The organism is Pseudorhodoplanes sp. (assembly GCF_059499825.1).
In genome coordinates, this window is record NZ_JCABZI010000010.1 from 171,064 (window position 1) to 228,734 (window position 57,671).

Genomic DNA, 57,671 nt, shown 5'->3' on the forward strand with positions numbered 1-57,671 from the left:
TTCGACGAAGTCGGCCGCGCGGCCATGCGCCCGCACCAGCCGGCGGAACACATCCGGATTGTCGTCGGCCCAGCGCGCGCGTACCGCCAGCACCTTTTCGGCGGCTCGCTGAAAGATCTCCGACACGAAATGCAGGATGTGCCCGATCCCGAGATCGACCGCGACCGAATTCCACGGCGCGCCGACACAGAAGGCATCGACATGCTTGTTGGCGAGACTCTCCACCATATAGGGCGGCGGCAGCACGATCAGCCGCACATCCTGATCGGGGTCGACGCCGCCGGCCGCCATCCAGAACCGCAGGTGATAATTATGCGTGGAGTAGGGGAAGGTCATGCCGAAGGTCAACGGCTCCTCGCCGCGGGCGCGCCGGTCCATCACGACGCGGGCGAGCGCGCGCGACGACACCATCGGATCGGTGAGGTCGCCGTCGGCGGCGTCCTTCAGCGCGGCATGGAGGGCAGGGGATACCGTGATTGCGTTTCCGTTCAGCCCGAGGCCGAAGGCGGTGATGATCGGCACCTTGACGTGACCCAAGCCGAGGCTCGAGGCGATCGCCACCGGCGCCAGCAGGTGCGCCGCATCGAACAGCCCGATATTGAGCTTGTCGCGGACATTCGACCATGACACCTCGCGCACCAGTTCGACATCCACGCCTTCCTCGGCGGTGAAGCCCTTGTCGACGGCGACGATCAGCGCGGTTGCGTCGGCCAGCGGGATAAAGCCGATGCGGATGCGTTTGCCGCCGGTCATTTGAACATCTCCGCGGCGGTGATCACCGATTGCGCGATATCGGCGATCTTCTTGTTTTCCTTCATCGCGGTACTCCGCAACAACGCATAGGCCTCGTCTTCCGTCAGCTTTTTGGCCGACATCAATATTCCCTTGGCGCGGTCGATGACCTTGCGCTCCTCCAGCGCGCTTTTGGTTCGGTCGAGCTCTTCCTGCAGCCTGGCGAAGGCGTTGAAGCGCGAGATGCAGGTATCGAGGATGTACTTGATGCGCTCTTTCTTCAGCCCGTCGACGATGTAGGAGGCGACACCGGCATCGACCGAGGCCTGGATCGAGGCGGTGTCGCTCTGGTCGACGAACATCGCAATGGGACGCTTCACGATGCGGCTGACCTGGAACATCTGCTCCAGCACGTCGCGGCTCGGATTTTCCAGGTCGATCAGGATGACGTCGGGGTCGATCTTGTAAATGCGGGCGAGCAGATTCTGCATCTCGGCGATGCGGATCACGTCGGTAAACCCGGCCTCGCGCAGGCCCTCTTCGAGGATTGCAGAGCGCACCGGGCTTTCGTCCACGATGACGATCTTCAGCAACAGGTCCACGCCCGGGGAAGCAGTCATTCCGGGTCTGCAGCCGGGCGTTGGGCCGGGTTTCCTAGAAAGATCGCCGGACATCGCAATGCCACGCGAATGGGCAAGACCTGCCATGCGAAGCGGCAGAGCGTCTGGCCTTTTGACCCCCGGCCGATCTAGTATTCTCGTGACAAATCCGGCGCATGTCCGGGGCAATGCAGGAACGGGGCCATCCCGGTTCCAGCCGACCCCGACCGATGCCAATACGGGAGAACGCCAATGTCCGCCGCTTCGTCTGCCGCCTCAATCGCCGTTTCAGGTTCCGTCGCCCCCATCCACGGCCTGCACCATTTCGCCTGGCGCTGTCGGGACGCGGAAGAGACCCGGCATTTCTACGAGGATCTGCTCGGGCTCCCGCTCGCCCATGTCATCAAGGCCGACCACGTTCCCTCGACTGGCGAATATTGTCCCTATGTCCATGTGTTCTTCGAGATGAAGGACGGTTCCTACATCGCCTTCTTCGATCTCGGCGACAACGAGGCTGCGGTGCCGTCACCCAACACGCCGCCCTGGGTCAATCATCTGGCGCTGCGCATGGATTCGATCGAGGAAGTGGTCGACGCCAAGAAGCGGCTGGAAGCAGCCGGCGTCGACGTCATCGGCATCACCGATCACGGCTTCATCCACTCGATCTATTTCTTCGATCCGAACGGCATCCGGCTCGAACTGACGACCGAGAACCTGTCCGACAAGGAAGCGGCGGAGTTCAAGGCCAGCGCGCACCGCGAACTCGACGCCTGGACCAAGGAAAAGGCGGAGCGGGCGAAGGCGCCGGCGGCCTGACGGCGCTCCTCTGGCGCACAAGCGACGGTTCGCCGAGCGGCGGCGGCGCTTGACCGTGCCGCCCGGAGCGACGACAAGCCTCCACGCATGAACCTCCATCAGCCTTTCACGTTACCGCCGCCATCGGCGCGCGCCGACCTCACCATGAAGGATGGCGCGATCATCCGGCTGCGCCGCTACGGGCGGCCCGGCGCCACCCGCATCGTGCTCGGCCATGGCAACGGGCTTGCGATCAACGCCTATGCGCCGTTTTGGCTGCCGCTGGCCGAACGCTACGATCTCGTCGCCTTCGACATGCGCAATCACGGCGAGAACCCGCTGCATACCCAGGAGGGGCATGTCTGGGAGAATTTCTTCTCCGATATCGAAGAGGTATTCCAGGGCATCCGCACGCATTTCGGTCCGGCCAGAACGGTTGCGGCGATGCATTCGCTGTCGTCGATGGCGACGCTCGAACATGCATGGCGCAATCGCGGCCGCTGGGATGCGGTCTGTGTGTTCGATCCGCCGATGTCGCCGCCGGCCGATCATCCGCTGATGGCGACGCAGGGGCCCGACTCGGCGCGGCTGTCCTCGCGCGCCGCGCGCCGGCAGGCGATCTTCGACACGCAGGAGGAACTGGCCGCGCAATACGACCGGCCGGCTTTTGCCCTCTGGCGGCCTGGACAGGCCGGTCTTCTGGCGCAGGCGACCTCGCGCCGCATGCCGGACGGGCGGTGGACGCTATGCTGCCCGCCCGCATTCGAGTCTTATGTCTTCGGCCACAAGAAAGACCCGACGCTGTTCCACCGCATGCGCGAGATCGGCGTGCCGTTGCGGATCATTGCGGGCGATCCGGATTCGCCTTACGCGAGCCCGTCCGCGGCGGTGGCCAAGGCGGCGCATGACGAACATGGCGTCGATGTCGCGATGATTCCGGGTACGACGCATTTCCTGCAATTCGAGGAGCCGGAAGCCTGCCGCGACCGGCTGGTCGAATTCATCCGGATGCATGGACTTGATTCTGAATAAGCGAGCGCACGCATGACCGCACTCTCCGACCTTCGTATTCCCTACGGTGCTTACTGGTCGACCCCGTTCACCCGATGGCAGGGCGCGCTGTCCGATCTGAACAGCCTGAAGCTTGCGGCTGCGACCGGCGCAAAGGTTGCGAAGCAAAAACAATGGGCACTGGAGACGCTCGATCACGCCGTACTCGGTCTCACGGTGCCGCAGGAAAAGAGCTTCTGGGGCGCGCCCTGGGTGATGACGATGATGGGCGCACCGTTTGTCGCAGGACCCACGGTATCGCAGGCCTGCGCCACCTCCGCGCGGGCGCTGTCGGCCGCGGCCGCGGAAATCGCCGGTGGTGACGCGACCGCCTCGCTGGTGGTGACCTGCGACCGCACCTCCAACTCGCCGGTTGTCATCCATCCCAATCCGAAGGGCCCGAGCGGCGCGCCGATTGTCGAGAACTGGATGCTCGACAATTTCAACGATGAGCCGACCGGACATTTCGCCATGGTCGACACCGCGGAAAATTGCGCCCGCGACTGGCAGATTTCGACGCAGGAGCAGCATGAACTCGCAGCGTTGCGTTACGACCAGTACCGCGACGCGTTGAAGGACGACAAAGCCTTCCTGCGGCGCTTCATGACCTTGCCCTTCGCGGTGCCGGATCAGCGGTTCAGGAAGGATGTCGCCACGCTCGACGGCGACGAGGGCATCCACGACACCACGCTCGATGGTTTGAGCAAGCTGAAACCGGTGCGCGAGGGCGGCACCGTCACCTTCGGTGCGCAGACCCATCCGGCTGACGGCAACGCCGGGATGATCGTGGTGGCGAAGGATCGCCTGTCCGATTTCACGTCGGAGCCGGGCATCGAGATCCGCATCCTCGGCTTCGGGCAGTCGCGCGAGCGTCACGCCTACATGCCGGCGGCGCCGGTAAAGGCCGCCAGGCGGGCGCTGGATGCGGCCGGGATGTCCATCGACAGGATCGACGCCTTCAAGTCGCACAATCCCTTTGTTGTTAACGATATCGTGTTCGCGCGCGAGACCGGCGTCGATCCGGCGAGAATGAACAATTTCGGTTGCTCACTGGTGTTCGGCCATCCGCAGGGACCGACCGGACTGCGACTCATCATCGAACTGATTGAAGAACTGGCGATGCGTGGCGGCGGGACCGGGCTGTTTCATGGCTGCGCCGCCGGCGATACGGCGATGGCGGTGGTGCTGTCGGTTACGGACCGGCGCGGGTAGGACGCGGCAGGCCGGGACGGTTCGCCAACAACTGATCGCGCAACAACTCTGCGATCAGCAGGCTGCATAATCTCCGCCGGTTGCGGCGCGGACCCGCCGGCAGCCATTCCGGTTCGGTTTGCACCCTTGAACGCTGCGCCTTGATCTGCCGCCATATCGTGGCGTTATGGGGCGCCGTTGCTTTGGCTTGGTCCGATAGGCTCATGGCCGTCATCCCGTGGCGCATCGAGCCTGATCCACCTTGGTTAACGGGCCGTTAAGCTTCTTTGGAGCCGCGGAAGCCGTAAGCCCGTATGCTTTTTGAATGCAGACTGCGGCTGCGCCACGATCAGCGTTGCGTGCTGGCGCGATGGGTTTTCGCGGGCCTGGTCGCGCAGAAGCGTTCGACCGCTTCGGTGACGGCGCCGGCGATCTGCAACTGGTGCTGTTCGGAGCCCATCAGCACTTCCTCGTCGCGGTTGACGATTGAGCCGGCCTCGAGCAGCACGCTCGGCATGCGCGCGGTGCGCAGGATCAGGAGCTGGTCGTAGCGGTACACGCCGCTGTCGGCATCGAGCAATTGCCGGCGCCGCGAGCCCATGAACGCTTCCTTGTAGTGCGGCGTATATTCGAAACCGCGCGCCTTCAGCCGACCGCCCAGAATTTTCGCGAAAGCGAGGCTGCCCTGATAGTCGGCGTTATCGCTCGATACGAAGATCGAATGGCCCTTGAAGCGGTCGCTGTATTCGCGCTGCACGCCGCCGAAATCCCACATCGATTTGAATGCGGCGGGGACGGAATCGTGGTGGATCGACACCAGCAGGTCGGCCGACATCGCGTTGGCTTGTGCCACGCGGCGGATCAGGCTCGGGATCGCCTCGCCATTGGCAAGCAGGAGATGGGCGCGGTTGAAGCCCGCGTCGCGCAACTTCCCGTCGATCACCTTCGCCAGCGCGAGGTTGAACGTATATTCCTCGACGCCACGAGCTGAAATCGCGCCAGGACTTTCCGGCGTATGGCCGACATCGACGATGACCCGGAAACTAGCCGGATCGCATTGCGGAGCACGCGGATTGGCCGCCTGCGAAAAGGCCGGCGCTGCGATCGGCGCGATGCCGCACAGCGACAGCGCCGCGACAATCGCGGCGGCTATGATCGGGCGTCGGTGCATCGAACGCGTCAAGCGAATCGGACCTGTTGCGGAATGCCCAAATCTAGGTTGGCTGCAGCGGGCCAAGCAAGCAGAAGCCGCCGCTTGTGTCTTTAATATGGTCGGGTTGTCGTCCCGGAGACGGGCTAGCATCCCCGGCTGCGGCTGAAGCCGGGGCCGGCGGACTATGGCTGTTTTGCGACCCGCTCGCGCGGCAGCAGCAGCGCGGCGCCGATGCGGCGGCGGCGCTTGATCTCGTCCCGGTCCTCGCTGTCCACGAGGGTCATCCGGATGCCGATGACCACGGCCATATGCGCTTCCGCATAATCCTGCGCATCGGCTTCGCTCAGGCCGGCCTCGCGATACAATTGCGCGGCAAACGCGGTCCGGCTTTGATCGACGGCACGAACCACCTTCGCGACTTTCGGATCGCGGCGCGCCCAGTCGCGCAGCGTGATCTCGAACGGTCCGCCGGGCACGTCCGGCCGTCCGGAAATCGCGATACGCAGCAGCCGCTCGAGGCGCTCCCACGGCGTTCCGGACCGGTCGAGGATCAGCGACTGGATCTCGCTGGTCATGCGCAATTGCCACTCATCGAGCACAGCGGACAGGAGATCGTCGCGCCCCTTGAAGTGCCAGTAAAAGCTGCCCTTGGTGACGCCGAGCTTTTCGGCGAGCGTGTCCACCCGCAGCGCCTCGACATTGTCTTCCGCCAGCATGGTGATCGAGGCGGCAATCCAGTCCTTGCGGCCGAGCGGCGGCTCGGCAGCGGGCTTCTGTGATTTGGTTGCCGATCGTGCCATCGATGCCGGTGCTTTCGTCAGGCCTTCTCTGTCGCAGGACCGACTGCGCGCAGGAGGTCGACCAGCCGTTCGTTCCGCCAGGCGATGATGTCGGGCAGGGTGCGTCCCGCGGTGATCGCCTCCGCCGCGGCGATGAGTTTGGCTTGCACCTCGGGGGAGGTCACCCGCGGTGTGCCGCAAGCATCCATCCATTTCTGCAGTTCGGGCGCCATCTTCAGCACATGCGGCATGCCGCCCTCGCCGCCGGCGAGCGTCAATGTCGTCAGCGGGCCCATCACCGCCCAGCGCGGTCCGAGCCCGTAGCGCATCGCATCCTCGATCGCCTGCGGGCTCGCGATGCCTTCGGCGACGCAATGGATGGCTTCGCGCAGGAGTGCGAATTGCAGCCGGTTGGTGAGGAAGGCTGTGACTTCCTTGTCGACTCGGATCGGCTTCTTGCCGAGTGCTGTGAAGAACCGCAGCGCCCAGTCGACGACTTCGGGCGCGGTCTTCTCGCCGCCGATGATTTCGATCAGCGGCACCAGATGCGGCGGATTGAACGGATGGCACACGATCAGGCGCTCCGGGTGGCGCATCTTCGCCTGCAACGCAGTCGGCGGAATGCCGCCGGTGCTCGATCCGATCACCAGCGTCGCAGGTGCTGCCTCCTCGATCTCGGCATAGATATTCTGCTTGAGGGTCAGGTCTTCCGGTGCGTTTTCCTGCACGAAATCGGACAAGGCCGCGACCGCGCCGGCGCCGGCCGCAAACGAGAGTTTGTTCTCCGGCACGCGATCTGCGGTTGCAAAACCGATGCGTTGCAGCGTGTCCCAGGTGTCGGCGATGAAGGCGCGCAAGCGGTCGTCCGCATCGGGGGCCGGATCGCAGGCGACCACCTCATACCCGCGTGCGATGTAAATCGCCGCCCAACCCGATCCGACCGATCCGGTGCCGACAAGGCCGATCCGTTTTGGCTGTTCCTGCGGCAACATCGGACTTCACCTCGTTCCGTAAAGGGCGCAGTCTGTCGCGGGGCAAACGGGGTTTGCGAATTGACACCGCAGAACCCGCCATCCATACTTGTACGTATTGAGCCAGGGAGGACATCATGTCAATCAAGAAACTGCTGGCTTCGGCGTGTGCCGTAGCCTTCGTTGCGCTTGCGACCCCAGCGCAGGCCGACATCAAGATCGGTGTCGTGCTGGCACTCACCGGTCCGAATGCATCGCTCGGCATTCCCTATCGCAAGGGCGTCGAACTGATGCCGAAAGAAATCGGCGGCGAGAAAGTGCAACTGATCTTCCTCGACGACGCGTCCGATCCGTCGACCGCCGTCAAGAATGCGCAGAAGCTGATCGCCGACGACAACGTCGACATCCTGATCGGCGGGTCCAACACACCAGCGTCACAAGCCATGGGCAACGTCACGTCGAAAGCCGGCGTTCAACAGGTTTCGCTCGCGCCCGCGGCTTTTCCGGCGGACAATAACAAGTGGATGATCGCGATGCCGCAGCCGGCCAATCTCTGGGCCGCGGCGCTGGTCAAGGACATGCAGAAGCGTGGCGTCAAGACCGTCGCCTATATCGGCTTCAGCGATCCCTGGGGCGACATCGCCTATAACGGATTGAAGGATGCGGCCGAGAAAGCCGGAATCAATGTCGTCACCAACGAGCGCTATGCGCGCGCCGACACCAGCGTGACCGGGCAAGTTCTGAAGATCATTGCGGCAAGGCCCGATGCGGTGATGGTCGGTGGGTCGGGCACGCCCGGCGCGCTGCCGCATATCGCTCTGGCCGAACGCGGCTTCAAGGGTCCGGTCTATGCAACGCCGGGCGTGTTCAACCAGGACTATCTGCGCGTCGGCGGCAAGTCGGTCGAGAACGTCATCGGCGTGACCGGTCCGATTGGCGGCGCCGACCAGTTGCCGGATTCCAACCCGATCAAGAAGGTGTCCCAGGACTTCATCAAGAAGTACGAGGACGTCAACGGCAAGGGCAGCTGGAACTCGTTTGCCGCGTTCTCTTATGACGGCGTGCTCACGCTGCAGGACGCGATTGCGCGCGCGCTCAAGAAGGCGAAGCCTGGCACGCCGGAATTCCGCCAGGCGGTGCGTGACGAAGTCCGCAACGTCAAGGAGCTTGTCGGCACCAACGGTGTCTACATGTTCCCTGAAGGCTCGTCCTACGGTGTGGACGATCGCTCCGTCATTCTCGTCCAGGTCAAGGATGGGCAGTGGAAATATCTGCCGAACTGATAAGCGAATAAGCAATCATCCGGCCGGGTACGCCCCGGCCGGATGATTGTCCGGTTATGTAACGGCGTTCGAGGGGCAGGCGCAAAACGCGTCTTCAAGGAACGCGTGAACGACTTCCAAAGAGACAGTCGCGCGCGGGCGGGATCATGACGTTCGAGATTTTCGTCCTTCTGGTGCAGGATGCGATCGGCACCGGCGCGATCTACGTGCTGATGGCGCTCGGCATTGTGCTGATCTTCAATGTGACGCGCGTGATCTTCGTCTCCTATGGCGATCTCGTCGCCTATTCCGCGCTGACGTTGGGCTCGTTCGAACTAGGACGCATGCCGGGCACGGTCTGGCTGGTGCTCACGCTGGCGGGGCTTGCGTTTCTGGTGGAAGCCGGCTCGCTGATCCAGCGAAAGCGGCTGTCGCTCATTCCAAAGGCATTCCTGACCTGGGTCATTGTCCCGGCAATCCCGGTGGCGGTCTGTTTCGCGGTCGGCGCACAGAACCTGTCGTTGCCGGTCGCCATGGCGCTGACCATCGCGCTGGTCCTCCCGCTCGGGCCGTTGCTGTATCGCGTGGTGTTTCAGCCGATCGCGACCGCGCCGGTGCTGGTGCTGCTGATGGTCGCGGTGGCGCTGCATTTCGCGATCACCGGCCTGGCGCTTCTCTATTTCGGTCCGGAAGGTTTCCGGACACAGGCCTTCGTGACCGGCGATGTCATGATCGGCCGCTATCCGGTTCCGCAGCAACTGATTATGATCGTCAGCGCGGCGGCGATCTTCTCGGCCATTCTGTTTGGCTTTTTCAGGTTCACCATCCCGGGAAAGGCGTTGCGCGCGGTGGCCGTCAACCGCGAGGGCGCAAGGCTGGTCGGCATCTGGACCACGCGCGCGGGCGCGATGTCGTTTCTGCTCGCCGCCGGGATCGCGGGCGTTGCCGGCATCCTGATCTCGCCAACCACCACGATCTACTACGACACCGGCCTGATCGTCGGCTTGAAGGGCTTCATCGGTTCGGTGGTCGGCGGCTTCGTCAGCTATCCGCTCGCGGCCGTCGGCGCGATCCTGATCGGCCTCGTGGAGTCTTTCGGTTCGTTCTATTACAGCGCGCTGAAAGACGCGATCGTGTTCGCCGCCATCATCCCGATCGTGCTGTGGCGCTGGTTCTATGTTTCGGCGCATGACGCCGACGAGCACGAGGAAGAATAGCGATGCCGTCGTCGCTTCGCATCGCATTGCTCGTTCTGCTCGCCGTCGCTGTTGCAGCGCTGCCGCTGTTTCAGCATGGCTTCATCGTCACGCTGATGAATTACATCGGCATCTACACCCTGATCACACTGGGGCTTGTTCTGCTCACCGGCTGCGGCGGCATCACCTCGTTCGGTCAGGCCGCGTTTGTGGGGCTCGGCGCCTATGCCACGGCTTACCTTTCGACCACGGCCGGGCTGTCGCCGTGGATCGGATTGCTGGCAGGGATTGTGCTGACGTCGGTCGTCGCGCTCATCCTCGGCTATATTACGCTGCATCTCGGCGGACATTACCTGCCGTTGACCACCATCGCCTGGGGCATGGCGATCTACTACAGCTTCGGCAATTTCCAGTTTCTCGGCTCGCATGGCGGCATCGGCGACATCCCGCCGATTTCACTGTTCGGTTACAGCTTCGACGAGCCGGAGAAACTTTACTACATCATCTGGATCTTCTGCGGCGCGGCCTTGCTGGGCGCCTCGAACCTGCTGAAATCGCGGCAGGGCCGCGCCATTCGCGCCCTGCGCGGCGGCAAGGGCATGTCGGAAAGTCTCGGTATCGATGTGTTCTGGGTGCGGCTCTGGGTGTTCATCCTTGCCGCGGCCCTCGCCGGCATTGCGGGGTGGTTGTATGCGCACATGACGCGCTTCGTCAGTCCGGCGCCGTTCGGACTGAATGCCGGCATCGAATATCTGCTGATGGCGGTGCTCGGTGGCGCCGGCACGATTGCGGGCGCGGTGGTCGGCGCGGCCTCGGTCGCACTGCTGAAGAACTGGCTGCAGGGGATCCCGCAGTGGATCGAGGGGACGTTCCCGAACATCCCGACCACCAACAGTGCGGTGTTCGAAGTCGTCGTATTCGGTTGTCTGTTCATTCTGCTGCTGCACAAATCGCGCAGCGGTATGGTGCCGCTGATCCGTCAGTATCTGCCGCAGCCGGTGCAGGCGGCGCCGGCCGGGCTTGCGTCCGCGGCGGAGCTGCCGAAGAAGGCGCCACCCGAACGCGCCGCGGCCTTGTTGAAGATCGATGGCCTGACCAAACGATTCGGCGGCCTGGTGGCGGTCGACAACGTGTCGTTCGAGGTAAAGCCCGGCACGATCACCGCACTGATCGGACCGAATGGCGCCGGCAAGAGCACAACCTTCAACCTGATCACCGGTGCGTTGCCGGCGACCTCGGGCAGCGTGATCTTTGCCGGTCAAAAGCTTGCCGGGATCAAGCCGCACGAAGTCGTATCGCTCGGCATGGCGCGCACGTTCCAGCACGTGAAGCTGCGGCCGACCATGACGCTGCTCGAAAACGTGATGCTCGGCAGCTATCGCCGCACCCATGCAGGCTTCCTCGCGGGCGCACTTCGGCTCGACCGGGCTGAGGAGGCCTCGGTTTACCGGGAGGCGATGCACGAACTCGCTCGCGTCGGGCTTGCCGACAAGGCCTACGAATTGGCGGGCAATCTGGCGCTCGGGCAGCAGCGCGTCCTGGAAGTGGCGCGCGCGCTGGCGGCCGGTCCGCTGCTCATCATGCTGGACGAACCGGCCGCCGGTTTGCGCAGCCTTGAAAAGCAGGCTCTGGCCGAATTGCTGCGTACGCTGCGGGCCGACGGCATGACGATCCTGCTGGTCGAACACGATATGGATTTCGTCATGAGCCTGGCCGACCGCGTGGTTGTGCTCGACTTCGGCAAGAAGCTCGCCGAGGGCGTGCCGGCCGAGATCCAGTCCAATCAAGCGGTGCAGGAAGCCTATCTCGGGAGCGTCGAATGACCACGATGCTCGAGGCGAAAGGTCTGTCGGTGTCTTACGGCAAGCTCACCGCTGTGAAGGACGTGAGCTTCGCCGTGGAAGAGGGGCAGATCGCGACCATCATCGGGCCGAATGGTGCCGGCAAGACCACGCTGCTCAAGGCGCTGATCGGGCAATTGCCGTCGGTCGGGACGATGACCTATAACGGCGCCGATATCGGCCAGGCCGAAGTCGAAGCGCGGGTGGAGCGCGGTATCGTACTGGTGCCGGAAACGCGCGAATTGTTCACCGACATGGTGGTCGCGGACAATCTCTTGCTCGGCGCCTATGTGCACCGTCGCAAGACCGCGCAGGTGAAGGAAGACACAGAGCGGGTCTACGACCTGTTTCCGCGGCTGCGCGAACGGCGTCAGCAGCTCGCCGGCACGCTGTCCGGCGGTGAGCGTCAGATGCTGGCGCTCGGCCGCGCGCTGATGGGCCGGCCGAAATTGTTGATGCTCGACGAGCCGAGCCTCGGTCTGGCGCCGCTGATCGTGCGCGAGATTTTCCGCATCATCGCGCGGCTCGGCAAGGAGGGCGTCACCATGCTTCTGGTCGAGCAGAACGCGCGCGCCGCACTGGAGACCGCGGATTACGGTTACGTGCTGGAATCGGGCGAACTCGTGCATCAGGGCAAGGCCTCCGATCTGATGCGCGATCCGAAGGTGATGGCGACCTATCTGGGCAAGAGCGCGGGTTAAAAAGTTTCGCATTTGCAAATCTATCCGTTCGTCCCCGCGGGAGCGGGGACCCAGAGCCAAGGACTGGATCCCCGATTTTGCGGGAATGAACGGAGGGGAGAGCTACGAAGAACAATAACAGGAGTAACACCGTGGACTTCTCATTCACCGAAGAACAGATCCTTCTCCGCGACAGCGTACGCAAGCTGATGGAGCGTGTCGCGACACCGGACTATGTCGCGCGTCTCGATCGCGAGAAGGCCTATCCACATGAATTGTTCGATGCCTGGATCGAGGCCGGTCTGCTGGGGCTGCCATACCCGGAAGACCTGGGCGGGGCGGGCGGCAGCGTGCTCGATCTCGCACTGGTGTCCGAAGAAATCGGCAAGACCAGTGCCGACCTCGTTATGGCCTATGCCGGCGGCTTGTTTTGCGGGATGACGGTGGCGCGCAAGGGCTCCGACGAACAGAAGAAGAAATGGATTCCGGCGCAGATCGACGGCCGGATCAAGTTCTCGATCGGGATTTCAGAGCCGGACGCTGGCTCCGATGTCGGCGCCATCCGCACCGTCGCGCGAAAGGACGGCAGCGACTGGGTGCTGAACGGCCACAAGGTCTGGCAGTCGGGCGCGGGCGCGAAAGACAATGTGATCTGCCTGTATGCGCGCACCGACATGGATGCGCATTACCGCCAGGGCATGTCGCTGTTCCTGGTCGACAACAACCGGCCCGGCGTTTCGATGAAGAAGCTCGACATGCTCGGGCGCTATTGCATGGGTACCTATGAGGTCACGCTGGATAACGTCCGGGTGCCGGAGGATCAGCTCATCGGCGGTGTCAACAAGGGCTGGGATTGCCTGCTGTCGGGTCTGCAGACCGAGCGGATCACAGTCGCGGCCTGCGATGTTGGGTCGGCGCAGGGCGCGGTCGATCTCGCGCTGGCCTACGCGAAGGAGCGCAAGCAATTCGGCCGGCCGATCGGCAACTTCCAGTCGATTGCGCATATGCTGGCCGACATGCAGACCGAGGTCGAGGCGGCGCGCTCGCTGATGTATCGCGCGGCCTGGATGGTCGATGCCGGCAAGAACGCCATGAACGAGATCAACATGGCGAAGCTGTTCGCGTCCGAGGTCTATGTGCGAGTGGCCAATCTCGGCATGCAGATCTACGGCGGCAACGGCTACAGCATGGAATATCCGATGCAGCGGCACTACCGCGATTCACGCATCGCGACGGTGGTGGCCGGCACCTCTCAGATCATGCGCAACATGATCGCCGGCGGCATGGGGCTGAAGCCGCAATAGTCAGTTGCCGGGGCTGCTCGGACTTTACCTCTCCCTTTCAGGGAGAGGTGGGAAGAGTGTGGTGCCGCTCCCATTCCGCAACAAACTTCGGCGCGACCTTGCGGATTCGCTCGATATCCATACGACCGGTGCGCGACAGATACGACATGGCGAAGTCGTAGGGCGGCAGCGCCATGTGGGTCCCGAAATTCTCGTACCATTGCGCGCTGGCATTGGCCGCCTTGACCAGCTTGTCGAGGATCGGCTTGCGCTGCGCTTCGTAAGCTGACAGCGCCGCCTTGACGTCGCGTGGATTGGCCTTGATGGCGCGGGCCAGGGCGATGGCGTCCTCGATCGCGAGCCGCGTGCCCGAGCCGATTGAAAAATGCGCGGTATGCAGCGCGTCGCCCAGGATCACCTTGTTGCCGGCGGACCAGCGTTCGTTGTGGACGATGGGAAATTGCCGCCAGATCGAACGGTTGGAAATCAGCGGATGGCCGTCGAGCGTCTTTGCGAAGATGCGTTCCAGCGCGATGCGGGTCTCGTCCTCGGTCATTTTGTCGAAACCGGAATCAAAAAAAGTCTGCTCTCCGCATTCAACCAGGAACGTACTCATGGTCGGCGAATAGCGATAGTGATGGGCGTTGACGGGCCCGTGCGGAGTCTCGATGAAGGTCTGGCTCAGGGTGCCGAACACCTTGCTGGTGCCGAACCAGGCAAATCGATTGGTGAGATAGGACAGGCTGGCGCCGAAGGCCGCTTCGTCGGAGCGGCGCACCAGCGAGGTGACGCCGTCCGCACCCACGATGATGTCGGCATCGGCGAATTCGGCAAGATCCGTGACCGGATGATTGAAGGTAACGGCGATTCCCTCGTCGCGCACCTGCTTCTGCAAAAGCTGCAGGAGATGCAGCCGCCCGATCGCGGTGAAGCCGATCCCGTCCAGCATGACGCGCTCGCCGCGGTGGTAGATCGCAATACCGCTCCAGCGCTCGAGTTCCGGCGTGATCGCGTTAAAGATCGCCGGATCGTCCTGCTTGAGAAATTCGAGCGCATCCTCGGAAAAGACGACGCCGAAACCGAAGGTGGAATCCGGCGCGTTTTGCTCGACCACCTGGAGCGATAGGTCGAGGCCGCTGCGCTTCAGCAGCAGCGACAGATAGAGCCCCGCGGGGCCCGCACCCAGGATCACGATCCGCATGTCTAAACTCCGGATTTTGAACGCCCGTCCAAATTGACAAATGACGGGGTAAAAGTCCATACTAGGCGGTATGGACGCGGGGTGAAACCCGCGCCGAACCGGGAGGCGCGGTGACGGACCCCGCATTGAACGTTATCGGCGATGTGTACCGGCGCAACGTAGCGCTGCACGGCGACAAGCCGGCCTTTATCATGCCCGACGGCCGCTCGCGCTCATTCGCAGAGGTCTGTGACCGCGCGACCCGGCTCGGCAACGCGCTGCTGGCACGAGGGCTGAAGCATGGCGACCGTGTCGGCATCCTCTCGCGCAACCGCATCGAATATATCGAGGCCTATGGCGTATCCGCGGCCGGCCTGATCGCGCTGCCGCTGAACTGGCGGCTGGTGCCGCGCGAATTGCAGATCGTGCTAAAGAATGCCGAGCCGGCCGCACTGATTATCGATCCCTCGTTTCTGCCTGTGGTTGACGAACTGCGCGCCGCCCTGCCGTTCGTGCATTGCTTTCTTGCGCTTGATGACGCGGCGGACGGTTACGAACGCTACGAGGATCTGGTGGCATCAGGTTCGCCGCAGCCATCCGGCGTCGGGGTATCGCCAGAGGCCACCGCCTGTCTGCTCTACACCAGCGGCACGACCGGCGCTCCGAAGGGGGCGGAGCTTACGCATCGCGGACTTCTGCTCAATTGCGCGGGCGCAATCACGGACATGCTCCAGCTGACAGCTGCGGACGTGACGCTGGCGCCGATGCCGTTCTTTCATGTCGGCGGCATGTGGTACCATTTATTCCCGAGCTTCGCGGCCGGATGCACAACGGTCATCATGCCGCAATTCGATCCGCAGGGCGTGCTCGCGTTGATGGCGGAGCACCGCGTCACCAACACGCATCTGGTCCCGACCATGATCCACGCGCTGCTGGAGCAGCCGAATATCGGCGAGTTCGATCTCTCCGAATTGCGCCTCATGTACTACGCGGCGTCATCGATGCCGACTGAAACACTGAAGCGTGCGACCGCCACGTTCGCCTGCGACTTCGCGCAGGGCTATGGCTCGACCGAGGGCGGCATGGTGACGCGCCTGACGCCCGAAGATCATCGCAAGGCCCGCGGCGGGCGGGACGATCTGCTGCTCTCCTGCGGCCCGCCGCTTGCCAGCGTGGAGGTGAGGATCGCGCCGCCCGGCAATTCCGAGGACGACACCGTCGGCGAGATCATGGTGCGCAGCCCGATGACCATGGCGCGTTATTGGCGCAACCCGGACGCGACAGCCGCCACAATCCAGGACGGCTGGCTGCGCACCGGCGATCTCGGCCGCATCGATGAAGAGGGTTACCTCTACATTCTCGATCGCAAGAGCGACATGATCGTGACCGGTGGCGAGAATGTCTATCCGCGCGAGGTCGAGGACATCATGCTGCAGGATGCCGATGTTCTCGAAGTCGCGGTGTTCGATCTGCCGGACGCGCGCTGGGTGCAGAAGGTGGTTGCGGCGGTGGTGCCGCGCGATGCCGCGCTCGATCCCGATGCGCTGCTGCTGCGCGTCAGGCAAAAGCTCGCCGGCTACAAATGCCCGAAGCAGATCTTCGTGACCGACAGCCTGCCGAAGAATGCGGCCGGCAAGGTGCTGCGCAAGGTGTTGCGGGAGAGCTATCGCGACCGTGCTGCGATCAAATGAAACGCCTACACAAGGAGACAGCAGAATGAACACGACTGGCAAGGTCATTGTCACCATCGCGCCGACGGGCGGCATGGCGTCGAAGGCGCAGAACCCGAATCTTCCGACACAACCGAAGGAAATCGCGGACGACGTCTTCCGCTGCTACAATGCGGGTGCAAGCCTAGTTGCGGTCCATGCGCGCCGGCCGGACGATCTGGCCACCTGCAATCCGGACATCTACCGCGAGATCAACGGCCTGATCCGCGAAAAATGCGACATCATCATCAACAACTCGACCGGCGGTGGCATCAACGGTGACATGGTGCGCACCGGACCGAACGGTTATCCGGAAATCATCTGGGAGGAGCGGCTGAAGGGCATGGAGGCAGGCGCCGAGATGTGCACGCTCGACCCGACCACCATCATCGCGACCTTTGAGGGCCGCGAAATCCTGATGAACACCTCGCCGACCCGTTGCATGTTTCTCGCAAAGGAAATGCAGAAGCGCGGCATCAAGCCGGAATGGGAAGTGTTCTCGCCGACGCATCTTCTGCAGGACGTGCAGTCCTGCCTCGATGCCGGGCTCGATACCAAGCCGTATTTCGTTAACTTCGTGCTCAACGTGCATCGCGGATTTCAGGGCGCCATGCCCTATACGCCGAAAATCCTGCAGCAGATGGTCGAGCTGATGCCGGAAGGTGCAATCTTCAATGTCAGCGCGATCGGCATCGCCCAGCTCAACGCCGCAGTCCAGTCGCTGCTGCTGGGCGGCCATGTGCGTGTCGGGCTTGAGGACAATCTTTATTATTCGAAGGGCCGGCTCGCCAACAATGTCGAACTGGTCGAGCGCATCGTGCGCATCATCCGCGAATTCGGTCTGGAGCCGGCGACGCCCGCCGAAGCGCGTGAGATCATCGGCTTGCCGCAGCTGAAGGTGAAGAGCGCGGCATAAACGAGTATCGCGCAGGACCTCTCCCTCAACAGGGGAGGGGTCGGCTGCAACATGCACAAAAGCAAGGCGTCCCGCTGCCGTCCGATATGACCGCCGCAGGAAACCAGAACCGGCGTTGCGCGTTCAGGTCCCAACATCAGGCGCAGGGATCACCGCCATGCCGCATTGCCGAAACGCCCTTTTAGCTGCAGGTCTTGTTGTATTGACGGTCGGGGCAGCACAAGCTGTTGAAAACGTTCCCGATTTTGACGTCGGCCCGACCTGTCGCGGGGCGACCAGGCCCGAAGCCGCATTGCGCGATCAGAGCGGCGAGGCGCTGCGCGAAGCGTGCGTCAATCAGGAGAACCAGGCGCGTGACGACCTGAGGGGGAAGTGGGCCGGCTTTCCCGCCGATCACCGCGCCAGTTGCATAAAGACGACCACTGTCGGCGGCATACCTAGCTATGTTCAATTGCAGACCTGCCTCGAGACCAGACGGGACGCAGGACGGATTCAGGACAGGCGAAACAACGGCGCAACGACCACCACGGGACAGGACTCAATCTCTCGTTAACGCGCAATCGGCGTTGATTGGAGTTGCGACTCATTCAGACTCTCATGGCATCATCCGGCGCCAGTGAGAGCACCGATGCCCTTCGTTTATATCCTCGGCACCACAACCCCGCGCGGCCCGATCTCCTATGTCGGCTGGACGCTGGATCTCTCGCGCCGGCTGGAGCAGCACAACGCGGGGAAGGGCGCGAGGACGACGCGCGGCCGCGTGTGGTCGCTGCTATATTCTGAAAGCTTTGACACCCGCGAAGACGCGATGAGCCGCGAGTGGCATCTCAAGCGCGACCGGAAATTCCGGAAAGACGTGTTGAGCGCTCTTGCTATTCCGCCGCCACCATCCCGGGGAAAGCGTGCTCGATCAGCCGCTTCTGCACCGAGATGAGATGCGCGCGCATCGAGGCTTCTGCCTGCGCCGCATTGCGCTCAGCGATCGCGTTCGCAATCTTGCGATGATCTGCGGCATAGACCGCCTGGTTGTTGATGCAATGCGCGGTTTCGCGGCCGTGCCGCCAGGCGCCTTCCAGCGCCGTTTCCAGCATTGCGTCGAAAATCGCGATCAGCAACGGGTTGCGTGCGGCGGCTGAAATCCGGCGGTGAAACGCGGCATCCGCCTTTTCATAGGACAGCGGGTCTCTCGCGTCGCGGCTCGCATCCGCTGCTTCGAACAGCCGGTCGATGTCGCCGCGGGTTGCGCGCAGGGCGGCAAGCCGTGCCTGCATCGGCTCGACCGCGAGCCGCGCCTCCAGCGTGTCGACCGGGTTTGTCAGCCGCGACATTTCATGGACGAGGCTTTCGGTTGCGTGCCGCGCATCGGTGGCGAAGGTGCCGCGGCCATGCTGCCGGCTGATGCGGCCCTCGGCCTCCAGCAATCCGAGCGCCTGCCGCAGCACGCGACGGCTGACGCCAAGTTCTTCCGACAACTCGCGCTCCGACGGCAGGCGCCCGGAGCCCAGCCGTCCGGGTCCGCGCAACCGGCCACCCTCGATCATGGCGCGGATACGTTCCGCCGCATCGCGGTAATGCAGCTTCGCCTCGGCGCGCGGCGATGTGTCACGCGCGACCGAAGGCGAGATGGTCATCCCGTGAGAGAGTTCGTCCACCTGCAGGCTCCGCCCGATCCATTGGTCCGGAAAACGTATACCAGTACGCACCATTTCTGCAAACTGGTGCGATTTGCGCGATTGACGGCCGAACCAGCTTTGCTAGCTTTTTGCCAGATTGATCGACTTCACCCGGCGGAGAATGACCATGAACCCACCCGCAAACGTCCACCGCCTGCCCAATCGCGATGCCGCGATGAAGGCGCTTTACGACGATGTCGCAGCCAAAAACATGTTCCCTTACTGGGCGCAGACCAAGGATGTGGCCAACGACGAAGACCGCGTCCTGATGGCGCCGCAAAAGGCCATTCCCTATCTCTGGCGCTGTGCGGAAGACATCGAACCAATTTTGAACCGCGCCGTCGAATTGATCAAAATGGACGATTCGGAGCGACGCTCGCTGGTGCTGATGAATCCCGGTCTCGCGCCGAAGCGCGCGACGGTTTCGACCATGTACACGGCGTATCGTCTGAACGACGCCAACGAGATCATGCCGCCGCACAAGCACTCGCCGAACGCCATCCGGTTCGGCCTCAAGGGCAAGGGCAATTTCACCGGCGTCGACGGCGAGAACATCGTGTTCGGCCCGGGCGACATGGTGCTGACGCCAAACGATACCTGGCACAATCACGGCACCGTCGGCGACGAGACGGCGCTCAATCTCTCGGTGCTCGATTTCCCGCTGGTCGAGACCCTCAATGCCGTCCACTTCGATCACAATTATTCCGAGGTGATCGACGGCAAGGTCGTGCCGCTGAAGCAGCAGAGCGAGCGCTTCACCTCGGATTACTCGCAACGCATCTACGGCTATGGCGGTTTGATGCCGCGCTTTGCCAGCAAGGAAAAGCGCGGCGCCGGCTTCTCGTCGCCGATGTTCGTCTATCGCTGGGACATGATGCGCGAATTGCTCGACCGGCATAAGGACTGGGACGGCGATCCGTACGAGGCGCTGATGGTCGAATATGTCGATCCGACCACCGGCAAGCCGGTGTTCAAGACGATGACGTATTTCGCGCAGATGCTGCGCCCGGGCGAGAAGACGTTGCCGCTTCGGCAGACCGCCAATCTCCTGGTCGCGCCCTTCGAAGGGCAGGGCTATTCGATTGTGGATGGCCAGCGTTTCGATTGGAAGCAGTTCGACACGCTCGCGGTGCCGGGCGGTTCGTGGTGCGAACACGTCAACACATCCGACAAGGACCCTGTGCTGCTGTTCGTCGCCAGCGACGAGCCGGTGCTGAAGTCGCTCGACCTCTACAAGAAATGGGGCCGTAACAAGAACGACGCGATCGAGTTGCTGGTCTGATCGAGGGATTGATGCGGCCCCGCCTTGCGGCGGGGCCGTTTCGTTGCTTTACAGCGTTTGTCTGCGTTCGATCAGATAGGTGAATTTTGCTGTCGCGTTCCAACACCACGCTTGTTTCGCATATCGACTGTCCCGGTGGCGGCCAGGTCTGGGTCGAAAACGGCATCATGTATGTCGGCCATCAGCGTCCGACGTCCGGTACGACCATCGTCGATGTGCGCGATCCCGCCAATCCAAAGCATCTCGCCACCATCGACGTCCCGGAGGGCTGGCATTCGCACAAGGTGCGGGTGGCGAACGGGATCATGGTCGTGAACCATGAGAAGTTCGGCCAGACGGGCCCTGCGGAATTCGGCGGCGGGCTTGCGATCTATGACGTGTCGAAGCCGTCCGAGCCGAAGCTCATCACCAAATGGCTGACCAAGGGCGGTGGCGTGCATCGCTTCGATTTCGACGGTCGCTATGCCTATATTTCGCCGACCGCCGAAGGCTATGTCGGCAATATCGTGATGATCCTCGATCTTATCGATCCGGCGAAGCCGCAGGAGGTCGGACGCTGGTGGATTCCCGGCCAATGGACCGGGGGCGGCGAGGAATATCCGTGGGACAATTGGGTGCCGCCGCGCTGTCACCATCCGCTGCGCTTCGGCGACCGGCTGTATGTCAGCTACTGGCATCACGGCTTCTTCATTCTCGACATTTCCGACATGTCGAAGCCGAAAGCGATTTCCGGCGTAAATACCTCGCCGGTCTATCCGCATCCGACCCATACCTGCCTGCGCATGCCGCAGAAGCTGCGCGGCCGCGATATTCTCATCGTCGCAGACGAGGATGTGGCTAAGCTTTGGCCCGCTGCGCCGAGCTTCACCTGGGTCTACGACATCACCAACGAACAGCTGCCGGTGTCGATTGCGACATGGCAGGTGCCCGGGCTCGACATCGACGGCGCACCGCAGCCGCCGATGACCGGATGCCATCAGCCGTCGGAGCGCTTCCTCGGCACGATCGTTCCGTTCGCATGGTTCGCGCAGGGTCTTCGGCTGGTGGATTTCGCCGACCCCTATGCGCCGCGCGAAGTCGGTTACTACATGCCCGACCCCGCGCCCGGCGCCGAGCGTCCGTCGTCCAACGACGTGACGGTCGACGATCGCGGGCTCGTTTATCTGGTCGATCGCGTCAATGGCGTCGACATCATCGAGACCAGCGTATTCTCGTAAAAGGCCGCAGTCGTAAGAAGGCAAGATTGATGGATGACGTGACCAAGACCAAGCGCGCCGATGTCTATCCGATCGGCAAGAAGAATCCGAACCTGCCGTTTCACCCGGCGGTGCGTGCCGGCGACTTCATCTTCGTCTCGGGGCAGGTGGCGAAAGACGCCAACAACGACATGATCGAGGGGTCAATCGAGGTCGAGACCCGCGCCACCATCGAAACCATCGAGCGTATTCTCGCCCACGAAGGCGCGACGTTGGCCGATGTCGTGCGTGCGACCACTTACCTGCAGGATACCCGCGACTTCGGCCGCTACAACAAGGTGTTCGGCGAGATGTTCAAGGACGCGATCCTGGCCCGCACCACGGTCGAGGCGCGGGCCGTCATCAACACCAAGATCGAGATCGACTGCATCGCCTACAAGCCGTTGAAAAAGTGAGCGTGCGGTTTCGCGCGCGGACTGCAAAGGGAGACTAAACGTGATCAGATTGCTCGGCCGCTCCACCTCCGGCAATGTCCAGAAAGTGCTCTTCGTGCTGGAAGAGATCGGCGCCAAATACACCCGCGAAGACTACGGGCGGCAATTCAACAACACCCAGACGCCCGAATACAAGAAGCTCAACCCCAATGCGAAGGTGCCGACCCTGATCGACGGCGAAACGTCGATCTGGGAAAGCCACACCATCCTGCGCTATCTCGCGGCCTTGCATAAGCCGGTGCTGACGGGCTCGACCCCGGCCGAAAAAACCCATGTCGAACGCTGGATGGACTGGCTGCTGGCGTCGCTGAACACTCCGTATGTTGCGGTGTTCAAGGATTCCAAGAACGAGCCCGAGAAGCGTGCTGCCGATTACGCCGCGCAATGCGCCGATCTCGTCGCTCAGCTCAAGATCCTGGAGGGCCAGATCGCGGGCAAGTCGTATTTTGCGTTGGACCGCCTGACGCTGGCTGATATCGCGCTCGCGCCCATCGTCAAGCGCTGCTTGGAATTCCCGATCGAGAAGCCGGAGCTTCCCGAACTCACGCGCTGGATGAAGGCGATGGAAGCGCGACCGGCCTTCGCGGTCGCAACCGGTGCCAAGCCGTCGGCGCTCAACACGGCGGCTTAAGGCAGCGCCATGACGAGTGAGGACAAGGCCGTCTCTGCGCCCGACGCCGGGGCCGGCCTTGCCCGTTTTGCTCTGTCAGCGGTGCGAAAGCTGCTCGGACTTGTTTTGATTGGCCTGGTCCTCCTCAATGTGGTGAATGCGGTTGCACGCGCGGCCGGGACCGTGGTGATCGGCGTCGATGAATTGCTGGTCTTCGGCATGATCTGGATGGTGATGATCGGCATGATGCTGGTCACCGCCGATCGCAGCCACATCGCGCTGGAGATCCTGACGGCACGCGTCGGTCCGCGTGCACGCTGCCTGCTGTCGATTGTGACTCACGTCGTCATGATGGCGGTCTGCGCCTATGCCGCCGTGCAGTCCTTCGGCTTCATTCAAAGGGTGACGTCCTCCGGGCAGACCAGCATGGCGCTCGGCATGCCGATGCTGATCCCGCATTCGGCGCTGCTCGTGGGCTTCGGCGGCACCGCGATCATCGCCGCCATGATCCTGGTCAGCGATATCCGCTTCCTGACGCAGCGGGGCGGACGCGCATGATCTGGACCCTCGGCGCGATCCCGCTCTCGCTCTTGGCGATCGGCACACCAATTTTCGTGCTGCTGCTGGCCGGGGCGATCCTCACCTTCATCTTCACGCTGACGGTGTCGCCGGTGGCGATCCATCAGATCATGTTCGGCGGGCTCGAGAATTACGCCCTGCTGGCGATCCCGTTCTTCATTTTCGCCGGTGAATTGATGGGTGCGGCCGGCATCGCCGACCGGCTGATCGTCTGGGTGCTGGCCTTGATCGGCCGTGTTCCGGGCTCGCTCGGCGTTGCGACGGTCGGTGCATCGACCCTGATCGGCGCTATTTCGGGTGCAAGTGTGGCGACCGTCGCCGCGGTTGGCAAGTCGCTCTATCCGGGGCTCATTCGCGATGGCTACGGCGCGCGGTTTTCATCCGGTCTGGTCAGTTCCAGCGGCGCGATCGACATTCTGATTCCGCCCAGCATCGCCATGATCCTTTATGGTGCAGCCGCGGAGCAGTCGATCCCGAAACTGTTCGTCGCCGGCATTCTGCCGGGCCTCTTGATCGCGCTGATGATGGCCGCCTTCGTGGTGGTGCGTGCGGTGCAGATGGACATCCCGCGTTCCGGCAACTTCAATTTGCGCCATTTCCTCTGCACCAGCTGGGGCGCGTTGCCGGCGCTGTTCATGCCGGCCTTTGTGCTGGGCATCATCTATTTCGGCTATTCATCGCCGACCGAGGCCGGCGGCTTTGCCTGCCTCTACGCCATGATCGTCGGGCTCTTTGTCTACCGCTCGATGTCCTGGCAGGACGTGCTGGATGCGGCGGCCCGTTCGGCGATGCTGACCGCGCAGATTCTCGTCATTGTCGCGACCGCGGCGCTGTTTTCCTGGATCCTCACCATCAGCGGCATTCCACGTGCGCTCACTGAATGGCTGCAAGCCTTGCAATTGACGCAGTGGGCCTTCCTGATGGCGATCAATATCATCCTGCTGATCGTCGGCTGCTTCCTCGATCCGACCTCGGCCATTCTGGTGCTGACGCCGCTGCTCATGCCGCTCGTGAAGTCGGTCGGGGTCGATCCGATCCATTTCGGCATCGTTATGACAGCCAATCTCGCGATCGGCATGTTCACGCCGCCGTTCGGGCTCAACATTTTCGTCGCCCGAACCGTGCTCGGCGTTCCGTTGGAGACGATTTATCGCGGTGTGCTGCCCTTCGCCGTGGTGCAAATTGCTGCGCTGCTGATCATCACCTACTGGCCGGACCTGTCGCTGATCCTTACGCGTTCGATTTAACTCTGGGAGAACTACCATGCACGTGACACGACACAGCATATTCGCCGCGGCAATTGCCACGGCGTTTGCCGTCCTGCCGGCAGCGGCGCAGGAAATGAAGCTTGCCAGCGCCACCATCAACGACGGCCAGCACGAATGGCAGAAGCTGTTCGTCGAGGGCGTGAAGGCGCGCATCGGCGACAAGCTGAAGATGGGCATCTACCCGGCGAGCCAGCTCGGCGCGATTCCGCGCATGGCCGAGGGCGTGTCGCTCGGCACCATCGAATCCTTCATCACACCGACCTCGTTCGTCACCAATCTCGATCCGCGTTTTCAGATTTTCGAGGTGCCGGGGCTGTTCCGTTCGCCCGAGCATCAATATGCGACCATTCAGGATCCGGCCTATCGCGATCATCTGGAGACGATGTTCCTCGACAAGGGTCTGCGCGTAATCGGTGCTATCTATAACTCGCCGACCGTGATCCTCACCAAGAAGCCGGCGCCCAAGCTCGAAGACATGAAGGGGATGAAGGTCCGAACCTTTGCATCGCCCCTGCAGATGGAGCCGATGAAGTCGATCGGTGTGATCCCGACCCCGCTGGCGCTGTCGGAAGTGATCCCGCAATTGCAGTCCGGTGGCCTCGACGGCATGCTAGCCGGCATGCCGATCCTCACCGCGTTCAAATATTACGACGTGGCCAAGAACGTCACCGACCTGCAGTTTTCTTACATCCTGTCAGTCGCACTGGTGAACGAGAACTGGTTCAAGGCGCAGCCGAAGGACGTACAGGAGGCGATCCGCGCCGCCGGACGCGAAGCCGAGCAGAAGGCGTTCCCCTGGGTGCTCGACAACAACAAGAAGGCGAACGAGGTGTGGCTCGCCAACAAGGGTGAAATCCTGAAGCTGCCGGCGGCCGAGCAGGAGAAGATGATGAAGGATTTCGTCGCGCTCGGCACCAAGATCGTCGACGCCAATCCGGCGGTGAAGAAGGAATTCGACGTCCTGAAGAAGGTGGTCGACGCCAAGGCGCCGAAGTAAGGCTCGCTCCGTCATCCTGAGGTGCCCGCGCGCAGCGCGGGCCTCGAAGGATGAACGGCCTTGGCCGCCGCCCTTCGAGGCTCGTGTACAGGCAAGCAGGGCTTGCCTGTACACTCGCACCTCAGGGTGACGGCCTTACCTCGTGCCTGTCAGATTCATTGCCATGACCACATCCGAATACGACTACATCATCGTCGGCGCCGGGTCCGCGGGCTGTACGCTCGCGGCCCGGCTGACGGAGGATGCCAGCACGCGCGTGCTCCTGCTGGAGGCCGGGCCCTGGGACTCGGGCTTCTGGCTGAAAATCCCGCTCGGCTGGGGCAAAGTCTACAAGGAGCGGCTGTTCGACTGGCACTACGACACCGAGCCGGAGCCCTATGCGGGCAAACGCAAGATGGAAGTCGCGCGTGGCAAGGTGATCGGCGGCTCGTCGTCCACCAACGCAATGGCTTATGTGCGCGGCCATCGCGGCGATTTCGACCGGTGGTCGGACAATGGCGCGCGCGGCTGGTCGTACCGCGACGTTCTCCCGTATTTCAAAAAGCAGGAAAGCTGGGAGGGCGGCGAAACCGAGTATCGCGGCGGCTCGGGGCCGCTGACCACGCGCCGTTCGCGCTACGCCGATCCGCTGGTCGATGCCTATATCGAGGCGGCCGGGCAGGCGGGGCATCCCTTCAATCCGGATTACAACGGCGAGGAGCAGTACGGCTTCTCGCGGATGCAGGCGACGATCCGCAACGGCCGCCGCTGTTCGACCGCGGTGGCGTATCTGCGGCCGGCGCTGGCGCGCAGCAATCTCACCGTCGAGGTCAATGCGCAGACGTCGCGCGTCATCTTCGACGGCGCGCGAGCGACCGGCGTGGAATATCGGGAGGGTGGCGAGACGAAAGTTGCCCGCGCGGCAAAGGAAGTGCTGCTTTGCGGCGGCACTATCAACTCGCCGCAACTGCTGATGCTGTCGGGCATCGGCGCGCCGGATGAACTCAACGCACGCGACATCCCGGTCAAGGTCGCACTGCCCGGCGTCGGCAAGAATTTGCAGGATCATGTCGCGGCGCTGATCGTCTATGGCCGCAATGGCGGCGGCCCGGTGCAGAAAAATCTTCGGCTCGACCGCATTGCGCTGTCGCTCGCGCAGGGCGCGGTGTTCGGCACCGGTTTCACCACCGATCTGCCGGGCGGCCTGATCGGATTCCTCAAGACACCGCGCGCCGCGAACCAGCTGCCGGACGCGCAGCTTCTGTTCATTGCCGGGCCGCTCGGCGCCGCGCCTTATCTGCCGCCGTTCAAGGCTGCGTTCGAGGATACCTTTGCCTGCAGGATCGTGGTGCTTCGTCCGGAAAGCCGCGGTACGATCTCGCTGGCATCGGCCGATCCGTTCGCACATCCGCACATCCAGCAGAACCTGCTGTCTACCGACGGCGACTGGCAGACGCTGAAGGCGGCGGTGGCGATGTTCGGCGAGGTCGCCAGTCAGCCGGCGCTGAAACCCTTCATCGCGCGCCAGATCATGCCGGGCGCCAACGTGAAGACCGATGCGGAGTTCGAGACCTTCATCCGCAACAGCGTCGTGACCACGCATCATCCCTGCGGCACCTGCAAGATGGGACCGGCGAGTGATGACATGGCGGTGGTCGATCCGGAGTTGAAGGTGAGGGGGACCGAGGGCCTGCGGGTCATCGATGCCTCGGTGTTTCCGGACATCATCGGCGCCAATATTAACGCGGCGGTCATCATGATTGCGGAGCGCGCCGCGGATATGATCCGGGGGCGGGTGTAACGTCTTCCTTCACCCTCCCCCTTGTGGGTCGGGGTGGGGGGGCATCAGCAGACGCGTTTGGTGGCCCTGCGAGTCGAGTTACCACCCCCACCCCGGCTCGCGTCTCACTTCGTTCGTCGCTCACCGACCCTCCCCACAAGGGGGAGGGTGGCGGAGCGGCGCCGACTCCAAATCCCCCTTGCCGAACCCACAACCCATCGTTATCTTCTCTTTTTGAAGCCACTCCTTCCGGCGCTGCCGGACGAGGGCTTTTTGCTTTTGTGGGGCAATGTCATGTCCACGAACAGGGACGGTCACATCCGTCTCACCTCGCATCCCGGGCATAGGACGCCGGGACGTTTTCCGCTCCGCTGGGGCGCGCCAACCGCGCGCGAACGCGGGCCGGTGATCGGCACCGTCAATGCAGGGCCGGACCGCAACGCCATCGGTGCGCATGGCGGCTCCTATGCCTTGTACCGCGCGCTTGCGGTCTCCTCCGGCGCGCTCAATCCGATCGCCCGGCCGGACCTGCGCGACACCGCGCCAGTGGTCGATATCGGACCGTTCGCGCAATGGGCCGATGCCAAGCGCATCGTGTCGCTCGATCCCTGGGGCCACCGCGTGGCGCAGGATTTCCGGACCGAGATTGCCGAAGGCATCGATATCCGTCCGACCATCGCCATCACCAAGGCGCGGCTGACGCTGCCCGAACTCGATCATTTCTTCGATACCGGCTTCATCAAGGTCGACGGCGAACTGGTCCACAGCGCGCGTGACGTTGCGGTGACCAAGGCGGCGATCGATCCGGTCTGGTATCTGCCGGGCATTGCCGAACGCTTTGGCACCACCGAAGACAAGCTGCGCCGCACGCTGTTCGAGCAGACCGGCGGCATGTATCCGGAACTGGTGACGCGGCCTGATCTGTCCGTGTTTCTGCCGCCGATCGGCGGGATCACGCTATACATCTTCGGCGATCCGGCGGCTTTGGCCGATCCGAGGAAGAAGCTCGCCTGCCGCGTGCATGACGAATGCAATGGCTCCGACGTGTTCGGCTCCGACATCTGCACCTGCCGGCCCTATCTCATTCACGGCATCGCCGAGTCGATCCGCGAAGCGCAGAACGGCGGCGTTGGGCTCATCGTCTATAACCGCAAGGAAGGCCGCGCACTCGGTGAGGTCACGAAATTCCTGGTCTACAACGCGCGCAAGCGCCAGCCCGGTGGCGACCAGGCCGCGACCTATTTCGAGCGCACCGAATGCGTCGCCGGTGTGCAGGACGCGCGCTTTCAGCAGTTGATGCCGGACGTGCTGAACTGGCTCGGCATCACCAAGATCGACCGCTTCGTCTCGATGTCGAACATGAAGTATGACGCCATCACCGGCTCCGGCATCGACATCGTCGAGCGCGTTCCGATCCCGGACGACATGATTCCGGACGACGCCAAGGTCGAGATGGAAGCCAAGAAAGCCGCGGGCTATTTCACGCCGGAAGGCGCGCCGACCGAAGACGAACTGAAAGCCACGGTCGGCCGCAACCTGCGGGATTTCTGAGCGGGATTGGTTTGACCATGAACCCAACCTCCGTTCGCTCCCGCGAAAGCGGGAGCCCAGTTCTTTTCCCGAACCGTCTCATTACGGCTCTGGGTCCCCGCTTTCGCGGGGACGAGCGGAGTGTGTGTTCGTGACAGACGCGATCGATGCAGCCGACTCCCTTCTCTCCGCCAACGCCGTGCGCGAGCGTGCGCACGAGATGCTGGCCGCGGCTGAGAACGACAAACTCGCAAACTTCACGCTTCATCCGGAGAAGCTCGATTACGCGGCCGACGTGGTCGCTGGGGTGATCCGGGAGAATTATCCGTCGCTGCACGTGCCCCTGCATGCGCGCTGGCGCCACTTCAGGCTGGCCGGCGTGGATCTCTGGCCGCAGCTTGCGGCCGCGCGCCAATGGGACGACGCGGCCGCGCAGGCGCGGGCCGCTTTCGATCTCGCCATCGTCTCCGTGCTGCTCGATGCCGGCGCCGGGCCTGACTGGCGCTATCGCGACGGCATCACCGGGCTGCAGGTCTCGCGTTCGGAAGGACTTGCGATTGCAAGTCTGCGCATGTTCGAGGCCGGATACTTCTCGGCCGATCCGGCCGATCCCATGCGGGCCGATGCCAGTGAACTGGCGGCGTTCACGGCGGAGGATCTCGCGCGCGGCTTCCAGGTCAGCGACCACAATCCGCTGACCGGGCTCGAAGGCCGCGCGGCGCTGATCGCGAGGCTCGGCCGGAACGCACTCGACAATCCGGCGGTGTTTGGCCTGAACGATGCCGCGCGGCCGGGCGGATTGTTCGATCATCTCGTACGCGCTGTGGGCGGGAAGCCGCTGCCCGCACCGGACATCCTGCGCGCGGTGCTGCATCATCTCGGACCGATCTGGCCCGGCCGCATTGCACTGGACGGCGTGTCCCTTGGCGACACCTGGCGGCATCCGGCGATTGCTCGCGACGACGAGACCAACGGGCTAATCCCGTTCCACAAGCTGTCGCAATGGCTGACCTATTCCCTGATCGAACCGCTGCAGGACGGCGGCGTGACGGTGTCCGATCTCGACGGGCTTACCGGGCTGGCGGAGTACCGTAATGGCGGTTTGTTCATCGATGCCGGCGTGATCGCGCTGCGCGATCCGGCGGCGGCCGGGCAGGGCCATGAAGTCTGGTCCGAACTGGTGGTGGAGTGGCGGGCGCTGACGGTGGCGCTGCTCGATCGGATCGCGCCGCTGGTGCGGCAGAAGCTCTCGCTCGACGCGGCGGATTTTCCACTCGGCGCGGTGCTGGAAGGCGGCACCTGGGCCGCCGGCCGCAAGCTCGCCAATGCGAAGCGTCCGGGCGGGCCGCCGCCGATTCATGTTATCAGCGACGGCACGGTATTTTAGCCATTTGAGGATCGCCGGGTTTTTTTGGAGTCCATCATGCGCGGCGTCACCATTGTCGATCACCCGCTGGTGCAGCACAAGCTGACGCTGCTGCGCGACAAGAACCGCTCGACCAAGGCGTTCCGCGAATTATTCGCCGAGATCGGCGAACTGCTCTGTTACGAAGTCACGCGCGACCTGCCGCTGGAGATGATCGAGATCGAAACGCCGTTCGCGAAGATGCAATCGCCGATCCTCACCGGCAAGAAGCTGGTGCTGGCGCCGATCGTGCGCGCCGGCATGGGCTTTCTCGAGGGCATGCTCAATCTGCTGCCTTCGGCCCGTGTCGCCCATATCGGGCTGTATCGCGATCCGCGCACGCTGGTAGCGGTGGAGTATTTCTTCAAGGCGCCGGAAGATATCGCCGAGCGTCTGGTGCTGGTGCTGCATCCGATGCTGGCGACCGGCAATTCCGCCGTCGCCGCGGTCGATCGGCTGAAGGAAGCCGGCGCGCGCTCGGTGCGTATCGTCTGTCTGCTGGCAACCCCGCAGGGCGTCGACAAGGTGCAGGCGCATCATCCCGACGTGCATATCTGGACCGCCGCGATCGACGAGGAGCTGGATGCGTCCGGCTATATCGTGCCGGGCGTCGGCGACGTCGGCGACCGGATGTACGGAACGAGATAGGGGCGAGCATGCGACGATCATTCCTGCTGCCGCTGGCGGTCTCAGCCCTCGGCTACGCCATCGTCTCCATCGCCGGAGGCATGCTGACCGATATCGGCCCGTGGTATCGCGCGCTGGTCAAGCCGTCATGGCAGCCGCCGGACTGGCTGTTCGGACCCGTCTGGACGACTATTTTCATTCTCGCCGCCGTCTCAGCCGCGCTAGCCTGGCGCGCCGCCGGTGAGACGCAGCGGCGCATGGTCGTGATCCTGTTCGTCACGAACGGGATCCTCAACGTCGGCTGGAGTCTGCTGTTCTTCCATCTGAAGCAGCCGCTGCTGGCCGGCCTCGAAGTCGTGCTGCTCTGGGCGTCGATCGTCGCACTGATCTGGTACGTGCAACGCTTCTCGCGCCCCGCCGCGTGGCTGCTGGTTCCCTACGTGCTCTGGGTCAGCTTCGCGACGGTGCTGAACTGGACCATCGTCGCGCTCAACCCGTGAGCGCGACGACCCTTTGACTTAAGCCGCATCCTATTTCTTCTCAGCGCTCGCGGCCGACAAGGCGGTCCACTTGTCGATATCGGCGCGGATGAAGGTGGCGAACTCCTTCGGCGTACCACCGATTGCGTCGATGCCCTGTGTCTTCATCGCCTTCATCACCGGCTCCGTTTTGAGTGCATCGTTGGCGGCCTTTGATAACGTGTCGACGATGGCCGCCGGGGTGCCGGTCGGCGCGAGCAGTCCGATCCAGATGCCGACATCGAAGCCCGGCATGCCGGCTTCGTCCATGGTCGGAAGGTCCGGCATGATGCCGGCCCGCTTCGGCTGCGCCATCGCGATCGCATTGAGCTTGTCCGCCTTCACATGCGGGGCGAGCGTGGCCGCGACATTGAACATCAGCGTGATGCGGCCGGCGAGCAGGTCGGTCAGTGCCTGGTTGCTGCCGCCCTGATAATGCACCGCGACGATCTTGGTGCCGGCCTTCTGGTTGAACAATTCCGCGGCCAGATGGCTTGCGGTGCCGGCGCCCGACGTGCCGAAGGTCAGGCCATCCGGATTGGTCTTCGCTAGAGCCACCAGATCTTTCACGCTCTTGGCTGCAACATCGGGATGCGCGACCAGCATGTTCGGCACCACGCCGAGCAACGCGATCGGCTCCATCTGTTTCGACAGGTCGAAGCCGGATTTGGTCGTCGCCGGGTTGAGCGTCTGCGCCACCGTCGCCATGAACAGCGTGTATCCATCGGGCGCCGAGCGCGCGACGGTCTCGGCCGCGATCATCGACGAATTGCCGGGCCGGTTCTCGACCACGACCGGTTGGCCGAAGGTCTGCTCCATATGCTTGCCGACAAGCCGCGCCAGTGTGTCCGCCGTCGAGCCCGGGCCAAAGCCGACGAGGATGCGAATGGAGCTGGAGGGCCAGGTCTGGGCGGTGGCGGGTGCGGCAAAGGCGGCAAGCGTGGCGGCAAGCAGAAGCGACGCGATACGGCGTGTCATGATCGTTCCTCCCGGACGCGGCCGGTTGATCCGGCCGTCGTGTGCGTGTCTTCATCTTGAAGGTGGCTAGGGGACGCGGTCAAACGCTTTGCCGGATCGGGACGTTTGAAACTGCTGTAAACCGCGCTGGTTTTCGGGACACGAAAGGGCGCCCCTGCATTGATTGGCCAGTCAAACACATCGTTGACATAGCAACTTTGCGCCTTCTACCTCGCCGCGGAATGCAGGGCCCAAAGCGCATGTCACTCCCGCTGGAAAATACCGTCGTCGTCGAACTCGGCCACAGCGTTGCTGCGCCCATCGCGGGCCTGGTTCTGGCCGAGCTTGGCGCCACCGTGATCAAGATCGAGAACCCGCAAGGCGGCGATGACGCGCGCAACTGGGGGCCGCCGTTCCTGCATGGCGCCGCCGGCATGTTCCAGGCCATCAACCGCAACAAATATTCCGCGGCGCTCGATCTGAAGAACGATGCCGAGCGCGAGACGCTGCGCCGCTACATCGTCGAGAAGGCGGATGTCGTGGTGCAGAACATGCGGCCCGGTCTGGTCGAGCGTTATCAGCTCGACGCTGCGGCTTTGCGCAAGGACAAGCCATCGCTCATCTATTGCAATCTGACCGCCTTCGGCGCCGAAGGACCGCTGAAGAATACGCCGGGTTACGATCCGCTTTTGCAGGCGTTCGGCGGACTGATGAGCGTGACCGGCCATGAGGGCGCGGAGCCGGTGCGCACGGGGCCGTCCATCATCGACCAGGGCGCCGGCATGTGGGCCGTCATCGGTATCCTGTCGGCGCTTATCCGTCGCAACCAGACCGGCGAGGGCTGCGAGGTCAACACCTCGCTGTTCGAGACGGCTTTGTCCTGGATGTGCATGTCGACGGCGATGTATCTCGCCTCCGGCAATGTGCCGAAGCGCGTCGGCTCCGAGAATGGCGGCATGGCGCCCTACAAAGCGTATGAGGCCACCGATGGCTGGGTGGTGATCGCGGCGGCGAACGACAATCTGTTCCGGCGCTTCGCGCAGGCCGTCGGCCATCCGGAATGGGCCGACGATCCGGAGATGAATTCCAATTCCAACCGCGTGCGCAACCGGGTGAAGGTCAACGCGCTGGTCGCCGAGGTGATCAGGACCAAGCCGCGACAATACTGGATCGATGCGCTGGCGGCCGCCTCGGTGCCCTGCGCGCCACTGCAATCGCTCGATGAGGTTTTGAACCATCCGCAAACCAAGGCCGTGGAAATGCTGCAGCAGAGCGCCGACGGCAAATTCCAGCTCATGGGGCTGCCGCTGCAATTCGATGGCGAACGTCCGGCGTTCCGCAAGAATCCGCCGGCGCTGGCGGAAGATACCGCACTGCTGCTGCCCGGAAGCGTACGCCGCACCACCGCCTGATCGCGCAAGAAGAAGGAAACATCATGGATGCCATCAACTCGTATGCACTCAACGTCTCGGTCCCGCTCGGCGAGGATTATCCGGAGATCCGCGAAGGCGTGCGCGCGATCTGCAAGAAATATCCGGGCGAGTATTGGCGCAAGCTCGAGGACAACGACGATTATGCGGAAGACTTCATCCGGGAGCTGACCGAGGCGGGCTATCTCGCAGCGCAGATTCCGGAGGAGTATGGCGGGTCGGGCCTGCCGCTGCGTGCAGGCTGCGCGATCCTTGAAGAGATCAACGCCAATGGCTGCCAGGCCAGCGCCGGTCATGCCCAGATGTACATGATGGGCATGCTGCTGCGGCACGGCAATCAGGAGCAGAAGAACAAATATCTCCCCGGCATCGCCGAAGGCACAATCCGCTTCCAGGCGTTCGGTGTCACCGAGCCGACCACCGGCTCCGATACGCTGCAACTGAAGACCCGCGCCGAGAAGAAGGGCGACCGCTACATCGTCAACGGCCAGAAGATCTGGACCTCGCGCGCGCACAAGTCCGACCTGATGACGCTGCTGGTCCGCACCACGCCCGCCGATCAGGTGAAGAAGCGCACCGAAGGGTTGTCGGTGCTGCTCGTCGATGTGAAGGACGCACTCGGCAAGGGTCTGTCGATGCAGCGCATCGACACCATGATCAACCACCAGACCAATGCACTGTTCTTCGACAATCTCGAAGTGCCGGCAGAAAATCTGATCGGCGAGGAAGGGCAGGGCTTTCGTTATATTCTCACCGGCATGAATTCCGAGCGGCTGGTCGCCGCCTCGCAATCGTCCGGCGATTGCCGCTTCTTCATCAACAAGGCGGTGGCTTATTCGAAGGAGCGCGAGGTGTTCGGCCGCCCGATCGGCCAGAACCAGGGCATCCAGTTTCCGTTGGCGCGCTGCTATGCCGAGTGGAAGGCGGCGGACCTGATGATCCGCGCCGGCTGTGCGCTGTTCGAGGCGGGCCAGCCCTGCGGCGAGGAGGCCAACATGGCGAAGCTGCTGGCGAGCGAAGCCGCCTGGCACGCGGCGGAAGCCTGCATGCAGACCCATGGCGGATTCGCCGCCGCGCGCGAATTCGATGTCGAGCGCAAGTGGCGGGACGCGCGCATCTCGCTGATCGCACCGATCTCGACCAATCTGATCCTCGCCTATCTCGGCCAGAACGTGCTCGGCATGCCGCGGTCGTATTGAGCTATCGCTCAATCCGGCCGGGCGGGCGGCCTTCGGGTGCGGGCGCACCGGTCGGGCGCATTGGTCCGGGGAGGCGCGGAGTGGCTGGCTGATCTGGGTGCCGCACCGGACTGGTGGGCGGTCGTTTTCGCGCCGGGCGGTACCGGCATTGGCCAGCACCGGGTGCAGTGACCGCAGCAGGAAATTTCGTCGGCTTCCCGGGCTTCCCGCCTCGATAATTGCCTTTCGCAATTTTTTTGCCGTCGGTCTCCGTAATGGGTCCGCATTGCTTAAGGCGCGCGCAATTGCTGCCCACTCCGGGTGCTTGCCGCCCCTCCCACGCCCCGCTATCGTGCGCCGGCTTGAGCCTGTCAGACGCGAATTGCTCCGCTCAACGCTCGTTTCCGCTTAAGCCGGGACGAGCGTTATTTGGCTCTCGGTCCCCGCCGATGCAGGGGACGAGCGGGAAAGTGGGATAACCGGCAATGCTCGGCGATTGGCTGCACAATGATCTCAATTGAAGGCCTTTCCAAAACCTTCGACACGCAGCGCAACCGGCCACATCTCGCGATTTCCGACATCGACCTGAAGGTAGGCGACGGGGAGTTCGTGTCGATCCTGGGCCCGTCCGGCTGCGGCAAGTCGACCCTGCTTTATATGGTCGGCGGCTTCGTGCCGCCCTCGACCGGTGCGATCCTAGTGGACAACAAGCCGGTCGAAGGGCCCGGCCCCGATCGAGGTCCGGTGTTTCAGGAATTTGCCCTGTTTCCGTGGAAAACCGTGCTCGGCAACGTCATGTATGGACTGCTCGAGCAAGGGGAGAGCCGCAAGGCGGCCGAGGCGCGGGCGCGCGAATTGCTCGCGATGGTCAATCTGACCCGCTACGCCGATTTCTACCCGAAGGAATTGTCGGGCGGCATGAAGCAGCGTGTCGCGATCTGCCGGACGCTCGCCTACCGGCCGAAAATCCTGCTCATGGACGAGCCGTTCGGAGCGCTTGACGCCCACACCCGCGTGCGTCTGCAAAACGAGCTTCTCGACATCTGGGAGCGCGACCGCAAGACGGTGATGTTCGTGACCCATAGCGTCGACGAGGCGGTCTTCCTGTCCGACCGGGTGATCGTGATGACGCGCTCGCCAGGCCGCATCAAGGAGATCGTCACCATCGATCTGCCGCGGCCGCGCCACCGGGCCGAACTTCTGGTCAACCGCAAATACCAGGAGTACGTGGTCGGCATCGAGCAGATGATGGACCATCCGGCGGACGAGGCGGCATGAGCATGAGTCTTTGCGCATGAAGAACCTCACCGCCATCCCCGGCGTGCCGCCGCTGATCGCGTGCTTCGCGCTGCTGGTGGCTTGGGAGATCGGCGCGCGCCTGATCGGGCTGGAGTCGCTGCCGACCGCCTGGGAGACGCTGCGCGACCTGCCGGCGATCCTGACCGATCCGCGCTCGCTCTTCGACATTTTGTCGTCGATCCGCCGCATGGTGATCGGCTTCGTACTGGCGTTCCTGTTCGCCGTTCCTGTCGGGCTGATGATGGGGCGCAGCAAGAAGGTCGCGGCCTTCTTCAATCCGCTCTTCATGATGATCTATCCGGTGCCGAAAGCGGCGCTGATGCCGATCATCATGCTGTGGCTCGGGATCGGCGAAGCATCGAAGACGCTGGTGATCTTTCTCGGCGTGTCGCTGCCGCTGATCTACCACACCTATCAGGGCGCCAAGGCGGTCGGCGAAAAGCTGCTCTGGTCGGGCGCCGCCATGGGCATGAATGCGCGCGAGCGGCTGTTTCGGATCGTGCTGCCGGCGGCCTTGCCGGAAATCATGGTGGGCTGCCGCACCGGGCTCGTGCTGGCGCTGATCACCATGGTGACCAGCGAGATGATCGTGCGCCAGGCCGGGATCGGCAATCTGCTGTTCAACTCGCTCGATCTGGCGCAATACCACACGGTCTACGCCACTATCGTGATCGTCGGCGTGCTCGGCTTCGTGCTCGACCTGATCTTCGAACGCTTCCGCAACGTGGTGGTCGGCTGGGCCGATCCGGTGCATCAGATCGCGGTCGGCTCGGCATGACCGCGCGCACCCGCCTCTCCGAGCTTGTGATCGGGCTGATCCCGATCCTGCTGCTGCTCGCGCTCTGGCAATATCTGACCGTTGCCAAGATCGCCCCGCCGACGCTGTTGCCGCCGCCGGGCGCGGTGTTCGGGCGCTTTCTGCATCTGCTCGGCGATCCGGTTTTCCTCGGCCATGCCGCGACCACGCTGTACCGGCTGTTCTGGGGCTTCGGCCTCGCTGTGATCGTCGGCGTGGGCCTGGGCATCGCCGCCGCGGGCAGTCCGGCGATCGGCGCATTGCTGCGCCCGCTGATCCGGGTGCTGGCGCCGGTGCCGAAGATCGCGCTTTATCCGGCCTTCATCCTGACGCTTGGCTTCGACCATTCGTCCAAGATCGCGCTGGTCTTCGCCGATGCGCTGTTCCCGATCCTGCTCGCAACTTATCAGGGTGCCATCTCGGTCGAACCGAAGCTGGTCTGGTCGGCGCGCGCCATGGGCGTGAGCCGGTTCAAGAGCCTGTTCACGGTGGTGCTGAAGGCGGCTTTGCCCTCGATCCTCACCGGCTGCCGGATCAGCCTTGTCATTTCGTGCATCGTGGTCTTTCTGTCGGAGATGATATCGTCGACCGACGGGCTCGGGCATCTCCTGGTGCGGGCCGCGCGCAATTTCCAGACGGTGGACATGTTCGTGCCCATCATCGCGATCTCCGCGCTCGGCCTGATCCTGAATGCGGCGTTCAACGCGCTGCGTGCCTGGCTCCTGGTCGGATTTCCGGAGGAAAACTGATGCTGGCGGACCGGATCGAAGGCAAATGGATCGACGCCTTCTGCGAATTGTTCGAGAAGTGCAAGGTCAGGAAGGGCGACACCGCCGCGATCCTGTCGGAGACACAATCCCGCCAGCTCAATGTGCAGCTCGCCGAACTGGCGCTGCTGCGCCTCGGCGCCCGTCCGTTCCACATCGTGCTTCCCACGCCGCGCAATGAATATGTGGTGCCGATCCGCTCGACCGGCGCGAGCCAGGCGATCGGCAAGCTTGCGCCTGTCGTATCCGCGCTGGGCCAGGCCGGCTTCGTGGTCGACTGCACGCTGGAAGGCCTGATGCATGCGCCGGAGACCCCGGACATCCTGAAGGCCGGCGCCCGCATCATGGTGATCTCGAACGAGCACCCCGAGGCGCTGGAGCGCATGCGGCCCGATCCCGCGCTCGAAGGGCAGGTGCGCAACGCCGCGCGCATGCTGCGCGGCTCCAAGCGCATGACGGTGACGTCGGAAGCCGGCACCGACCTCGACGTCGACATGGAGGGCGCGCAGACCGTCGGCATCTGGGGCTGGACCGAAAAGCCCGGCACGCTGGCGCATTGGCCGGGCGGCATCGTGGTGTCGTTCCCGAAGGCGAATTCGGTCAACGGCACGCTGGTGCTGAACCGCGGCGACATCAATCTCACCTTCAAGCGCTACATGTCCGAGCCGATCCGGCTCGACTTCAAGGACGATTACATCACCGACATCATCGGCGAAGGGACGGACGCCGAGATGTTCCGCAAATATCTTGCCGCCTGGGGTAACCGCGAGGCCTATGCGGTGTCGCATGTCGGTTGGGGCATGAATCCCGGCGCCCGCTACGAGGCGCTGGCGATGTACGGGCAGCGCGACACCAACGGCACCGAGATCCGCGCCGTGCCGGGCAATTTCCTGTTCTCCACCGGCGCCAACGAATTCGCCGGCCGCTACACCGCGGGACATTTCGACCTGCCGGTGATGAACACCACGATCACCCTGGACAATACGGTGGTGGTGAAGAACGGCGTGCTGCAGGACGTGTTCGGGTAGCGTTTCTTTTCCTTCCTCCGCGATCGAACCGTCATCCTGAGGTGGCCGCGTAGCGGCCCCTCGAAGGATGCACAGCCAGGATCGGCCCACTCGGGCCGTCGCCCTTCGCGGCTCGCTTCGCTCGCTCCTCAGGGTGACGGATCACACCACCGGCGGCTTCACCAGATCGAAATGCCGCAGCATCGCCACGAACGCACGCAATCGCTCGGCGCGATACGCCTCCACATCCATCCCCTCGTAATTCAAAAAGCCGCGCTGCGTCTTCAGGCCAATATGACCGGCCTCCATGTTGCGCGCAATGATGTCGGGTGAGGCGTAGCGCGGATCGTCCAGCGCCTTGGTGAGATAGCGGCTGGCATAATAGAGAATGTCGCCGCCGCCCCAGTCGATGAATTCCAGCATGCCGAGCACGGCGAAGCGGAAGCCGAAGCCGTATTTGATCGCCTTGTCGAGGTCTTCCGGCGAGGCGACGCCTTCCTCCACCATGCGCGCGGCTTCGTTCATCGCGAGTGCCTGGATGCGCGGCACGATATAGCCGGGCGCTGCGGCGCAGACCACCGGCACCTTGCCGATGGCTTCCAGCATCGCCTTGAGCCTCTCTGTCACTGCGGGATCGGTATGCTTGCCCGGCGACATCTCGACCAGCGGCACGAGATATGCCGGGTTCAGCCAATGCGCATTGAGGAAGCGCTCGGGATGCTCGACCGCGCTCGAAATGTCGTCGACCAGAATGGTCGAGGTGGTCGAGGCGATGATCGGAGTGGGGCCCGCGAGCTTGGAGACCTGCGCCAGCGCCTCGCGCTTGAGGTCGAGCACTTCCGGCACGCCTTCGAAGATCACCGCGGCCGAGGAGAACGCGGCCTGCGCGCCGCTCTCCGGAACGATGCTGACACGCGACAGGATCGTTTCGACCTGCGCCGGATCGAACATGCCGAAGGTCGAGAGCGAGCTCAGCACGCCGCGGATTTCGCCGAGCGCTTCCGTCTCGAGCTTCCTGAAGTCGGCTTCGCTGCGCGGCTTGAAGTCGACCACCTTCACCGGATGTCCGGCATAGGCGAACACGACGGCAATGCCGCGCCCCATGCGGCCGGCGCCGAGACAGGCGATGGTGTCGCGGTTTGTCATGGCATTGCCCGTTGTGAGAACGTGTCGAGCGCAGCGACCTCGGTGCGCTCCCTCCCCCCTTGCGGGGGAGGGTTGGGGAGGGGGGTAAACCGTACAAACCTAGCGTGCCATTCACCCCCCTCCCGACGGCCTTCGGCCGTCGACCTCCCCCGCAAGGGGGGAGGTGAAGCAAGAGCCGATACCTCCGGAGTTGAGGCGAGCGACGTCACTTTGAAAAGCCTTCCGCGAGCAGCCTCTGCAATCCCGCCTTGTCGTATCGCCCGAGCCCCATGCCCTTCAGCGTGCGGCCGGTCACCATGAAATTCTCGCCCACCACCGCGCCGCCGATGGCAAGGAAGGCGCGAGCCAGCGGCGTCGGCACACCGGCAAGTTCACCGACCGACGCCAGGAACGACAGGCCCATCCGCGTGTCTTCCAGCATGTAGCGATGCTCGGTCAGGACGATGTGCTCGCGCCAGTCGCCGGAGTCCGTCAGCTTGTCGTGCGAGCCGCGGCCATACATCCATTCGTCGCCTTCCTTGGCGTAATGGTCGGCCAGCGGGAAATGCGGCGCGCGGTAGCCCAGCGCCTCGCGCACGGCGATCCGTTCGGCGTCGAGCGCATCGGTCACGCGGCGGATCGAAGGCTGGGTGCCCTCTTTGTGAATGTCCCAGCGATCGAAATGCTCCAGCGGCCCGGCATTCATGGTGATCAGCGGCGGATGGATTATCCCGCCGGCATTCATCAGCGCACCGGAGAGCGCGTCGCCGCAATCCTCGATCACGCCGGGGAACGCTTCGCCGATCACCTTCAGCGCATGATCCTTTAACGTCAGCGGAAACACGCCGGTCGGCAGCCGCTTGGCGCGCACCGTCACCGCGGCTTCGAAATCGCTGTGCTTGCGGGTGAGCCACGGCAGGGTGCCGGTCTCGGCGAAAGCGACTTTCGCCTTGTTGCCGGCGGCTTGCATGGCCTGCGCGAACAGCATCGAGCCGAAGGTGCCGGGCGGCAGGAACACGACCTGTCCGTCCTTTAGGTGCGGCGCCAGCACCTTGGCAATATCGGGCTGGGCATGCGCGGGCGCGGGGCAGACGACCAGTTCGGCATCGCCTACGGCTTCGGCGATGTCGTTGGTGACGCGCGAGAGCTTGGCCACGCGCTGCCCGGAGAAATCCTTGATCAGGATGGCAGACCCGGCAGCGCGGTGCGCTTCGACCGCGGCCTTGTCGCGCCGCCAGAGCCGCGTGTCATGGCCTGCGAGTGCGAAATCTCCCGCCGCCGCGAACGAACCGTTGCCGCCACCCAATACCGCGATACGCATTTTTTAAACTTGCTCCGTGTGCTCCCTCCCCCTGAAAGGGGGAGGGTTGGGGAGGGGGTTCTCAGTCAATTTTAATGTGACCCCCACCCGATTGCCTTCGCAAACGAAGGCAATCGACCTCCCCCTGAAAGGGGGAGGTGAAGAAAGAGAGAGGGCTTCGCTCACTGCTGCTCCCGCAGCATGAAATGCTGCACCTTGCCGAGCGCGGTGCGCGGCAGCGATTCAACGAACACGATCTCGCGCGGGATCTTGAAGCGGGCGAGATGCTGTCCGACGAACGCCTTCACGTCGTCCGCCCCGATCGTCATGTCCTTGCGGCAGACGATATAGGCCACCGGCACCTCCTGCCATTTCGGATCGGCGCGGCCGATGACCGCGGCCTCGGCGATGCAGGGGTGATCATGCAGTACGCGCTCCACTTCGGCAGGATAGATGTTCTCGCCGCCGGAGATGATCATGTTCTTCTTGCGGTCGTGGATATAGAAATAGCCGTCCGCATCGCGGGTGCCGATATCGCCGGTGTGATACCAGCCATCGCGCAGCGCTTCGGCCGTAGCATCCGCATCGCCCCAATATTCATACAGGACGTTCGGCCCGCGCACGATGACTTCGCCGGCCGTGCCGTGCGGCAATTCGCGGCCATCATTGTCTACGACCTTCGCGTCGCAGAACAGTCCCGGCAGGCCGGTCGATGTCATGCGCGAGAGATCGCCGCCGACACGCGTATACACCGCGGTCGGCCCGGTTTCCGTCGAACCGTAGATTTGAATGACCGGGATCCCGCGCGCGTTGAACGCTTCGATCAGCGGCACCGGGATCAGGCTTGAACCGGTGGCGACCGCGCGCAGCGACGTGAGGTCGGACGCAGGCCAGAGCGGGTGCTGGCTCAGCGCCTGCATCACCGCCGGCACCAGCACGACCAAGGTCGGCTTGTCCGTCGCGATCGACTGCAATGCGGTGTCGGGCGCAAAGCGCGGCTGGATCGTGACGGTGGCGCCGAGCTGCAGTGCCGGCGTGGTCTGGATGTTCAGCCCGCCGACATGAAACATCGGCAGGAAGGTCAGGATGTGATCGTCCGCCCGCATGTCATGCGCGTGATGGCTCATCACCGCGTTCCAGACCAGCGCGTCCTGCCGCAGCACCGCGCCTTTCGGGCGCCCGGTGGTGCCGGAGGTGTAGACGAGCAGCAGCGGGTTCGAGGTGTCGGTATGCGGGTTGCGGCCGTCGCCGGAGCCGCTCGCGAGCAACTCGTCGAACGACGGCGCGCCGTCGGGCGTATAGTCGAGCCCGACCACCTTGAGATCGGGCAAGTGTTGCGCGAGCTGCGCCACCACGGCGGAGAATTCCTTGTCGACCACCAGCACCTTGGCGCCGCTGTTCGACAGGATGTACAGCTGCTCGGCCACCGCCAGCCGCCAGTTCAGGGTCACCAGCATCGCGCCGAGCCGCGCGCAGGCATAAAGCGTGACCAGATAGTCGGAATGGTTGGCGGCGAGGATCGCAACGCGGTCGCCGCGACCGACGCCGAGTTCGGATTTCAGCGCGCGCGCGGTGTCGACGATGCGTGAATGGAGCGCGGCATAGCTCAGAACCCGGTCGCCGAAACGGATTGCGGTCTTGTCCGGCGTGAAATCGGCGTTGCGGGCGATGAGGTCGGAGAGATCCATGGCTTCGTCTTAAGCCGCGTGCACGGTGTGCTCCCTCCCCCTGCAAGGGGGAGGGTTGGGGAGGGGGTCTTGTTTCCTAGCAAGAGATGACCCCCACCCGGTCCGCTTTGCGGACCGACCTCCCCCTTTCAGGGGCAGGTGAAGAAAAGAAAACTCACTCATCCTTCTCGCCTGGCTCGTACAGCGCTTCCTTGCCAAGCCGGTCCATGCAGATTTCCGCGGTCCAGGGCAGCATCAGCGAGCCGCAGCGGCTGTCGCGATAGATGCGCTCGAGCGGCAGGCTTCTCAGCATCGCCTGTCCGCCGCAGGTGCGGATCGCCTTCACCGCGAGCGCGTTGGCATTTTCCATCACCGTGTGCTGTGCCGCATAGGCGCGCATGACCGAATCCTTCGAAGGGTTCGGACGCGCCTCGCTGATGGTCTGGAACCACAGCGCCTTGGTCTGCTCCAGCATCAGTTTCATCTCGGCGACCGCGAGCTGCTTGGTCGGGAACATGCGCCGCTTGACCGGCGGCATGCCTGGCAGTTCGCCGCGCAGATACGCGACCGTGAAGTCGTAGGCAGCTTGGGCGAGCCCCATATAGGTCGGCGTCAGCGTCAGGAACATGTGCGGCCAGCGCAGCACCGCCTGATAATAGACGCCGGGCGGCATCAGCGCCGCATCTTCCGGCACGAACACATCCTTGAAGATCAGCGTGCGCGAAACCGTGCCGCGCATGCCGAGCGGATCCCAATCGCCGGTGACGCTGACGCCGGGTGCATTCGCCGGAATGCCGAGATAGAGCGTATTGCGGCGCATCGCGTCCTCGCCTTCGGCGCGGCGCGTGCAGAGCGCGCCGTAATAGTCGGCGGAGCCGGACAGCGAGGCGAAGATCTTCTTGCCGTTGACGATATAGCCGCCATCGACCGGACGCGCTTCGGTGCCAAACGCGACAGCGCCCGCCGCCGCCGCGCCACCTTCGGAGAAGGGCTGCGCATACACCGCGCCGTCGCGCAGGATGCGCTGGTAATGCACTTCGCGGCGCTTGAGGTGTTCGGCGCGCACGTCGGCTGGCATCTCCATCTCGTCGGAGATCGGGCCCGACCAGAGTGTCGAGCACACATGCATGTTCCAGGACAGCGCGGTCGCGCCGCAATAGCGGCCGAGTTCGGACGCGCATAGCGCATAGGTCTTGTAGTCGGCGCCGATGCCGCCCGACGATTTCGGAATGCAGATGCCGAGCAGGCCCTCGGGATGCATGTCGCGGAAATTCTCGATCGGGAAGGTGGCGTCGCGATCGTGCTGGGCGGCGCGCGGCGCCAGATATTGCTTGCCGAAGCGGCGGCTCTTGGCGATCAGGTCTGCCTGGAAATCGCTGAGATTAAAGGCATCCGGCGCAAACAGCGGGGCGTCGGTGTCGGTCTTGTCCAGATCGATCGGTTTCATCCGGCAGCACTCCTTGTAGCGCTCGCGTCCAGACCACGCAGGAAGCCGAGCACGGCCGCGTCGAAGGCGGCGGGGTTTTCCAGATTGGGCAGGTGGCCCAGCCCGGGCAGGACCACGAATGTGGCGCCCGGAATTTTCGAGGCCATGCGCTCCATCATGGCGGGCGGAGCATTGGTGTCGAACTCGCCCACGAGACACATCGTCGGCACCTTTATCTGGCCGAGGTTCGCGCGTTCTTCGAAGGTTACGATGGCTTCCACACAGGCCTGGTAGGTGGACGCGGGCGCCGACGCCATCGAGGCGATAGCTATCTGTTTTCCCTCGGGATTTGCGTTCGGGCCGATGATCTCGTGGATCATTCCGGCGGCCAGTTCGGGCATGGTCTTGCCGGACCGGAGCGGCGCCAGCCGGTCGGAGACGAACTTTTTCTGGAAATCGCCATCCGGTTTGCCGAAGGACGGGCTCGTCCCCACCAGCACAACGGCCTGATATCCATCGGGTTTTCGCCGCAGCATGGTTTGCGCGATCATGCCGCCGAGGGAGTGCCCGACCAGCACCGGGCGTACCAATCCCGCGGCCGCGATCTGCGCCTCCACGTCGTCCGAAAACTGTTCGAAATCAATGGCTTCGATGGCCGGCCGGCCGCCATAGCCGGGCAGATCCAGGGCCAGCGGCGCGTATCCGGCCGCGCGAAAGCTTTCCACCTGCCGCTGCCATGCCAGCGCCGATCCTCCGACGCCGTGAATGAAAACGACTCCCAGCGGCGCGTTCGGTTCTTGTGGCGGCATGGTCGGGCCAGAGCGTCTGCGATGATCGACGATTGTCGGCATCGTAAGGAACATTACCGGCCCGCTCAATATGTTTTACATATAAAATATCTCGCAACCGGGCCCGGCCATCAGGCAGGGCTGCTTTGACCCGCAGACCCATTATCGGCTTTTCGTCATGGGACTGACTCGTCGCCCGCTCGATTGGAAGCAGAACGCGCAGAATTGTTCGATCGCGTGATCGGGGCTGGTGCCGGACGCGACCGCTTCCGCAAAGACCTTCAACCGGCCTTGATCGGTTACCGCGTAGTCAAGGAAGTAGGTCTGAACGCCCTTCCGCGCGGCAAATTCAAATATCGCGCGGCTGATCAGGTCGCATTTGGAGGTCACCGGATTGATGTGATCGGGGTTGCAGAAGATCGCGTGGCCGTCCCTGACCGACGAATGCAGGTTGATCAGGGTATTGCGATCAGCGCGGACCATGCGAATGTTCTGATAATCGGTGACGCGACTGTTTCTGTAATGGGCTTCGGCCCAATCCGTATCGCCAACAATTGCTGTGACACGATTTCGACCCGAAGCGGTCAGCAGCCGGGCGCTGTGAGGAAAGCCGCTATGCAGCGTGAGGACGGCGCAAGCTTCCGGTCGGCCGGCGATCTCCGCAAAGCAGTCCGGATTGGCATGCACCGCTTCCAGTTGCGGAATTGTCATGCCGCGCTCGACGAGCAGTGCGCCGATCTTGAAATAAAGGTAGTCGCGATACCGCAGACCGAAAATATCAAAAACATACGGATGGATGATTTTCAGTGACGGCCGTCCGCTGAAATACCGCAAGTGTTCGGAAAAATCACCCGCAAGCAGATTTCCGCCGCCGGCTTCAAAAGTCGCGATGTGGCGCGTCAACGCGCGTGCGAATGCGCCTGTTGCAATCTGACAATCATAGCTGTCGCCGCCATTCAGGCAAAATCGTGCAGCGCGCCGGGGCGGCCGCGAAAGCTTTCGCAGCGTTCCGGATATCTCAGTGGGGAGATATCGAAGTGCTGCGTCCAAAGCTCGGTTTGTAAGATGCGCCAATGGCTAGTCCGGCAGGAGTTCGAGCAAGTCCCGAACCGTCTTTACGTCTACGTATCGCTCGGTGTCGATTTCAATGTCGAATGCGTCCTCGATAGCGATTTGCAACTCGAAGAAGTCGATGCTGTCGCGAATGAACAAGGCAAGCTTGGTATCCAGGTCCAAGGGAGCGTCAGACCCCCTTATCTTTGCGATTACTGAAAACAAACGGCTTTCTGCGTCATTCATGGATGTCAACTTCAAGGGTCTCGAGGAGGCTGAAAACACAATCGCGGCTGCGAAACGAATGGGCGGTTACGTGCAGAGTGCGATCTATCGTGCACAGATGTTTCGTGGTCGATTTCCATATTTTCCGGCTAATCGCCTTGCCGATGCATTGGTGCGCGCCAACGGCGAAATACAAGTTTGAATAGCGAGGGCATGCATTGCCCTGAACCCCGGCGGCGTCGACAAAAAGGCGTACACGGTCGTTTTCCGATATGACATTGTCCGACAGACGAATGCTTTTTGATGCTTTTCTTTCGATATACGGCAGGCCCGTCGTCGTCAGTTCAGGGTCCCAGTTGATCTGATTCAAAGGCACCCCCGGCTCGCGTTCCAGAATGGTTTTCACCGAGAGCGTCATAGAGGCCGAAAGGGTGTCGACCGCCAGCGTTAACATGGACAATCTCAGATATTTTTCGTCGAGATCCATGTCCGCCGGCATGGCTTGCAAGACCTGTGACGCAATCATCTCCAGTTGCTCTCGCTTCCTGAGGGAGATCATGTCGTCGAAAAAAAGCGGCAGATCGATCAATCGATCGATAGCATCAATCGAATTCAGATAAGGCGCGAGCCCGGCGAGGATTATGCTGGCTCTACGCAGACTCGGCAGAAAGACGTTTTGAGCCAAACATGCTTTGCCGTCGCGGCTTCTGACGATCGTCTCGTTCAGCGCGGCAGCAAGGGCCGCGTCATAGGCGTCGACCGCCGCAACGGTGTTCAAGGAGATCTCCTTGACCATCCGGTCGCGCAGGAATGTGTGTCGCTCGCCTTCGACCGCCAACGGCAAAAAATCGCGCATGCGGGTCAAATGGCGGAGGTCCACCCCATGCCGGCTGAGGGCGAGATCGAAGCGATACTCGTGCACGATAAAATCGGAGTTCCATAATACTTGCGAAATTAATTCGGAATCCGAGATCATCCACCGCCTGAGCTCGTCCGACCACCAGATACCTTCGTTGGATTGGTACCGAAGACCACGCTGAGGATTCTTATGGAGCGAGAAATCCTTCATGGTCACGCTACCGATACCCGCCCTTAAGATCTGAGCTGGACGTCAGGGGGCTCCAGCAAGGCCCGCCCGCGAGGGCAGTCACCTTGGCAATATGAAGCGTGTTTATTGACCGCTTTGCAACCGAAATTGCCGGGGCGACGGTTGTGCCGAACAATCAACGAAACGGGTCAGGCCCGGCGGCTTTTCTCGCTCCCGATATCGCGCTGGAGCGCTTCGAATACCTTGCGGACGATACCGTTCGCATCAAGTCCGGCCGTTGCATACATGGCAGCCGGCGTGTCCTGATCGATGAAAGTGTCCGGCAGAGTCATCGAACGTACTTTAAGGCCGTTATCCAGTGCGGCGTTGTCCGTCAGCGCCTGCAGCACATAGGCGCCAAATCCGCCGACCGAACCTTCCTCGATCGTGATCAGCACTTCGTGCTCGCGCGCGAGCCGCAGAACCAGATCGGTGTCGAGCGGCTTGGCAAAGCGCGCATCGGCTACGGTGGTCGAAAGGCCGTAACCCGCAAGTTCGTCCGCGGCTTTCAGGCATTCCGAAAGGCGCGTGCCGAACGACAGAAGCGCGACCTTGGTGCCTTCGCGAACAATCCGGCCCTTGCCGATCTCGAGAGGAATGCCGCGCTCGGGCAACGCGACCCCGATGCCTTCACCGCGCGGGTAGCGCAAGGCCGAGGGACGATCATCGATCGCTGCCGCGGTTGCAACCATATGGACGAGGTCGGCCTCGTCCGCCGCGGCCATGATCACAAAGCCCGGCAGACAACCCAGATAGGCGACATCGAAGGAGCCCGCATGGGTCGGCCCATCGGCGCCGACCAGGCCGGCACGATCGATCGCAAAGCGCACCGGCAGCGACTGGATCGCGACATCGTGCACGACCTGATCGTAACCACGTTGCAGGAACGTCGAGTAGATCGCACAGAACGGTTTCAGACCTTCGGTCGCAAGTGCGCCGGCAAACGTCACCGCGTGCTGTTCGGCGATACCGACATCGAAGAAGCGCTTCGGCAACTCCTTGGCGAACAGATCGAGCCCGGTGCCGGACGGCATGGCGGCGGTGATGGCGACGATCTTGTCGTCGCGTTTGGCTTCCGCAACCAGCGCATCGCCAAACACCTTGGTGTAGGCCGGCGCCGCGGCCTTGGCCTTGGCCTGCGCACCGGTGGCGACGTCGAATTTGGTGACGCCGTGGTAGCGGTCCGCCGATCCCTCGGCAGGCGCGTAGCCCTTGCCCTTCTGCGTGACGACATGAACGAGGATCGGCCCGCTCTCGGCGTCCCGGACATTCTTCAGCACCGGCAGCAGATGGTCGAGATTATGTCCGTCGATCGGGCCCACGTAATAAAAGCCGAGCTCCTCGAACAGCGTGCCGCCGGTCACCATGCCGCGGGCATATTCCTCCGCGCGCAACGCGCGCTCCTCGAAGAATTTGGGCAGCCGGTGCGCGAGTTGCTTCCCGATTTCACGCAGGCCCCGATACGTCTTGCCGGAGAGCAAGCGCGCGAGATAGGCCGACATGGCGCCGACCGGCGGCGCGATCGACATGTCGTTGTCGTTGAGAATGACGATCAATCGCGAATGCGTCGCGCCGGCGTTATTCATCGCCTCATAGGCCATGCCGGCCGACATCGCGCCGTCGCCGATCACGGCGATAACGTTGCGCTTCTCGTCCTTCAGGTCGCGGGCCACTGCCATGCCGAGCCCGGCCGAAATCGAGGTGGACGAATGCGCTGCTCCGAACGGATCGTATTCGCTCTCCGCGCGCTTGGTGAACCCGGACAGGCCGCCGCCCTGGCGCAGCGTCCGGATGCGGTCGCGCCGTCCGGTGATGATCTTGTGCGGGTAGGCCTGGTGGCCGACGTCCCAGATCAGCCGGTCGTTGGGGGTATCGAACACGTAGTGCAGCGCAACGGTCAGTTCCACGACACCAAGCCCCGCGCCCAGATGGCCACCGGTCACCGCGACGGCATCGACCATCTCGGTGCGGAGTTCCGTCGCCAGTTGCGGGAGGTCGGATTCGGGAAGGGCACGCAGATCGGACGGAATAGTGATCCGGTCGAGGAGGGGCGTTTTGGAGGCCTGGGACACCGTTTTTCTCTGATAAATCGGTCGGACTGACCTGAAACTGGTTTAAATCTAATGGCTGTTGCAACAATGGCTATAGCGGCTGCGCGCGGCGGGGGCAATTTGACCGGGGGCGCACCGGAGGAGGTCGTTCCGGACCCAACCCCGGCATGGTCGTCGGCGGCCTGCGCCGCAGGGACGGTCTCCGGCGTCGCCCGAAGGCGATGCGGCCGGGGGATATGCTAGCTTCCTCGAAGGAATTGCGGAGACGGGCGGACAATTTGCGGTTGCGCGAGATTCTTTCGACTGCCTATGCACGGTCGCTGATGATCGTCGGGCTGGTGTTGCTGCCGATGCTGATCGCGATCGGCGCGCTGGGCTTTCTTTATTCCGACGCCGAACGGCGGGTGATCGAGGCGCGGCGGGCGGACGTCGCGACCAACGCGGCGCTGATCATCGACCGGCTGATCGCGGAACGAATAGGGGCGTTGCAAACGCTGGCGTCGTCAATGTCCGGCGAGCGGTTCGACTCGGTGGAGGCGCAGCAGCGCGCCGCAAGCCTTGCCGAACGATTTGGCGAGGCGGTCGTCCTTATCGATCGCACCGGCAAATTCATCTGGTCGACACGCCTGCCTCCCGGTGGGCTTTTGCCGGAGCGCACCGACCTCCCGCCAGTCGCGCCGGCCTTTGCGGACCGCAAGCCCTATGTTTCGAACATGATCACCGGCGCCTTCACGGACCTGCCGCTGGCCATTGTAACCGTGCCGCTTTCAGGGGAGCAGGAGGGCTACGCGCTGTCGATGAGCATTTCGCCAAGTCTTCTGAGCTCGACATTGAAGCAGGCGGGATTGCCCAACGAATGGGTCGCCGCCATCGTCGACCGCAACGGTCTGTTTGTTGCGAGAAGCCATAGCCCGGAATTGAATGTCGGCCAGCCGGCGCGGCCACAACTGATCGAGACGGCGCGCGGCGGCCGGCAAAGCGGAAGCTTCAGGAACGTCACGCACGAGGGTGTGCCGGTCGAAAGTTCGTTTCATAGATCCGATCTGACGGGCTGGACCGCGGTGGTTGCCGTTCCCGAGACGCTGATGAATGCCGCGTCGGACCGCAGCCGGATCATCGTGCTGCTATCGCTGATCGCAGCCGTTTCGCTGGCGCTGCTGCTGGCTGCCATCGCAGGACGGAGCACCATTACCGCCGTGCAGGCCCTGCAGCGCAACGCTCTCGCCCTTGCCAAAGGCGAGCCGCTGCATTGGGAGCCGCATTCGATTTCCGAATTCAACGATGTCGGAAAGACCCTGATGGAAGCGGAGGGCATCATCAAGGACCGCGATCGGGCGGTTGCCGAATTGAAGCGGACGTCCGACCTGCTGCAGTCGATCATCACGCTCACGCCGGACCTCGTTTACGTCAAGGATGTCGACAGCAAGACCATCCTGACCAATCCGGCAACGCTGCGGCTCTATGGCAAGACACTGGACGATGTCAAAGGCCGCGGCGCGATCGACTGGCATCCGAATCTGGAAGAGGTGGAGCGCATCGTCGAGAATGATCGCCTCGTCATGGCGCGGGGCGAGTCGATGCAGTTCGAGGAGGCCTTCACCGGGATCGACGGGCGACGGGTGTTTCTGTCGACCAAGACGCCTTTGCTGGATCAGTCAGGAGAGGTCATCGGCGTCGTCGGTGTCTCGACCGACGTGACCGACCGGGAGAAGCGGGCGCAGCATGTCGAGTTCATCATGCGCGAACTCTCGCATCGCTCGAAAAACTTGCTGACGGTCATCCAGTCGATTGCGCGTCAAACCGCCAAGCAAAGCCTTAGCTTCGACGAATTCCAGCACTCGTTCGACAGCCGGCTGCAGTCGCTTGCGGCGCTGCACGATCTTCTCATCGAACACAATTGGGAGGGCGCCTCGATTGCGGAGGTGGTGCAGTCGCAGCTCAAGCCGTTCGCTAATCGCGACCGGGTCGACGCGGAAGGCGCCGACGTGTTCCTGAAGCCCGACGTCGCCCAGATGTTCGCGATGGCCTTCCACGAACTGGCGACCAACGCCACGAAATACGGTGCGCTCTCGTCGGAGGGGGGACGTGTCGCGATCCGCTGGGGAGTGACCGGCGGTCAATTCCGGATCGAATGGAGGGAGCAGGGCGGCCCGGCTGTCATGCCGCCAGAGCGCGACGGATTCGGCTCCACCGTGCTCAAGCGGATTGCGTCACAGGTCGCACAGGCCCGGATCCACTACGTGTTCCATACGACCGGGGTTGTCTGGAGCCTTGAAGCGCCGCTATCGCTGGTCGAAGCCGTCGCGTGACTTCAGAGCGTCACGAATTGGCTTTTTGAGAGAGGCTTCGGTCAGGCCAGGAGATAGAGAGAGCCTGCGACGGAGCAGACCACGATGGCCAGGACGATTGTCCAGGCTTCGGATTCGCCTTCCGCCACGGAGCCGGGCAAAGGCCGCGAAAGCCCGTGCTGCTGAGGGTGTGCCATGATCACTCCACGCTTACTCGTACTGATGTCGGTCATGACGCACGCGGTGCCAGCTAGGTTCCGGAGGCGGTCAAAATACGATTTCTGGGATAACAAATGGTTATCCGCGATCAGCCGTGGCCGGGATCGGAATAGGGTCGCCACACGGCCATAGCCGCCCGCGTCGAGGGGTTTCGGTGCGGGGACTGGCCTGAGATTGGGCGGGATATGCGATAAAAGTAGGCGAGGGCCGATCCGCCGGCTTGCTAGACTGCGGTGACGCAAGGATGCGGGGATCGGTCGCGATGGGTCATGAGTTTCGGATTGTGTCGTTTCGGAATTTGCCGTGGCGATCCTAGTTTCCCTGCACCACGTTACCTCCTACCGATATGACCGTCCGGTCGGCCTCGGGCCGCAGGTGATACGGTTGCGTCCGGCGGCGCATAGCCGGACCCAGATTCCGAGCTATTCCCTGAACGTGCGGCCGAGCCAGCATTTCATCAATTGGCAGCAGGACCCGCACGGCAACTGGCTGGCGCGGCTGGTCTTTCCGGAGAAGACAGAGGAGTTCCGGGTCGAGGTCAATCTGACCGCCAATCTGTCGGTCATCAATCCGTTCGATTTCTTCGTCGAAGCCTATGCGCAGGATTTCCCCTTCGTCTATTCCGACGACCTGCGCTTCGACCTCGCTGCCTATCTGACGCCCGAGCCGGCTGGACCGCTGGTATCGGACTTCATCGCGTCGCTGCCGCAAGGCGCCGAGCGGACCATCGATTTCCTGGTCGGCCTGAATCACAGGCTGCAGCAGCGCGTCCGCTATCTCATCCGGATGGAAGCGGGCGTGCAGGCACCGGAGGAGACGCTGTCGATCGGGTCCGGTTCCTGCCGCGATTCCGCCTGGCTGCTGGTCAATGTCGCGCGGCATCTCGGGCTCGCCGCGCGCTTCGTGTCGGGCTACCTGATTCAGTTGACGGCCGATGTCGATCCGCTGGAGGGCCCGAAAGGCACCGACAAGGATTTCTGCGATCTGCATGCCTGGGCGGAAATCTATGTGCCCGGCGCCGGCTGGATCGGTTTCGATGTGACGTCGGGTTTGCTGTGCGGCGAGGGTCACATTCCGCTGGCGGCGACGCCGCATTATCAATCGGCGGCGCCGATCACCGGCACCGTCGACGCCGCCAATACAAATTTCCATTTCGAGATGCGTGTCGACCGCATTCACGAGGCGCCGCGCGTCACCAAGCCGTTCTCGGATGAGACCTGGGTCAAGCTCGATGCGCTGGGCGAGCGGGTCGATCAGGACCTGAAAGCGAACGACGTGCGGCTGACGATGGGTGGCGAGCCGACCTTCGTCTCGATCGACGATTTCGAAAGCGCGGAATGGAATACGGCCGCCGTCGGCCCGACCAAGCGCGCGCTCGCCGACACGCTGATCCGCAGGCTGCGCGAACGTTTCGCGCCCAACGGTTTCCTGCATTACGGGCAGGGCAAATGGTACCCGGGCGAAAGCCTGCCGCGCTGGGCCTTCGGGCTGTATTGGCGCAAGGATGGCGAGCCGATCTGGGGCGACGCAACCCTGATCGCGCGCGAGGCAGGCCCCCGCGACGCCGCGATCGAGCAGGCCGAGACATTCACAGCCGACTTTGCCGACCGGCTCGGTGTTGGCGCGGACTTCGCGCTTCCTGCCTTTGAGGATCCTGCCGTCTGGGCGCTCAAAGAGGCCGAACTGCCGGAGAATGTCGATCCGACCGATCCGAAGATCGAGGATCCGGAGACCCGCGCGCGCATGGTGCGAACCTTCGAGCGCGGCCTGTCGAAGCCGTCGGGCTTCGTGCTGCCGATCCAGGCCTGGCAATCGCAATCGACCGACCGCCGCTGGAAGAGCGAGAAATGGAAGCTGCGGCGCGGCAAGCTGTTTCTGGTGCCGGGTGACTCTCCGGTCGGCTTCCGGCTGCCGCTGGGCGCGCTGCCCTGGGTGCCGCGCTCGGACTATCCCTATCTGCATCCGCAGGACCCGACCGAGCCGCGCGAGCCGCTGCCATCACGCGAGCAGCTGGCGCAGATCTATAACGATGGCGGCGGTTCGGCCGAAGCCAATGCCGATCGCCAGACCCGGATCGAGCAGGTCGCGGTCGCGGGCGCCGTGCGCACCGCGATCTCGATCGAGCCGCGGGACGGCATTCTCTGCGTGTTCATGCCACCGGTCGAGCGGCTTGAAGATTATCTCGAATTGCTCGCTGCGATCGAACAGAGCGCGCGCGCGACCGGCACGCCGGTTCATATCGAAGGCTATCCGCCGCCGCACGATCCGCGGCTGAACGTGATCAAGGTCACGCCTGATCCCGGCGTCATCGAAGTGAACGTGCATCCCGCATCGAGCTGGCGCGAGGCGGTCGATATCACCACCGACCTCTATGAAGAAGCGCGGCAGACCCGTCTTGGCACCGACAAGTTCATGATCGACGGCCGTCATGTCGGCACCGGCGGCGGCAATCACGTCGTGATCGGAGGGGCGACGCCGCTGGATTCGCCGTTCCTTCGCAGGCCCGATCTCCTGCGCAGTCTGGTCCTTTACTGGCAGCGGCATCCTTCGCTGTCCTATCTGTTGTCCGGGCTATTCATCGGGCCGACCAGCCAGGCGCCGCGCATGGACGAGGCGCGTCATGACGGCCTCTACGAACTCGAAGTCGCGCTCGACCTCATGCCCGAGGGCGAGGCAAATATTCCGCCGTGGCTGGTCGACCGGCTGTTCCGCAACATCCTCGCCGATGTCACCGGCAACACCCACCGCGCCGAAATCTGCATCGACAAGCTCTATTCACCCGACGGACCGACCGGACGGCTCGGTCTGATCGAATTTCGCTCGTTCGAAATGCCGCCCGATCCGCGCATGTCGCTGGCGCAGCAATTGCTGATCCGTGCGCTGGTGTCGTGGTTCTGGCGCGAGCCGCAATTCGGCAAGCTGACGCGCTGGGGCACCACGCTGCACGACCGCTTCATGCTGCCCCACTATGTCTGGCAGGATTTTCTCGGCGTGCTCGCCGATCTCGGTCGCGCCGGCTATCACTTCGATCCGGAATGGTTCAAGGCGCAATGGGAATTCCGCTTCCCCTTCTATGGCGCGGTCGAATATGCGGGGGTCAAGCTCGAACTCCGGCAGGCCCTGGAGCCGTGGCATGTGCTGGCTGAAGAGAGCGCCGCAGGCGGCACCGTGCGCTTCGTCGATTCGTCGGTCGAGCGCCTGCAGGTCAAGGTGACCGGCTTCGTACCCGAGCGTTATGTCATTGCGTGCAACCGCAGGCGGATGCCGATGACGTCCACCGGCGAAATCGGAGAAGCGGTCGCGGGCGTGCGCTTCAAGGCCTGGCAGCCAGTTTCAGGGCTCCACCCCACCATTCCGGTGCATGCGCCTTTGACCTTCGACATTATCGATGCCTGGAACAGGCGTTCGCTGGGCGGCTGCGTCTATCACGTCGCGCATCCGGGTGGCCGCAATTACGATACCTTCCCGGTGAATTCCTACGAAGCCGAGGCACGGCGGCTGGCGCGCTTCCAGGATCACGGACATACTCCGGGAATCGTCGATTTGCCGCCGGAAGAGTCGGCGAGTGAATTTCCGTTGACGCTCGACCTCCGCCGGAGCGTACGGCGTCCGAACTGAATCGGTGGACCGACCTATGCAGAAAGCGGCTTCGGCCGACATGCCGCGCCCGGCCTGGTACGACGATTACGTGCCGCTCGATGGCGTGCCGGACGAATTGATCGGACCGGATGGGCGCCCGCGCAGGGCGTGGCTGAATTTCCTGCATCAGCTCTCGGCCGACGAGCGGTCGCTGGCTGCGGTCGATCAGCATCTGCAGGATATCGGCGTCTCATATCGTGTGCATGGCGAGGCGCGCGAACGCACCTGGCCGATGAGCCGGCTGCCGCTTCTGATCGAGGACGAGGAATGGAACGCGATCGCCGCCGGCGTGACGCAGCGCGCGCGGGTGATCGAGGCCATGCTGGCGGACGTGTACGGCCAGGGCCGTCTGGTGAAGGACGGCGTGCTGCCGGCCGCCATGGTCGCCGGTTCGAGCGAATTCATGCGGCCGCTGGTTGGCGTTGAGCCGCCTGACGGACGCTGGCTGCATATCTATGCAGTTGACCTTGGCCGTGGACCGGACGGCCGCTGGTGGGTCTTGAGCGATCGTGCGCAGGCGCCATCGGGCGCGGGCTATGCGCTGGAAAATCGACTCGTGATGTCGCGGGCGCTGCCGACCGGCTACCGGCGGATGAATGTGCGCCGGCTCGCGCCGTTCTTCAGAGACTTTCGCTCGGCGCTCGCCGATGCCGCGGAGCGTCCCCAACCCCGCATCTGCCTGCTGACGCCCGGTCCGTACAGCCAGACCTATTTCGAACAGGCCTATCTGGCGCGCTACCTCGGTTTCCTGCTGCTCGAAGGCGACGACCTCGTGGTTCATGACGGCGTCACGCATGTGCGCACCATCGCCGGCCTGAAGCGTGCGGACGTGATCTGGCGCTTCGTCGATTCGGACTATGTCGATCCGATCGAACTCAACGGGCGCTCGCGCCTTGGCATTCCCGGACTGGTATCGGCGTTGCGCCACGGCGGAACCGTCGTCGCCAACATGCCGGGCGCGGGCTTTGCGGAATCGCGCGCGTTGATGAGCGTCATGCCATCCATTGCGGGGCATCTGATCGGCGAGGATCTCGCGCTACCCAATATCGCCACCTGGTGGTGTGGCGACGACAGGGGCCGCCGTCGCGTGCTGGACAATTTCAACCGGATGGCGATTTCCGGCGCCTTTGCCGGACGGCTTCCGGAATTGCAGGGCGAGACGCAAGTGCTGCCCGCTGACCTGGAAGAGTCCCAGCGTGCGGCCCTGCGCGAAGCGATCGAGGAGCGAGGGATCGATTTCGTCGGTCAGGAGGTGGTGCAGCTTTCGACCACGCCGGTCCGTGCCGGCGACAAGCTGGTGCCGCGGCCGTTCGTGCTGCGGGTGTTCGCAGCCGCGACCGCGCATGGTTGGGAGGTGATGCCGGGCGGCTTCTGCCGGATTTCGGCGCAGTCCGATGCGCGCGCCATCAGCATGCGCGAAGGCGTGCAATCAGCCGATGTCTGGGTGCTGTCGAGCAAGCCGGTGGCGCCCGAAACGCTGCTGCCGGCCAGCACCGACATTCATATCCAGCGCATTCTCGGCAATATCCCGAGCCGGGCGGCGGACAACCTGTTCTGGTATGGCCGCTATCTGGAACGCGCGGAGGCGACGCTGCGGGTGGTGCGCTGCCTGTGCGCGCGCGCGATCGACATGGATTTCATCTCCGGCAATGTGCCCGCAACCATCGAAAAGCTGACCCGCCAGCTGGTTGCCTGGGGCGCGGTGCCGGAGGAGCAGCAAGACGCGTCGACTTTGGTGATCGCGCGCACCGCGCTCGCGGACGAGAACGCCTATGGGTCGGGTCTGTCCGGCGTGCGCATGGCGCGCAGTGCCGGCTCCGTCATCCGCGAACGCATTTCGGTCGATGCCTCGAAGCTGTCGCGGCGTCTTGACGAACTCCTGTCGAGCGTCGGCGAGTTGCCGAGCGAGACCGATGTGCTGGACGCAGCCGACCGGGCGCTGCAAATTCTCGCGGCATTGTCCGGCCTCGGCCAGGAGAACATGAACCGCAACGCCGGCTGGCGTTTCCTGGATATCGGCCGGCGTACCGAGCGTGCCATCAACACGTGCCGGCTGGCGCGCCTGTTTGCATCGGACGATGCGACCGCCGAAGA

The 57,671-nt window shown here is 63.4% G+C and carries 51 protein-coding genes (2 of these 51 only partly in view); 33 read left to right on the forward strand and 18 right to left on the reverse strand.

Annotated elements, in window-relative coordinates; all coding sequences use genetic code 11:
- Both AC5I5I_RS14590 and AC5I5I_RS14595 read right to left on the reverse strand, forming a co-directional pair.
- Positions 1-753: the 5' portion of a CmpA/NrtA family ABC transporter substrate-binding protein gene (locus tag AC5I5I_RS14590; RefSeq protein ID WP_495974227.1), read on the reverse strand. Its footprint begins 420 nt before the window's first position; 753 of the gene's 1,173 nt are visible here — the first part of the coding sequence; the start codon lies at positions 751-753; the stop codon falls past the left edge of the window.
- Positions 750-1,352 carry an ANTAR domain-containing response regulator gene (locus AC5I5I_RS14595; RefSeq protein WP_495974229.1) on the reverse strand — a complete coding sequence of 201 codons (603 nt, stop codon included), beginning with the start codon at positions 1,350-1,352 and terminating at the stop codon, positions 750-752. The genes AC5I5I_RS14590 and AC5I5I_RS14595 overlap by 4 nt, the downstream gene beginning before the upstream one ends.
- A gap of 231 nt (positions 1,353-1,583) precedes the next feature.
- On the opposite strand from AC5I5I_RS14595, the gene AC5I5I_RS14600 reads away from it, so the two are divergent.
- The 3 genes from AC5I5I_RS14600 to AC5I5I_RS14610 all read left to right on the forward strand — a co-directional run bounded on the left by AC5I5I_RS14600 (position 1,584) and on the right by AC5I5I_RS14610 (position 4,388).
- On the forward strand, positions 1,584-2,147 hold the full coding sequence (locus tag AC5I5I_RS14600; RefSeq protein WP_495974231.1) for a VOC family protein: 564 nt from the start codon (positions 1,584-1,586) through the stop codon (positions 2,145-2,147).
- A gap of 87 nt (positions 2,148-2,234) precedes the next feature.
- Positions 2,235-3,158, forward strand: coding sequence for an alpha/beta fold hydrolase (locus AC5I5I_RS14605; RefSeq protein ID WP_495974233.1), 924 nt, complete (start codon positions 2,235-2,237; stop codon positions 3,156-3,158).
- 12 nt (positions 3,159-3,170) lie between these two features.
- Entirely contained in the window at positions 3,171-4,388 is a 1,218-nt protein-coding gene (locus AC5I5I_RS14610) for a thiolase family protein (protein WP_495974235.1), read from the forward strand.
- A 328-nt stretch (positions 4,389-4,716) separates the two neighbouring features.
- On the opposite strand, the gene AC5I5I_RS14615 is transcribed toward AC5I5I_RS14610, so the two are convergent.
- The 3 genes from AC5I5I_RS14615 to AC5I5I_RS14625 all read right to left on the reverse strand — a co-directional run bounded on the left by AC5I5I_RS14615 (position 4,717) and on the right by AC5I5I_RS14625 (position 7,291).
- Positions 4,717-5,538, reverse strand: a complete 822-nt coding sequence (locus AC5I5I_RS14615) for an N-acetylmuramoyl-L-alanine amidase family protein (RefSeq protein WP_495974237.1) — start codon at positions 5,536-5,538, stop codon at positions 4,717-4,719.
- Positions 5,539-5,702: 164 nt separating this feature from the next.
- A complete protein-coding gene (locus tag AC5I5I_RS14620; protein ID WP_495974239.1) occupies positions 5,703-6,320 on the reverse strand; it encodes a TetR/AcrR family transcriptional regulator in 618 nt (205 codons plus the stop codon).
- A 17-nt stretch (positions 6,321-6,337) separates the two neighbouring features.
- Positions 6,338-7,291 (reverse strand): 3-hydroxyacyl-CoA dehydrogenase NAD-binding domain-containing protein, encoded by a 954-nt coding sequence (locus AC5I5I_RS14625; RefSeq protein ID WP_495974241.1) that lies wholly within the window; start codon positions 7,289-7,291, stop codon positions 6,338-6,340.
- A 116-nt stretch (positions 7,292-7,407) separates the two neighbouring features.
- Between AC5I5I_RS14625 and AC5I5I_RS14630 the strand changes: the two genes are divergently transcribed.
- The 5 genes from AC5I5I_RS14630 (at position 7,408) to AC5I5I_RS14650 (ending at position 13,553) form a co-directional block, all read left to right on the forward strand.
- The gene (locus AC5I5I_RS14630) at positions 7,408-8,553 is read left to right on the forward strand and encodes an ABC transporter substrate-binding protein (RefSeq protein ID WP_495974243.1); all 1,146 of its coding nucleotides are present in this window, start codon (positions 7,408-7,410) and stop codon (positions 8,551-8,553) included.
- A 146-nt stretch (positions 8,554-8,699) separates the two neighbouring features.
- On the forward strand, positions 8,700-9,749 hold the full coding sequence (locus AC5I5I_RS14635) for a branched-chain amino acid ABC transporter permease (RefSeq protein WP_495974245.1): 1,050 nt from the start codon (positions 8,700-8,702) through the stop codon (positions 9,747-9,749).
- Positions 9,750-9,751: 2 nt separating this feature from the next.
- On the forward strand, positions 9,752-11,551 hold the full coding sequence (locus tag AC5I5I_RS14640) for a branched-chain amino acid ABC transporter ATP-binding protein/permease (protein ID WP_495974247.1): 1,800 nt from the start codon (positions 9,752-9,754) through the stop codon (positions 11,549-11,551).
- Positions 11,548-12,270: an ABC transporter ATP-binding protein gene (locus AC5I5I_RS14645; protein ID WP_495974249.1), complete on the forward strand. Its 723-nt coding sequence runs from the start codon at positions 11,548-11,550 to the stop codon at positions 12,268-12,270. The genes AC5I5I_RS14640 and AC5I5I_RS14645 overlap by 4 nt, the downstream gene beginning before the upstream one ends.
- A gap of 131 nt (positions 12,271-12,401) precedes the next feature.
- Positions 12,402-13,553 carry an acyl-CoA dehydrogenase family protein gene (locus AC5I5I_RS14650; RefSeq protein ID WP_495974251.1) on the forward strand — a complete coding sequence of 384 codons (1,152 nt, stop codon included), beginning with the start codon at positions 12,402-12,404 and terminating at the stop codon, positions 13,551-13,553.
- Positions 13,554-13,590: 37 nt separating this feature from the next.
- Here the strand turns inward: AC5I5I_RS14650 and AC5I5I_RS14655 are convergent, their stop codons facing one another.
- On the reverse strand, positions 13,591-14,733 hold the full coding sequence (locus AC5I5I_RS14655) for an FAD-dependent monooxygenase (RefSeq protein WP_495974253.1): 1,143 nt from the start codon (positions 14,731-14,733) through the stop codon (positions 13,591-13,593).
- A gap of 110 nt (positions 14,734-14,843) precedes the next feature.
- Here AC5I5I_RS14655 and AC5I5I_RS14660 point away from each other — a divergent pair, with 110 nt between their 5' ends.
- The 4 genes from AC5I5I_RS14660 (at position 14,844) to AC5I5I_RS14675 (ending at position 18,271) form a co-directional block, all read left to right on the forward strand.
- A complete protein-coding gene (locus AC5I5I_RS14660; protein WP_495974255.1) occupies positions 14,844-16,403 on the forward strand; it encodes a class I adenylate-forming enzyme family protein in 1,560 nt (519 codons plus the stop codon).
- Positions 16,404-16,428: 25 nt separating this feature from the next.
- Positions 16,429-17,337: a beta-keto acid cleavage family enzyme gene (locus tag AC5I5I_RS14665; protein WP_495765304.1), complete on the forward strand. Its 909-nt coding sequence runs from the start codon at positions 16,429-16,431 to the stop codon at positions 17,335-17,337.
- Positions 17,338-17,494: 157 nt separating this feature from the next.
- Positions 17,495-17,890, forward strand: coding sequence for a hypothetical protein (locus AC5I5I_RS14670; protein WP_495974257.1), 396 nt, complete (start codon positions 17,495-17,497; stop codon positions 17,888-17,890).
- A gap of 75 nt (positions 17,891-17,965) precedes the next feature.
- Positions 17,966-18,271: a GIY-YIG nuclease family protein gene (locus AC5I5I_RS14675; protein ID WP_495974259.1), complete on the forward strand. Its 306-nt coding sequence runs from the start codon at positions 17,966-17,968 to the stop codon at positions 18,269-18,271.
- Here the strand turns inward: AC5I5I_RS14675 and AC5I5I_RS14680 are convergent.
- A complete protein-coding gene (locus AC5I5I_RS14680; protein WP_495974261.1) occupies positions 18,210-18,989 on the reverse strand; it encodes a FadR/GntR family transcriptional regulator in 780 nt (259 codons plus the stop codon). The two genes, AC5I5I_RS14675 and AC5I5I_RS14680, sit on opposite strands and share 62 nt — an antisense overlap.
- A 148-nt stretch (positions 18,990-19,137) precedes the next feature.
- On the opposite strand from AC5I5I_RS14680, the gene AC5I5I_RS14685 reads away from it, so the two are divergent.
- From AC5I5I_RS14685 to AC5I5I_RS14740, 12 genes are all read left to right on the forward strand, one after another.
- Positions 19,138-20,292 (forward strand): cupin domain-containing protein, encoded by a 1,155-nt coding sequence (locus AC5I5I_RS14685; RefSeq protein ID WP_495974263.1) that lies wholly within the window; start codon positions 19,138-19,140, stop codon positions 20,290-20,292.
- An 86-nt stretch (positions 20,293-20,378) separates the two neighbouring features.
- The gene (locus AC5I5I_RS14690; protein ID WP_495974265.1) at positions 20,379-21,509 is read left to right on the forward strand and encodes an LVIVD repeat-containing protein; all 1,131 of its coding nucleotides are present in this window, start codon (positions 20,379-20,381) and stop codon (positions 21,507-21,509) included.
- A gap of 29 nt (positions 21,510-21,538) precedes the next feature.
- Positions 21,539-21,943, forward strand: coding sequence for a RidA family protein (locus AC5I5I_RS14695; RefSeq protein WP_495974267.1), 405 nt, complete (start codon positions 21,539-21,541; stop codon positions 21,941-21,943).
- Positions 21,944-21,983: 40 nt separating this feature from the next.
- A complete protein-coding gene (locus AC5I5I_RS14700; RefSeq protein WP_495974269.1) occupies positions 21,984-22,613 on the forward strand; it encodes a glutathione S-transferase family protein in 630 nt (209 codons plus the stop codon).
- A gap of 9 nt (positions 22,614-22,622) precedes the next feature.
- Positions 22,623-23,150, forward strand: coding sequence for a TRAP transporter small permease (locus AC5I5I_RS14705; RefSeq protein WP_495974271.1), 528 nt, complete (start codon positions 22,623-22,625; stop codon positions 23,148-23,150).
- Positions 23,147-24,418 carry a TRAP transporter large permease gene (locus AC5I5I_RS14710; protein ID WP_495974273.1) on the forward strand — a complete coding sequence of 424 codons (1,272 nt, stop codon included), beginning with the start codon at positions 23,147-23,149 and terminating at the stop codon, positions 24,416-24,418. The genes AC5I5I_RS14705 and AC5I5I_RS14710 overlap by 4 nt, the downstream gene beginning before the upstream one ends.
- A gap of 16 nt (positions 24,419-24,434) precedes the next feature.
- Positions 24,435-25,436 carry a TRAP transporter substrate-binding protein gene (locus tag AC5I5I_RS14715; protein WP_495974275.1) on the forward strand — a complete coding sequence of 334 codons (1,002 nt, stop codon included), beginning with the start codon at positions 24,435-24,437 and terminating at the stop codon, positions 25,434-25,436.
- Positions 25,437-25,599: 163 nt separating this feature from the next.
- Positions 25,600-27,216, forward strand: coding sequence for a GMC family oxidoreductase (locus AC5I5I_RS14720; RefSeq protein ID WP_495974277.1), 1,617 nt, complete (start codon positions 25,600-25,602; stop codon positions 27,214-27,216).
- Positions 27,217-27,489: 273 nt separating this feature from the next.
- On the forward strand, positions 27,490-28,746 hold the full coding sequence (locus AC5I5I_RS14725) for a GTP cyclohydrolase II (protein ID WP_495974279.1): 1,257 nt from the start codon (positions 27,490-27,492) through the stop codon (positions 28,744-28,746).
- 130 nt (positions 28,747-28,876) lie between these two features.
- Entirely contained in the window at positions 28,877-30,112 is a 1,236-nt protein-coding gene (locus tag AC5I5I_RS14730) for a URC4/urg3 family protein (protein ID WP_495974281.1), read from the forward strand.
- A gap of 36 nt (positions 30,113-30,148) precedes the next feature.
- Positions 30,149-30,778, forward strand: a complete 630-nt coding sequence (upp, locus tag AC5I5I_RS14735) for a uracil phosphoribosyltransferase (RefSeq protein WP_495974283.1) — start codon at positions 30,149-30,151, stop codon at positions 30,776-30,778.
- Positions 30,779-30,786: 8 nt separating this feature from the next.
- Entirely contained in the window at positions 30,787-31,257 is a 471-nt protein-coding gene (locus AC5I5I_RS14740; RefSeq protein WP_495974285.1) for a TspO/MBR family protein, read from the forward strand.
- A gap of 30 nt (positions 31,258-31,287) precedes the next feature.
- Here AC5I5I_RS14740 and AC5I5I_RS14745 read toward each other — a convergent pair whose 3' ends face one another.
- A complete protein-coding gene (locus AC5I5I_RS14745) occupies positions 31,288-32,253 on the reverse strand; it encodes a tripartite tricarboxylate transporter substrate binding protein (protein WP_495974287.1) in 966 nt (321 codons plus the stop codon).
- 239 nt (positions 32,254-32,492) lie between these two features.
- On the opposite strand from AC5I5I_RS14745, the gene AC5I5I_RS14750 reads away from it, so the two are divergent.
- The 6 genes from AC5I5I_RS14750 to AC5I5I_RS14775 all read left to right on the forward strand — a co-directional run bounded on the left by AC5I5I_RS14750 (position 32,493) and on the right by AC5I5I_RS14775 (position 38,730).
- A complete protein-coding gene (locus AC5I5I_RS14750; RefSeq protein ID WP_495974289.1) occupies positions 32,493-33,644 on the forward strand; it encodes a CaiB/BaiF CoA transferase family protein in 1,152 nt (383 codons plus the stop codon).
- Between the two features lie 23 nt (positions 33,645-33,667).
- Complete coding sequence (locus AC5I5I_RS14755) at positions 33,668-34,861, forward strand: acyl-CoA dehydrogenase family protein (protein WP_495974291.1); 1,194 nt, start codon at positions 33,668-33,670, stop codon at positions 34,859-34,861.
- A 486-nt stretch (positions 34,862-35,347) separates the two neighbouring features.
- A complete protein-coding gene (locus AC5I5I_RS14760) occupies positions 35,348-36,118 on the forward strand; it encodes an ABC transporter ATP-binding protein (RefSeq protein ID WP_495974293.1) in 771 nt (256 codons plus the stop codon).
- A gap of 16 nt (positions 36,119-36,134) precedes the next feature.
- Positions 36,135-36,917, forward strand: a complete 783-nt coding sequence (locus AC5I5I_RS14765; protein WP_495974295.1) for an ABC transporter permease — start codon at positions 36,135-36,137, stop codon at positions 36,915-36,917.
- Positions 36,914-37,684 (forward strand): ABC transporter permease, encoded by a 771-nt coding sequence (locus AC5I5I_RS14770; RefSeq protein ID WP_495974297.1) that lies wholly within the window; start codon positions 36,914-36,916, stop codon positions 37,682-37,684. Before AC5I5I_RS14765 ends, AC5I5I_RS14770 begins: the two co-directional genes overlap by 4 nt.
- Positions 37,684-38,730 (forward strand): 2,5-dihydroxypyridine 5,6-dioxygenase NicX family protein, encoded by a 1,047-nt coding sequence (locus AC5I5I_RS14775; RefSeq protein WP_495974299.1) that lies wholly within the window; start codon positions 37,684-37,686, stop codon positions 38,728-38,730. Before AC5I5I_RS14770 ends, AC5I5I_RS14775 begins: the two co-directional genes overlap by 1 nt.
- Before the next feature lie 141 nt (positions 38,731-38,871).
- Here the strand turns inward: AC5I5I_RS14775 and AC5I5I_RS14780 are convergent, their stop codons facing one another.
- The 9 genes from AC5I5I_RS14780 to dxs form a co-directional block, all read right to left on the reverse strand.
- Complete coding sequence (locus tag AC5I5I_RS14780) at positions 38,872-39,855, reverse strand: 3-hydroxybutyryl-CoA dehydrogenase (RefSeq protein ID WP_495974301.1); 984 nt, start codon at positions 39,853-39,855, stop codon at positions 38,872-38,874.
- Between the two features lie 205 nt (positions 39,856-40,060).
- On the reverse strand, positions 40,061-41,155 hold the full coding sequence (locus AC5I5I_RS14785; RefSeq protein WP_495974303.1) for an NAD/NADP octopine/nopaline dehydrogenase family protein: 1,095 nt from the start codon (positions 41,153-41,155) through the stop codon (positions 40,061-40,063).
- 161 nt (positions 41,156-41,316) lie between these two features.
- On the reverse strand, positions 41,317-42,822 hold the full coding sequence (locus AC5I5I_RS14790; RefSeq protein ID WP_495974305.1) for a long-chain-fatty-acid--CoA ligase: 1,506 nt from the start codon (positions 42,820-42,822) through the stop codon (positions 41,317-41,319).
- A 154-nt stretch (positions 42,823-42,976) separates the two neighbouring features.
- Positions 42,977-44,248, reverse strand: coding sequence for an acyl-CoA dehydrogenase family protein (locus tag AC5I5I_RS14795; RefSeq protein ID WP_495974307.1), 1,272 nt, complete (start codon positions 44,246-44,248; stop codon positions 42,977-42,979).
- The gene (locus tag AC5I5I_RS14800) at positions 44,245-45,090 is read right to left on the reverse strand and encodes an alpha/beta fold hydrolase (protein WP_495974309.1); all 846 of its coding nucleotides are present in this window, start codon (positions 45,088-45,090) and stop codon (positions 44,245-44,247) included. The genes AC5I5I_RS14795 and AC5I5I_RS14800 overlap by 4 nt, the downstream gene beginning before the upstream one ends.
- A gap of 87 nt (positions 45,091-45,177) precedes the next feature.
- Positions 45,178-46,089, reverse strand: coding sequence for a hypothetical protein (locus AC5I5I_RS14805; RefSeq protein ID WP_495974311.1), 912 nt, complete (start codon positions 46,087-46,089; stop codon positions 45,178-45,180).
- A gap of 3 nt (positions 46,090-46,092) precedes the next feature.
- On the reverse strand, positions 46,093-46,314 hold the full coding sequence (locus tag AC5I5I_RS14810; protein WP_495974313.1) for an acyl carrier protein: 222 nt from the start codon (positions 46,312-46,314) through the stop codon (positions 46,093-46,095).
- Positions 46,307-47,362 (reverse strand): cytochrome P450 family protein, encoded by a 1,056-nt coding sequence (locus AC5I5I_RS14815; protein ID WP_495974315.1) that lies wholly within the window; start codon positions 47,360-47,362, stop codon positions 46,307-46,309. Before AC5I5I_RS14815 ends, AC5I5I_RS14810 begins: the two co-directional genes overlap by 8 nt.
- A gap of 167 nt (positions 47,363-47,529) precedes the next feature.
- Positions 47,530-49,452 carry a 1-deoxy-D-xylulose-5-phosphate synthase gene (gene dxs, locus AC5I5I_RS14820; RefSeq protein WP_495974317.1) on the reverse strand — a complete coding sequence of 641 codons (1,923 nt, stop codon included), beginning with the start codon at positions 49,450-49,452 and terminating at the stop codon, positions 47,530-47,532.
- Positions 49,453-49,715: 263 nt separating this feature from the next.
- Between dxs and AC5I5I_RS14825 the strand changes: the two genes are divergently transcribed.
- Positions 49,716-51,740, forward strand: a complete 2,025-nt coding sequence (locus tag AC5I5I_RS14825; protein ID WP_495974319.1) for a sensor histidine kinase — start codon at positions 49,716-49,718, stop codon at positions 51,738-51,740.
- Positions 51,741-51,781: 41 nt separating this feature from the next.
- On the opposite strand, the gene AC5I5I_RS14830 is transcribed toward AC5I5I_RS14825, so the two are convergent.
- The gene (locus tag AC5I5I_RS14830) at positions 51,782-51,916 is read right to left on the reverse strand and encodes a hypothetical protein (protein WP_495974321.1); all 135 of its coding nucleotides are present in this window, start codon (positions 51,914-51,916) and stop codon (positions 51,782-51,784) included.
- Between the two features lie 325 nt (positions 51,917-52,241).
- Here AC5I5I_RS14830 and AC5I5I_RS14835 point away from each other — a divergent pair, with 325 nt between their 5' ends.
- Both AC5I5I_RS14835 and AC5I5I_RS14840 read left to right on the forward strand, forming a co-directional pair.
- On the forward strand, positions 52,242-55,556 hold the full coding sequence (locus AC5I5I_RS14835; RefSeq protein ID WP_495974323.1) for a transglutaminase family protein: 3,315 nt from the start codon (positions 52,242-52,244) through the stop codon (positions 55,554-55,556).
- 16 nt (positions 55,557-55,572) lie between these two features.
- Positions 55,573-57,671 carry the 5' portion of a circularly permuted type 2 ATP-grasp protein gene (locus tag AC5I5I_RS14840; RefSeq protein WP_495974325.1) on the forward strand. Its footprint extends 382 nt past the window's final position, so 2,099 of the gene's 2,481 nt are visible here — the first part of the coding sequence; its start codon is at positions 55,573-55,575; its stop codon lies off the right edge, out of view.

Bases quoted from the DNA above. Each gene is read 5' to 3' on its own strand.
- AC5I5I_RS14770 (WP_495974297.1), top strand. From the start codon at position 36,914: ATGACCGCGCGCACCCGCCTCTCCGAGCTTGTGATCGGGCTGATCCCG.
- AC5I5I_RS14710 (WP_495974273.1), top strand. From the start codon at position 23,147: ATGATCTGGACCCTCGGCGCGATCCCGCTCTCGCTCTTGGCGATCGGC.
- AC5I5I_RS14745 (WP_495974287.1), bottom strand. From the start codon at position 32,253: ATGACACGCCGTATCGCGTCGCTTCTGCTTGCCGCCACGCTTGCCGCC.
- AC5I5I_RS14610 (WP_495974235.1), top strand. From the start codon at position 3,171: ATGACCGCACTCTCCGACCTTCGTATTCCCTACGGTGCTTACTGGTCG.
- AC5I5I_RS14665 (WP_495765304.1), top strand. From the start codon at position 16,429: ATGAACACGACTGGCAAGGTCATTGTCACCATCGCGCCGACGGGCGGC.
- AC5I5I_RS14685 (WP_495974263.1), top strand. From the start codon at position 19,138: ATGAACCCACCCGCAAACGTCCACCGCCTGCCCAATCGCGATGCCGCG.
- AC5I5I_RS14630 (WP_495974243.1), top strand. From the start codon at position 7,408: ATGTCAATCAAGAAACTGCTGGCTTCGGCGTGTGCCGTAGCCTTCGTT.
- AC5I5I_RS14750 (WP_495974289.1), top strand. From the start codon at position 32,493: ATGTCACTCCCGCTGGAAAATACCGTCGTCGTCGAACTCGGCCACAGC.
- AC5I5I_RS14670 (WP_495974257.1), top strand. From the start codon at position 17,495: ATGCCGCATTGCCGAAACGCCCTTTTAGCTGCAGGTCTTGTTGTATTG.
- AC5I5I_RS14795 (WP_495974307.1), bottom strand. From the start codon at position 44,248: ATGAAACCGATCGATCTGGACAAGACCGACACCGACGCCCCGCTGTTT.
- AC5I5I_RS14720 (WP_495974277.1), top strand. From the start codon at position 25,600: ATGACCACATCCGAATACGACTACATCATCGTCGGCGCCGGGTCCGCG.
- AC5I5I_RS14830 (WP_495974321.1), bottom strand. From the start codon at position 51,916: ATGGCACACCCTCAGCAGCACGGGCTTTCGCGGCCTTTGCCCGGCTCC.
- AC5I5I_RS14715 (WP_495974275.1), top strand. From the start codon at position 24,435: ATGCACGTGACACGACACAGCATATTCGCCGCGGCAATTGCCACGGCG.
- AC5I5I_RS14620 (WP_495974239.1), bottom strand. From the start codon at position 6,320: ATGGCACGATCGGCAACCAAATCACAGAAGCCCGCTGCCGAGCCGCCG.
- AC5I5I_RS14800 (WP_495974309.1), bottom strand. From the start codon at position 45,090: ATGTTCCTTACGATGCCGACAATCGTCGATCATCGCAGACGCTCTGGC.
- AC5I5I_RS14600 (WP_495974231.1), top strand. From the start codon at position 1,584: ATGTCCGCCGCTTCGTCTGCCGCCTCAATCGCCGTTTCAGGTTCCGTC.
- AC5I5I_RS14775 (WP_495974299.1), top strand. From the start codon at position 37,684: ATGCTGGCGGACCGGATCGAAGGCAAATGGATCGACGCCTTCTGCGAA.
- AC5I5I_RS14605 (WP_495974233.1), top strand. From the start codon at position 2,235: ATGAACCTCCATCAGCCTTTCACGTTACCGCCGCCATCGGCGCGCGCC.
- upp (WP_495974283.1), top strand. From the start codon at position 30,149: ATGCGCGGCGTCACCATTGTCGATCACCCGCTGGTGCAGCACAAGCTG.
- AC5I5I_RS14780 (WP_495974301.1), bottom strand. From the start codon at position 39,855: ATGACAAACCGCGACACCATCGCCTGTCTCGGCGCCGGCCGCATGGGG.
- AC5I5I_RS14675 (WP_495974259.1), top strand. From the start codon at position 17,966: ATGCCCTTCGTTTATATCCTCGGCACCACAACCCCGCGCGGCCCGATC.
- AC5I5I_RS14815 (WP_495974315.1), bottom strand. From the start codon at position 47,362: ATGAAGGATTTCTCGCTCCATAAGAATCCTCAGCGTGGTCTTCGGTAC.
- AC5I5I_RS14760 (WP_495974293.1), top strand. From the start codon at position 35,348: ATGATCTCAATTGAAGGCCTTTCCAAAACCTTCGACACGCAGCGCAAC.
- AC5I5I_RS14640 (WP_495974247.1), top strand. From the start codon at position 9,752: ATGCCGTCGTCGCTTCGCATCGCATTGCTCGTTCTGCTCGCCGTCGCT.
- AC5I5I_RS14790 (WP_495974305.1), bottom strand. From the start codon at position 42,822: ATGGATCTCTCCGACCTCATCGCCCGCAACGCCGATTTCACGCCGGAC.
- AC5I5I_RS14595 (WP_495974229.1), bottom strand. From the start codon at position 1,352: ATGACTGCTTCCCCGGGCGTGGACCTGTTGCTGAAGATCGTCATCGTG.
- AC5I5I_RS14725 (WP_495974279.1), top strand. From the start codon at position 27,490: ATGTCCACGAACAGGGACGGTCACATCCGTCTCACCTCGCATCCCGGG.
- AC5I5I_RS14755 (WP_495974291.1), top strand. From the start codon at position 33,668: ATGGATGCCATCAACTCGTATGCACTCAACGTCTCGGTCCCGCTCGGC.
- AC5I5I_RS14635 (WP_495974245.1), top strand. From the start codon at position 8,700: ATGACGTTCGAGATTTTCGTCCTTCTGGTGCAGGATGCGATCGGCACC.
- AC5I5I_RS14625 (WP_495974241.1), bottom strand. From the start codon at position 7,291: ATGTTGCCGCAGGAACAGCCAAAACGGATCGGCCTTGTCGGCACCGGA.
- AC5I5I_RS14655 (WP_495974253.1), bottom strand. From the start codon at position 14,733: ATGCGGATCGTGATCCTGGGTGCGGGCCCCGCGGGGCTCTATCTGTCG.
- AC5I5I_RS14645 (WP_495974249.1), top strand. From the start codon at position 11,548: ATGACCACGATGCTCGAGGCGAAAGGTCTGTCGGTGTCTTACGGCAAG.
- AC5I5I_RS14705 (WP_495974271.1), top strand. From the start codon at position 22,623: ATGACGAGTGAGGACAAGGCCGTCTCTGCGCCCGACGCCGGGGCCGGC.
- AC5I5I_RS14810 (WP_495974313.1), bottom strand. From the start codon at position 46,314: ATGAATGACGCAGAAAGCCGTTTGTTTTCAGTAATCGCAAAGATAAGG.
- AC5I5I_RS14615 (WP_495974237.1), bottom strand. From the start codon at position 5,538: ATGCACCGACGCCCGATCATAGCCGCCGCGATTGTCGCGGCGCTGTCG.
- AC5I5I_RS14765 (WP_495974295.1), top strand. From the start codon at position 36,135: ATGAAGAACCTCACCGCCATCCCCGGCGTGCCGCCGCTGATCGCGTGC.
- AC5I5I_RS14695 (WP_495974267.1), top strand. From the start codon at position 21,539: ATGGATGACGTGACCAAGACCAAGCGCGCCGATGTCTATCCGATCGGC.
- AC5I5I_RS14785 (WP_495974303.1), bottom strand. From the start codon at position 41,155: ATGCGTATCGCGGTATTGGGTGGCGGCAACGGTTCGTTCGCGGCGGCG.
- AC5I5I_RS14740 (WP_495974285.1), top strand. From the start codon at position 30,787: ATGCGACGATCATTCCTGCTGCCGCTGGCGGTCTCAGCCCTCGGCTAC.